The sequence below is a fragment of the Rhodococcus wratislaviensis genome, assembly GCF_900455735.1.
Classification (GTDB): Bacteria; Actinomycetota; Actinomycetes; order Mycobacteriales; family Mycobacteriaceae; genus Rhodococcus_F; species Rhodococcus_F wratislaviensis.
Genome location: NZ_UAUI01000011.1, coordinates 798,480 through 854,317, shown reverse-complemented (window position 1 = coordinate 854,317; position 55,838 = coordinate 798,480). Strand labels below are relative to the sequence as shown.

At 67.1% G+C, this 55,838-nt stretch carries 56 protein-coding genes and 2 pseudogenes (2 of these 58 cut by a window edge); 21 read left to right on the top strand and 37 right to left on the bottom strand.

Going from position 1 to position 55,838, the window contains the following annotated elements; all coding sequences use genetic code 11:
- On the top strand, positions 1–18 hold the final stretch of the coding sequence (locus tag DTA22_RS17670) for a DUF5994 family protein (protein ID WP_112300280.1). 441 nt of this gene lie to the left of the window's left edge; the window shows 18 of its 459 coding nt (coding positions 442–459); the start codon falls outside the window, past its left edge; the stop codon is at positions 16–18.
- Positions 19–25: 7 nt separating this feature from the next.
- Here the strand turns inward: DTA22_RS17670 and DTA22_RS17665 are convergent, their stop codons facing one another.
- Together DTA22_RS17665 and DTA22_RS17660 are read right to left on the bottom strand one after the other, a co-directional pair.
- Positions 26–961, bottom strand: coding sequence for a DMT family transporter (locus tag DTA22_RS17665; RefSeq protein WP_112300279.1), 936 nt, complete (start codon positions 959–961; stop codon positions 26–28).
- Positions 962–994: 33 nt separating this feature from the next.
- Entirely contained in the window at positions 995–1,624 is a 630-nt protein-coding gene (locus DTA22_RS17660) for a TetR/AcrR family transcriptional regulator (protein ID WP_005249163.1), read from the bottom strand.
- 254 nt (positions 1,625–1,878) lie between these two features.
- Here DTA22_RS17660 and DTA22_RS17655 point away from each other — a divergent pair, with 254 nt between their 5' ends.
- From DTA22_RS17655 to DTA22_RS17610, 10 genes are all read left to right on the top strand, one after another.
- Positions 1,879–2,712: an SDR family NAD(P)-dependent oxidoreductase gene (locus tag DTA22_RS17655; RefSeq protein ID WP_112300278.1), complete on the top strand. Its 834-nt coding sequence runs from the start codon at positions 1,879–1,881 to the stop codon at positions 2,710–2,712.
- Complete coding sequence (locus tag DTA22_RS17650) at positions 2,709–4,781, top strand: acetate--CoA ligase family protein (protein WP_112300277.1); 2,073 nt, start codon at positions 2,709–2,711, stop codon at positions 4,779–4,781. The genes DTA22_RS17655 and DTA22_RS17650 overlap by 4 nt, the downstream gene beginning before the upstream one ends.
- Positions 4,782–4,801: 20 nt before the next feature.
- Positions 4,802–6,001 carry an acyl-CoA dehydrogenase family protein gene (locus tag DTA22_RS17645; RefSeq protein ID WP_037234788.1) on the top strand — a complete coding sequence of 400 codons (1,200 nt, stop codon included), beginning with the start codon at positions 4,802–4,804 and terminating at the stop codon, positions 5,999–6,001.
- 4 nt (positions 6,002–6,005) lie between these two features.
- Positions 6,006–6,734, top strand: a complete 729-nt coding sequence (locus tag DTA22_RS17640) for an enoyl-CoA hydratase/isomerase family protein (protein ID WP_112300276.1) — start codon at positions 6,006–6,008, stop codon at positions 6,732–6,734.
- A 74-nt stretch (positions 6,735–6,808) separates the two neighbouring features.
- Complete coding sequence (locus tag DTA22_RS17635; protein ID WP_037234779.1) at positions 6,809–8,218, top strand: MFS transporter; 1,410 nt, start codon at positions 6,809–6,811, stop codon at positions 8,216–8,218.
- 161 nt (positions 8,219–8,379) lie between these two features.
- On the top strand, positions 8,380–8,754 hold the full coding sequence (locus tag DTA22_RS17630) for a nuclear transport factor 2 family protein (RefSeq protein ID WP_112300275.1): 375 nt from the start codon (positions 8,380–8,382) through the stop codon (positions 8,752–8,754).
- A gap of 68 nt (positions 8,755–8,822) precedes the next feature.
- Positions 8,823–9,920, top strand: a complete 1,098-nt coding sequence (locus DTA22_RS17625; protein ID WP_112300274.1) for a DUF6777 domain-containing protein — start codon at positions 8,823–8,825, stop codon at positions 9,918–9,920.
- A gap of 195 nt (positions 9,921–10,115) precedes the next feature.
- The gene (locus DTA22_RS17620) at positions 10,116–11,261 is read left to right on the top strand and encodes a TIGR03364 family FAD-dependent oxidoreductase (protein ID WP_112300273.1); all 1,146 of its coding nucleotides are present in this window, start codon (positions 10,116–10,118) and stop codon (positions 11,259–11,261) included.
- Between the two features lie 40 nt (positions 11,262–11,301).
- On the top strand, positions 11,302–12,003 hold the full coding sequence (locus DTA22_RS17615; RefSeq protein WP_112300272.1) for a phosphonatase-like hydrolase: 702 nt from the start codon (positions 11,302–11,304) through the stop codon (positions 12,001–12,003).
- A 282-nt stretch (positions 12,004–12,285) separates the two neighbouring features.
- Complete coding sequence (locus DTA22_RS17610) at positions 12,286–13,593, top strand: MFS transporter (RefSeq protein ID WP_245973408.1); 1,308 nt, start codon at positions 12,286–12,288, stop codon at positions 13,591–13,593.
- On the opposite strand, the gene DTA22_RS17605 is transcribed toward DTA22_RS17610, so the two are convergent.
- Positions 13,590–14,345, bottom strand: coding sequence for a GntR family transcriptional regulator (locus DTA22_RS17605; RefSeq protein ID WP_037234763.1), 756 nt, complete (start codon positions 14,343–14,345; stop codon positions 13,590–13,592). The two genes, DTA22_RS17610 and DTA22_RS17605, sit on opposite strands and share 4 nt — an antisense overlap.
- 122 nt (positions 14,346–14,467) lie before the next feature.
- On the opposite strand from DTA22_RS17605, the gene DTA22_RS17600 reads away from it, so the two are divergent.
- On the top strand, positions 14,468–15,463 hold the full coding sequence (locus tag DTA22_RS17600; RefSeq protein WP_112300270.1) for an alpha/beta fold hydrolase: 996 nt from the start codon (positions 14,468–14,470) through the stop codon (positions 15,461–15,463).
- Here the strand turns inward: DTA22_RS17600 and DTA22_RS17595 are convergent.
- From DTA22_RS17595 to DTA22_RS17585, 3 genes are read right to left on the bottom strand one after another with little or no spacing between them, the layout of a single operon-like run.
- Positions 15,411–15,731, bottom strand: a complete 321-nt coding sequence (locus DTA22_RS17595) for a hypothetical protein (RefSeq protein WP_245973409.1) — start codon at positions 15,729–15,731, stop codon at positions 15,411–15,413. The two genes, DTA22_RS17600 and DTA22_RS17595, sit on opposite strands and share 53 nt — an antisense overlap.
- On the bottom strand, positions 15,728–16,573 hold the full coding sequence (locus DTA22_RS17590; protein WP_174233814.1) for a DUF692 domain-containing protein: 846 nt from the start codon (positions 16,571–16,573) through the stop codon (positions 15,728–15,730). Before DTA22_RS17590 ends, DTA22_RS17595 begins: the two co-directional genes overlap by 4 nt.
- Positions 16,570–17,439: a TIGR04222 domain-containing membrane protein gene (locus DTA22_RS17585; protein WP_112300268.1), complete on the bottom strand. Its 870-nt coding sequence runs from the start codon at positions 17,437–17,439 to the stop codon at positions 16,570–16,572. The genes DTA22_RS17590 and DTA22_RS17585 overlap by 4 nt, the downstream gene beginning before the upstream one ends.
- Positions 17,440–17,599: 160 nt before the next feature.
- Here DTA22_RS17585 and DTA22_RS17580 point away from each other — a divergent pair, with 160 nt between their 5' ends.
- A complete protein-coding gene (locus tag DTA22_RS17580; protein ID WP_037234750.1) occupies positions 17,600–18,250 on the top strand; it encodes a maleylpyruvate isomerase family mycothiol-dependent enzyme in 651 nt (216 codons plus the stop codon).
- Between the two features lie 3 nt (positions 18,251–18,253).
- Here DTA22_RS17580 and DTA22_RS17575 read toward each other — a convergent pair whose 3' ends face one another.
- The 5 genes from DTA22_RS17575 to DTA22_RS17555 form a co-directional block, all read right to left on the bottom strand.
- Positions 18,254–18,595 (bottom strand): hypothetical protein, encoded by a 342-nt coding sequence (locus DTA22_RS17575; RefSeq protein ID WP_112300267.1) that lies wholly within the window; start codon positions 18,593–18,595, stop codon positions 18,254–18,256.
- Positions 18,596–18,748: 153 nt separating this feature from the next.
- Positions 18,749–19,417, bottom strand: a complete 669-nt coding sequence (locus DTA22_RS17570) for an SDR family oxidoreductase (RefSeq protein WP_112300266.1) — start codon at positions 19,415–19,417, stop codon at positions 18,749–18,751.
- Positions 19,418–19,472: 55 nt separating this feature from the next.
- Complete coding sequence (locus DTA22_RS17565) at positions 19,473–19,883, bottom strand: TIGR03668 family PPOX class F420-dependent oxidoreductase (RefSeq protein ID WP_112300265.1); 411 nt, start codon at positions 19,881–19,883, stop codon at positions 19,473–19,475.
- Complete coding sequence (locus tag DTA22_RS17560; protein WP_037234737.1) at positions 19,883–20,464, bottom strand: hypothetical protein; 582 nt, start codon at positions 20,462–20,464, stop codon at positions 19,883–19,885. The genes DTA22_RS17565 and DTA22_RS17560 overlap by 1 nt, the downstream gene beginning before the upstream one ends.
- Positions 20,465–20,522: 58 nt before the next feature.
- Positions 20,523–21,143: a LysE/ArgO family amino acid transporter gene (locus tag DTA22_RS17555; RefSeq protein WP_174233813.1), complete on the bottom strand. Its 621-nt coding sequence runs from the start codon at positions 21,141–21,143 to the stop codon at positions 20,523–20,525.
- Positions 21,144–21,215: 72 nt separating this feature from the next.
- Between DTA22_RS17555 and DTA22_RS17550 the strand changes: the two genes are divergently transcribed.
- The 5 genes from DTA22_RS17550 (at position 21,216) to DTA22_RS17530 (ending at position 27,062) form a co-directional block, all read left to right on the top strand.
- A complete protein-coding gene (locus DTA22_RS17550; protein WP_112300263.1) occupies positions 21,216–22,091 on the top strand; it encodes a LysR family transcriptional regulator ArgP in 876 nt (291 codons plus the stop codon).
- A 45-nt stretch (positions 22,092–22,136) separates the two neighbouring features.
- The gene (locus tag DTA22_RS17545; RefSeq protein ID WP_037235038.1) at positions 22,137–23,144 is read left to right on the top strand and encodes a PHP domain-containing protein; all 1,008 of its coding nucleotides are present in this window, start codon (positions 22,137–22,139) and stop codon (positions 23,142–23,144) included.
- Between the two features lie 82 nt (positions 23,145–23,226).
- Positions 23,227–23,889: a hypothetical protein gene (locus tag DTA22_RS17540; protein WP_112300262.1), complete on the top strand. Its 663-nt coding sequence runs from the start codon at positions 23,227–23,229 to the stop codon at positions 23,887–23,889.
- Between the two features lie 72 nt (positions 23,890–23,961).
- The gene (locus DTA22_RS17535; RefSeq protein WP_009476677.1) at positions 23,962–24,444 is read left to right on the top strand and encodes a hypothetical protein; all 483 of its coding nucleotides are present in this window, start codon (positions 23,962–23,964) and stop codon (positions 24,442–24,444) included.
- A gap of 263 nt (positions 24,445–24,707) precedes the next feature.
- Positions 24,708–27,062, top strand: a complete 2,355-nt coding sequence (locus DTA22_RS17530) for an arylsulfatase (protein WP_112300261.1) — start codon at positions 24,708–24,710, stop codon at positions 27,060–27,062.
- Between the two features lie 22 nt (positions 27,063–27,084).
- Here DTA22_RS17530 and DTA22_RS17525 read toward each other — a convergent pair whose 3' ends face one another.
- Both DTA22_RS17525 and thiG read right to left on the bottom strand, forming a co-directional pair.
- Positions 27,085–27,894 carry an MBL fold metallo-hydrolase gene (locus DTA22_RS17525; protein ID WP_112300260.1) on the bottom strand — a complete coding sequence of 270 codons (810 nt, stop codon included), beginning with the start codon at positions 27,892–27,894 and terminating at the stop codon, positions 27,085–27,087.
- 42 nt (positions 27,895–27,936) lie between these two features.
- The gene (gene thiG / locus DTA22_RS17520; RefSeq protein ID WP_112300259.1) at positions 27,937–28,704 is read right to left on the bottom strand and encodes a thiazole synthase; all 768 of its coding nucleotides are present in this window, start codon (positions 28,702–28,704) and stop codon (positions 27,937–27,939) included.
- 210 nt (positions 28,705–28,914) lie between these two features.
- On the opposite strand from thiG, the gene DTA22_RS17515 reads away from it, so the two are divergent.
- The gene (locus DTA22_RS17515; protein ID WP_112300258.1) at positions 28,915–29,130 is read left to right on the top strand and encodes a hypothetical protein; all 216 of its coding nucleotides are present in this window, start codon (positions 28,915–28,917) and stop codon (positions 29,128–29,130) included.
- A 14-nt stretch (positions 29,131–29,144) separates the two neighbouring features.
- Here DTA22_RS17515 and DTA22_RS17510 read toward each other — a convergent pair whose 3' ends face one another.
- The 20 genes and pseudogenes from DTA22_RS17510 to DTA22_RS17415 all read right to left on the bottom strand — a co-directional run.
- Positions 29,145–31,343, bottom strand: a complete 2,199-nt coding sequence (locus tag DTA22_RS17510) for a serine/threonine-protein kinase (protein WP_112300257.1) — start codon at positions 31,341–31,343, stop codon at positions 29,145–29,147.
- A gap of 12 nt (positions 31,344–31,355) precedes the next feature.
- Positions 31,356–32,366 carry a glutamate ABC transporter substrate-binding protein gene (locus DTA22_RS17505; protein WP_037234719.1) on the bottom strand — a complete coding sequence of 337 codons (1,011 nt, stop codon included), beginning with the start codon at positions 32,364–32,366 and terminating at the stop codon, positions 31,356–31,358.
- Complete coding sequence (locus DTA22_RS17500) at positions 32,366–33,712, bottom strand: hypothetical protein (RefSeq protein ID WP_112300397.1); 1,347 nt, start codon at positions 33,710–33,712, stop codon at positions 32,366–32,368. Before DTA22_RS17500 ends, DTA22_RS17505 begins: the two co-directional genes overlap by 1 nt.
- Positions 33,713–33,901: 189 nt before the next feature.
- Entirely contained in the window at positions 33,902–34,195 is a 294-nt protein-coding gene (locus tag DTA22_RS17495; protein ID WP_037234714.1) for a hypothetical protein, read from the bottom strand.
- A gap of 44 nt (positions 34,196–34,239) precedes the next feature.
- Positions 34,240–35,403 (bottom strand): thiolase family protein, encoded by a 1,164-nt coding sequence (locus tag DTA22_RS17490; RefSeq protein ID WP_112300256.1) that lies wholly within the window; start codon positions 35,401–35,403, stop codon positions 34,240–34,242.
- Between the two features lie 30 nt (positions 35,404–35,433).
- Complete coding sequence (locus DTA22_RS17485) at positions 35,434–36,213, bottom strand: crotonase/enoyl-CoA hydratase family protein (RefSeq protein ID WP_112300255.1); 780 nt, start codon at positions 36,211–36,213, stop codon at positions 35,434–35,436.
- Complete coding sequence (locus tag DTA22_RS17480; RefSeq protein WP_112300254.1) at positions 36,210–36,974, bottom strand: SDR family NAD(P)-dependent oxidoreductase; 765 nt, start codon at positions 36,972–36,974, stop codon at positions 36,210–36,212. The genes DTA22_RS17485 and DTA22_RS17480 overlap by 4 nt, the downstream gene beginning before the upstream one ends.
- An 81-nt stretch (positions 36,975–37,055) precedes the next feature.
- Positions 37,056–38,204 carry an acyl-CoA dehydrogenase family protein gene (locus DTA22_RS17475; RefSeq protein ID WP_037234698.1) on the bottom strand — a complete coding sequence of 383 codons (1,149 nt, stop codon included), beginning with the start codon at positions 38,202–38,204 and terminating at the stop codon, positions 37,056–37,058.
- Positions 38,205–38,253: 49 nt separating this feature from the next.
- Positions 38,254–39,444, bottom strand: coding sequence for a CaiB/BaiF CoA transferase family protein (locus tag DTA22_RS17470; protein WP_112300253.1), 1,191 nt, complete (start codon positions 39,442–39,444; stop codon positions 38,254–38,256).
- Positions 39,441–40,763 carry an MFS transporter gene (locus tag DTA22_RS17465; protein WP_081792441.1) on the bottom strand — a complete coding sequence of 441 codons (1,323 nt, stop codon included), beginning with the start codon at positions 40,761–40,763 and terminating at the stop codon, positions 39,441–39,443. Before DTA22_RS17465 ends, DTA22_RS17470 begins: the two co-directional genes overlap by 4 nt.
- A 192-nt stretch (positions 40,764–40,955) precedes the next feature.
- Positions 40,956–41,957, bottom strand: a complete 1,002-nt coding sequence (locus DTA22_RS17460) for a LysR family transcriptional regulator (RefSeq protein ID WP_174233811.1) — start codon at positions 41,955–41,957, stop codon at positions 40,956–40,958.
- A 19-nt stretch (positions 41,958–41,976) separates the two neighbouring features.
- Positions 41,977–42,924, bottom strand: coding sequence for a LysR family transcriptional regulator (locus DTA22_RS17455; RefSeq protein ID WP_255309482.1), 948 nt, complete (start codon positions 42,922–42,924; stop codon positions 41,977–41,979).
- 109 nt (positions 42,925–43,033) lie between these two features.
- Positions 43,034–44,083 (bottom strand): ABC transporter substrate-binding protein, encoded by a 1,050-nt coding sequence (locus tag DTA22_RS17450; RefSeq protein ID WP_112300251.1) that lies wholly within the window; start codon positions 44,081–44,083, stop codon positions 43,034–43,036.
- The gene (locus tag DTA22_RS17445) at positions 44,067–44,882 is read right to left on the bottom strand and encodes an ABC transporter ATP-binding protein (protein WP_245973410.1); all 816 of its coding nucleotides are present in this window, start codon (positions 44,880–44,882) and stop codon (positions 44,067–44,069) included. The genes DTA22_RS17450 and DTA22_RS17445 overlap by 17 nt, the downstream gene beginning before the upstream one ends.
- A 47-nt stretch (positions 44,883–44,929) precedes the next feature.
- The gene (locus tag DTA22_RS17440; RefSeq protein ID WP_112300249.1) at positions 44,930–45,778 is read right to left on the bottom strand and encodes an ABC transporter permease; all 849 of its coding nucleotides are present in this window, start codon (positions 45,776–45,778) and stop codon (positions 44,930–44,932) included.
- An 83-nt stretch (positions 45,779–45,861) separates the two neighbouring features.
- Entirely contained in the window at positions 45,862–46,647 is a 786-nt protein-coding gene (locus tag DTA22_RS17435; RefSeq protein WP_112300248.1) for a TauD/TfdA dioxygenase family protein, read from the bottom strand.
- Positions 46,648–46,916: 269 nt separating this feature from the next.
- A complete protein-coding gene (locus DTA22_RS17430) occupies positions 46,917–48,287 on the bottom strand; it encodes an MFS transporter (RefSeq protein ID WP_245973411.1) in 1,371 nt (456 codons plus the stop codon).
- Positions 48,288–48,491: 204 nt separating this feature from the next.
- Positions 48,492–49,286 (bottom strand): TauD/TfdA dioxygenase family protein, encoded by a 795-nt coding sequence (locus tag DTA22_RS17425; protein ID WP_037246064.1) that lies wholly within the window; start codon positions 49,284–49,286, stop codon positions 48,492–48,494.
- A gap of 194 nt (positions 49,287–49,480) precedes the next feature.
- A complete protein-coding gene (locus DTA22_RS17420) occupies positions 49,481–50,200 on the bottom strand; it encodes a GntR family transcriptional regulator (protein ID WP_245973412.1) in 720 nt (239 codons plus the stop codon).
- Positions 50,201–50,390: 190 nt separating this feature from the next.
- Positions 50,391–50,681 (bottom strand): annotated as a pseudogene (locus DTA22_RS17415) (NAD(P)(+) transhydrogenase (Re/Si-specific) subunit beta); the annotation flags it as partial.
- A gap of 2 nt (positions 50,682–50,683) precedes the next feature.
- On the opposite strand from DTA22_RS17415, the pseudogene DTA22_RS36795 reads away from it, so the two are divergent.
- Both DTA22_RS36795 and DTA22_RS17405 read left to right on the top strand, forming a co-directional pair.
- Positions 50,684–50,815, top strand: a pseudogene (locus tag DTA22_RS36795) (carbohydrate ABC transporter permease); the annotation flags it as partial.
- A gap of 51 nt (positions 50,816–50,866) precedes the next feature.
- Positions 50,867–51,952, top strand: coding sequence for an ABC transporter ATP-binding protein (locus DTA22_RS17405; protein ID WP_037231183.1), 1,086 nt, complete (start codon positions 50,867–50,869; stop codon positions 51,950–51,952).
- A 65-nt stretch (positions 51,953–52,017) separates the two neighbouring features.
- Here DTA22_RS17405 and DTA22_RS17400 read toward each other — a convergent pair whose 3' ends face one another.
- The 4 genes from DTA22_RS17400 to DTA22_RS17385 form a co-directional block, all read right to left on the bottom strand.
- Positions 52,018–53,667: an AMP-binding protein gene (locus DTA22_RS17400; protein WP_112300247.1), complete on the bottom strand. Its 1,650-nt coding sequence runs from the start codon at positions 53,665–53,667 to the stop codon at positions 52,018–52,020.
- Positions 53,668–53,861: 194 nt separating this feature from the next.
- The gene (locus DTA22_RS17395; RefSeq protein WP_037231187.1) at positions 53,862–54,662 is read right to left on the bottom strand and encodes an SDR family NAD(P)-dependent oxidoreductase; all 801 of its coding nucleotides are present in this window, start codon (positions 54,660–54,662) and stop codon (positions 53,862–53,864) included.
- Positions 54,659–55,615 (bottom strand): acyl-CoA dehydratase activase, encoded by a 957-nt coding sequence (locus tag DTA22_RS17390; protein ID WP_037231188.1) that lies wholly within the window; start codon positions 55,613–55,615, stop codon positions 54,659–54,661. The genes DTA22_RS17395 and DTA22_RS17390 overlap by 4 nt, the downstream gene beginning before the upstream one ends.
- 3 nt (positions 55,616–55,618) lie before the next feature.
- Positions 55,619–55,838 carry the 3' end of a 2-hydroxyacyl-CoA dehydratase subunit D gene (locus tag DTA22_RS17385; RefSeq protein ID WP_037231190.1) on the bottom strand. The gene runs 1,121 nt beyond the window's last position, so 220 of the gene's 1,341 nt are visible here — the last part of the coding sequence; its start codon lies off the right edge, out of view — the gene reads right to left on this strand; it ends in the stop codon at positions 55,619–55,621.

Below are 55,838 nucleotides of genomic sequence, written 5' to 3'. Positions count from 1 at the left end.
CTCGCCACCGACCAGTAGACAACCGCTATCGGCTCTCGGTCCCGTGCAGGGCCGGGGGCCTGTCGACGTGACGGGGACGCCGCTCCCGCATCCACGGCAGCGCTGCGGACGCGATGAGGACGACGGCCATTCCCGCCCACTGCACCGGCGACAATTGCTCGCCCAGCAGTATCTGTGCGGCCAGCACCCCGACCACCGGTTCGAGCAGTCCGAGGAGGCTGACCGAGGCCGATCCGAGCGCTCGGACCGCGATGAAGGAGCAGCCGATACCGATGGGCATCAGCAGGAGCCCCTGGAACAGGATGGATCCCCACCCGCTGGGTGCGAACGTCCACGACTGTCCGTCGACGACGGCGATCGTGCCGGTGGCGATTCCGGCGCCGAGTGACGCCAGCCCGCCGGCGGCGACGGGGCTGACCTGGTGTACCCATCGTTCCCCGACCACCAGATACAGGGCGTACCCGGCCGCACTGAGGAGGGCGAGGACGGCCCCGTTCAGGGCGACGGTGGAGGTGCCCGCGCCTGCGACGAGGGCGATGCCGCCGGACATCGCGAGGGCCAGCACCAACTGACCGCGGTGGATCCTGTTCCGGGTCAGCACCCATACCAGCGCCATCACGAACAGCGGGTAGATGTGGACGATCACGACCGCGATCTGGGCACCGGTAACCCGCACTGCCGCAAAGAAACACAGAAGCTGGATACCGAACAGCGGGCCGCAGACGAAGCACAGCCCGACAGCGGACTTCGAGGTCACGCCCGTCAGTCTTCCGGTGGACCAGGCCAGGAGTAGCAGGAGCGCGGCACCGACGAGGCTGCGGAGGCAGACGAGGACGGCCGGGGACACGCCACCGGCGTAGCCGATCGCGGCGAACGTCGGGGTGAGGCCGTACGCGATCGCGGAGGCCGCACCGCATCCCCAGGCGAGGGCACTGCCACCGCGGGTGGTGCTATCGCCCATGGACCCGTACGCGAGCGGTCCGCAGTGGTCGGTTCACCATGTCCGCGGCGCGACGAGTTCGTCGTGAACGAACTGCACGAGAACCTCTTTCATGGCGGCGACGGTCATGTTCGGGGCGCCGGTGAGCACCTGGATGGCGGTGCCGTCGGTGAGCGCGGTGAGCCGCTGCGCGATGGTTTCCGGGTCGACGTCGGTGCGGAAGATCTCCTGGCGTTGTCCGCGCCGGACGATCTTGACGACGGTTTCGTGCCAGCGCGCGTAATACGTGTTGTGGAACGGGCGGAGTTCGGGACGCAGCGTGGCCTCGGCCCAGAACTGCAGCCAGATGGACCACTCGTCGCGCAGCGGCCCGACGCGGGGCAACTGCATGTCGATCAGGCGGAGCAGCCGCTCGTGGGCGTTGTCGATCGCCTTGAGTTCGCGACTCTGCCGGTCGAATGCGTTGTCGATGGCGTGGCGGAGGGCCGCCGTCAGGACGTCACTCTTGCCGGGGAAGTAGTAGTGCACCGCGCCGGTGCTGGTGCCGACGACCTGAGCGATGTCGGAGATGCGGACCGAGTGGTATCCGCGCTCGGCGATCAGCTGAGCCGCGGCATCGAGTATCGCCGTGCGGCGCGCGTCCTCGGTGAGTTGAGCGGTCACGGTCCCTCCTTCGATAGTCATCTGACTGATCCATCAAATCATACGCTTCAAACTGACGCATCAGTCAGACGGCGAACGACCCACCTCGAAATGATCGACGTCCCGCAATCGCGCAAATAATCGCAGTTCACAGCGCTATTGCGCACACGTCGAACATTCGGACGCCGAGTCAGTTTCCGGGAAACCCTTGACATCTGTGGGCTGCGTCACGGTATAACTGATGCATCAGTCAGACCCTGGCGGTCGGAACGATAGCGACGAGAGGCGAACGCTCGATGGAATGTGAGAACCCAGGTGGAGGCGCCGGGCAGGTGTTGCGTCCCGACGTCCATCGCGGGCGGGTGGCACTGGTCACCGGTGGAGGCACCGGGATCGGACGCGCGATTGCCCTGGACATGGCGAGGTGTGGAGCCGACGTCGTCATCAGCGGCCGGCGGTCCGAGCCCCTCGAGAAGACCGCCGCCGAGATCGAGGCGCTGGGCGCCCGGGCGCTCGTAGTGCCCGCGGACATTCGCGAAGAACAACAGGTGACTGATCTGGTCGACCGCGCCCTCGACACGTTCGGCCGGATCGACATCCTGGTCAACAACGCCGGCGGTCAGTTCGCGGCGCCGGCCGAGGACATCACGAGCAAGGGATGGCGCGCCGTTCACCGCCTCGCCGTCGACGCCACGTGGGCGGTCACCCGGGAGGTCGCCGTTCGCGCGATGATTCCGCAGCGGTCGGGATGCATCTTCTTCATGGCGTTCTCCCCGCGTCGCGGAATCGCGTCGATGGTCCACGCCACCTCGGCCCGAGCCGCCCTCGAGAACCTCGCATCCGGACTGTCGCTGGAGTGGAGCCGGTACGGGATCCGGTCGATCTGCATCGCCCCCGGCACCATCGCGACGGAGGGCATGGAGGGCAATTACACCGAAGAGGCCCGCGCACAATGGACGTCCGCGGTGCCGCTCGGACGTCTGGGTACGGCCGAGGACGTTTCCGGGGTCGTCACGTTCCTCGCCTCGCCCGCAGGCAGTTACGTCACCGGGACCACGCTGGTGATCGACGGCGGCGCCGACGCCTGGGGCACGGGTCACCCCGCTCCGAAGGTCGAGGAGAAGCGATGAACGCGACCACCGACCGCGACCTCACGGCACTGTTCGATCCCCGGTCGGTCGCCGTCCTCGGTGCCAGCAACGACGAGACGAAATACGGCAACTGGATCAGCGTCCAGGCCCTCCGCATGAAGGGCCACCGGTCGGTCCACCTCGTCAACCGGCGCGGTGAGCGCATCCTGGGACACCCCGCGCTCCGGAGCCTGTCGGAACTCGACGAACGAGTCGACCTCGTCGTCATCACCGTTCCGGCACAGGGTTTCGAGGAGGCCGTGGACGACGCCCTCGCCGCAGGCGCCACCGCGATCGTCGGCGTCACCGCCGGTTTCGCCGAACTCGGCGCTGCCGGAAAGGCTGTGCAGGATAGGGTCGTGGAGCGGGTGCGGGCAGCCGGAGCCGTCCTCCTCGGGCCGAACTGCCTGGGTGTGCTGGATTCGAGCACCGGGCTGACGCTGGCCTCGAACCCGCTTCCCGCCGGCCGGGTCGCGCTGCTCTCCCAGAGCGGCAACATGGCACTCGAACTCAGCCAGTTCCTCGAGGCCCGCGGGCACGGGTTCTCCCGGTTCGCCTCGCTCGGGAACCAGGCCGACCTCGGCGCCGCCGACCTCATCCGCTCCTGCGTCGAGCACGACGACACCGATCTCATCGCCGTGTACTGCGAGGACTTCGGTGACGGGCGGGCGTTCGTCGAGGCCGCCGCCCAGGCGTCCCGGGCCGGGAAGCCGGTTCTGCTGCTGACGGTCGGTGGCAGCGAGGCATCCATCCGCGGGGCGCAGTCGCACACGGGATCACTGACGTCCGACAGCGCGGTCATCGACGCGGCCTGCCGTGCCGCCGGGGTGTACCGGGTGTCGAGTCCACGGCAACTCGCGGACGTCGCGGCCACACTCCTCGGGTACGGACCGGCGGAGGTGCGCCGGGTCGGCGTCATCGCGGACGGCGGTGGGCACGCAGGCGTCGCGTCCGACGTCGTCGAGGCAGCCGGACTCGCGGTGCCGGAGTTCACCGCCGACATCAGCAGCGCGCTGCGCGCCCTGTTGCCGCCGTCCGCCGGAGTGACCAACCCGGTCGACCTGGCCGGCGCCGGGGAACAGGACATCACCTCGTTCGTCTCCGTCCTCGACACGATCCTGCAGAGTCCGGCCATCGACTCCGTCCTGCTCACCGGATACTTCGGCGGCTACGGAAGTTACGGCGAGAACCTCGCGCGAGCGGAGATCGACACCGCCCGTGCGATGGCGGAGACGGCGCGCACCTACGGCAAGCCGGTCGTCGTGCACACGATGCATCCCGACAGTGCAGCAGCCCGGGTCCTGGCCGACAGCGGAGTCCCGGTCTTCCGGGCGGTGGAGGACGCCGCCGGTGCGCTCGGAGTCATCGCCGAAACCACTGCACCGCAGCGTCATGCAGGCCCGGAGACCGGACCGGCCGAGCCGGTCGGCAGCGACGCGTACTGGGAATCCCGGGAACTCTTCCGCAGTGCGGGAGTCGAATTCCCCGAAGCGCGACTGGTGCAGACCTGCGCCGAGGCGGTGGCGGCGGCCGACACCGTCGGGTACCCCGTGGTCCTGAAGGCGATGGGGCTGCTGCACAAGTCCGACTCCGGCGGCGTGGCCCTCGGCTTGGACACCGCGCAGCAACTCGCCGACGCGTTCACGCGGATGGACGGCTCGCTCGCCGCGCCCGCCTACTGCGTGGAGGGCATGGCGGACCTGAGCGAGGGGGTCGAACTCATCGTGGGAGTCCAGACCGACCCGCGATTCGGTCCCGTCGCGATGGTGGGTCTCGGCGGCATCTTCACCGAGGTCCTCGCCGATGTCGCCTTCGCGCTGGCGCCCGTCGATGCGGAGACCGCACGCGGCCTGCTCGACAATCTGCGGGCGTCCGCTCTGCTCCGAGGGGTTCGCGGCAGGCCGCCGATCAACCTCGACGCGGCCGCGGACGCGATCGCCGCCGTCACGGCCGTGGCCACCGCGCACCCCGAGATCGCGGAACTCGAGATCAACCCACTGTTCGTCACTCCGAAGCAGGCCCTCGGACTCGACGCACGCATCGTCCTCAACACATCGAACATCAACTGACACAAGGAAGTTCTTTCATCATGGAATTCGCATACAGCCCCCGCCTCGCCGACCTCAAGGAGCGCGCACGCGCCCTGACCGACACGATCATGCAGTTCGAGGACGAGTGCGAAAGAAACAACGGAATTTCCGACGAATCCCACGCCACGATCAAGGCGGCCGTCCTGGCATCGGGACTGCAGGCGATCAACACCCCCGTCGAATACGGCGGTGCCGGACTGACGGTGCTCGAGCAGGCCGTCGTGCAGGATGAACTCGGTAAGCTCACCAATGCGCTGTGGGACACGGTGTGGCGGCCGGCGAACCCGCTGACCCACGCGACCCCCGAACAGCGGGAGCGCTACCTGATTCCCGGTGCCCGCGGCGACCGCCGCGACGCCGTCGCGATCTCCGAGGCCAACGCGGGCTCGGACTTCTCTGCGGCGAGCACCACCGCGACCCCCGACGGCAACGGCGGGTACATCATCAACGGCGAGAAGTGGTTCGTCACGGTCGGTGACGTCGCCGACTACCTCATCGTGCTGGCCAACGTCGAACCCGAGCACGCCGCGACGATCTTCCTGATCGACGTCGACACCCCGGGTGTGAAGATCAAGCACATTCCCCGCTACACGCACACGTTCGTCTACGAGCACCCCGAGTTCACGTTCGAGAACGTGCGCGTCGGAGCGGACGCCGTGCTCGGTGGCATCGGGCAGGGCCACGACCTCACCCGCGACTGGTTCACGGAGGAGCGGCTGATGATCGGCGCGCGCACGATCGGTGCCGCCGAGCGGGCGCTGACCCTGGCCGTCGACTGGGCGCGGGAGCGGGTGCAGGGCGGCGAGCCGCTGATCAACCGTCAGCTGATCCAGGGCATGATCGCCGACTCCGTCGTGGACATCACCACCAACCGGGCGCTCACCCACCAGGTGGCGTGGGAATTCGACCAGGCCGACCCCAATGACGCAGAGCTGCGAAAGACGCTGCACGCCAAGGCCGCGACGGTGAAACTGGCCGCCTCCGAGGCGTCGAACAGGGTGGCCGACCGGGCCGTCCAGATCTTCGGTGGGCGCGGCTACATCCGCGACTACCCCGTCGAGCGGCTGTGGCGCGAACTGCGCGTCGACCGCATCTGGGAGGGCACGTCGGAGATTCAGCGCCTGGTCATCGCGAACGAGGCCAACAAGCGGGGTCTGGACAACCTGCTGTCCTTCCGCTACGCGGCCGGGGAGAAGTAGCACGATGCCGACCGAGAACGCCGGGACCGTCGATGTGCGCCGCGACGGCGACGTCGCAGTCGTCACCCTGAGGCGGGAACAGAAGCGGAACGCGCTGTCCACGCACATGGAAGCCGAACTGCTCGGCGCACTGGGTTCCCCCGAGGTGAAATCCAGTCGTGCGGTGGTCCTCACCGGGGGCGACTCGGTGTTCTCGGCCGGCGCGGACGTCACCGAACTGCGGGAGATGACCCCGGAGGCGATCGCCGAGTACTACCGGACCTCCGGTTCGGTGTACGAGGCGCTCGCGGCACTCCCGCAACCCACCGTCGCCGCGATCACCGGCTACTGCCTCGGCGGCGGGCTCGAACTGGCGCTCGCCACCGACATCCGCGTCGCCGACCCGGCCGCGGTGTTCGGTTTCCCGGAGATCGGAATCGGGATCCTCCCCAGCTCCGGTGGGGTCACCCGCATCACCCGGATCGTCGGGGCAGGCCGTGCCCGCGACCTCGTCCTGCGCGGACGGCGCTTCGACCACACGGACGCCGAACGCTGGGGCGTCGTCAGCGAGATCGCCCCTCCCGCGGAGCACGTGAAGCAGGCTCTGAGCATCGCGCACGAACTCGCGGCGTATTCGCCTCTGGCGCTGAGCATCACCAAGCAGGTGCTGGACGTCAGTGCCGACTCCCCGCATCATGCCTCGCTGCTGCTCGAGCAGCTCGCCTACTCGGCGCTGAACAAGACAACCCCTTAGCGGTACCGGCCGAGTGCGGCCGACTCGACCGCCACCCCCAGGGTGACGGCACCAATCGACGTAGTGGAGACGACATGAGTTCCTTCGACGTGATGGACAGACCCGCCAAACGCGGGTTCCACACCAAGCTCCTGATCGCGTGCTGTGGCGGACCATTCCTGGACGGGTACGTCATGAGCATCATCGGTGTGGCCCTGCTCGGGGTGACCGAGCAGCTTCACCCGACGACAGCCGAGGCAGGATTGATCGGCGCCGCCTCGCTGATCGGTATCTTCTTCGGAGCCACCGTGTTCGGCTTCCTGACCGACCGGATAGGCCGGGAGAAGATGTACGCCCTGGACCTGGTGGTGCTGGTCGTCGCGTGCGTTTTGTCGGTGTTCGTGCAATTGCCGTGGCAGCTCATCGTCCTGCGCTTCGTCATCGGTGCGGCCATCGGTGCGGACTACCCCATCGCCACCTCGCTGCTCACCGAGTTCACCCCCACCAAGAAGCGCGGCGCCATGGTCGGGATGTCGGCCGTCGCGTGGTCGGCGGGCGCGGTTGCCGCGTACGTGGTGGGTGCGCTCGTCGTCGGCATCTCCGGCGGCAACGACCACTGGCGCCTGCTGCTTGCGTCCAGTGCGGTCCTGGGTCTGATCGTGATCCTGGTGCGCCGCGGAATCCCGGAGTCGCCGCGCTGGCTCCTGAAGAACGGCCGGGTGGCCGACGCGGAGGCCGTGGTCGAGAAGATCTACGGGGAGAAACTCGACCTGAGCAAGGTGACGGTCGAGGACACGGCGGACAAGCCGAAGGCCGACATCCGGATCTACTTCCGGGGCCAGTACCTTGCCCGGCTGATCATGTGCAGCGCTTTGTATCTGGCGGTCGTCACCCCGCTCTACGCGTTGCTGACCTTCCTGCCCACGATCCTGTCGGGCTTCTCGATCTCCGGCGACGGTTCCGCGGGGCTCATCGTCGAAACCGTCATCATCGGGCTCATCGTCGCCGGATCCATCCCGGCGCTGTTCCTGGTCGAGAAGTGGGGCCGGCGGCCGATCGCAGTGGTACCCCTGGCACTGATGGTGATTCCGCTGGCAGGGCTGTGGTTGTGGGCGGACGGACCTCTCTGGTTCATCGTCGCCGCCTTCTGCGCGTACGCGTTCATCTCCGGCGGTCCGAGCATCCTGGTGTGGATCTACCCCAACGAACTCTTTCCCACCGAGTTCAGGGCGACTGCGGTGGGAATCGCCACCGCGGTGAGCCGGTTCGGCGCCGCGACGGGCACGTACTTGCTGCCGCTGAGTATCTCGGCGCTGGGCACGGGCACCACGATGCTCTTCGGCGCCGTGCTGACGGCGGTCGCGTTCGTGATCTGCTTCTTCATGTCTCCGGAGACGAAGGGCAAGTCGCTGGAGGAGGTGTCCTCCGTGACCGCTGCGCCGGCGATGGGGACGAGCGCTCCGCGGCTGGAGAAGTTGGAGGAGGCGTCCGCGCCGCGAACCTGAGTAATCGTTCCCGTCCGCCCCTGCCGACTTCCGCGAGGTCGGCGGGGGCGGACCCCTGTGCGGACATGTCCCGCTGCCTGGGAGAAGGGGCTCCCCACCGGGCAGCTGCTGCGTTACTCTCACCACTAGAACACGTTCTATTCGACTGAGGAGTTCGCATCATGGCACCGTCCGCAGAAGACATCCGCAAGACCGTCGAGAGGTACATCGAGGCGGTGGCCACCGGGACCGCCGACGACGTGGTCGCGCTGTACGCCGAGGGCGCCACCGTCGAGGATCCGGTGGGTACCGAGCCGCGGAGCACGGTGGAATCGCTGCGGGAGTTCTACGGGGTGATCGAACCGCTGAAGCAGACCGGCGAGCTCCTGACGCTGAAGATCGCCGGCAACTCGGCTGCGTTCCACTTCTCCCTCGTCACCGACCTGGGTGAGCAGAAGCTCGAGATCGCGCCGATCGACGTCATGACGTTCGACGACGACGGCAAGATCACGTCCATGCGGGCCTTCTGGTCGCAGGAAGACATGATCACGAGCTGACCGACTGCCGGGCCCGGCAACCACACCGCAATTCGGCCCGGCTGATCAGCGACTGTGCTTACCATGGCGTGGTGGCCACCGACGTCGCCGGGCAGGCCGCACGGCGTGCCCGACGCAGAGCAGTCGTTCGAGCCGGTACGCGCCCCGGGCGCGCACCGCGTAGCTGGCTGGCGGTCGCAGGCGCCCTGACCACCGCGGTGCTCGTGGCGTGTTCCTCGGGTTCCGGGGGCCACCCCGATCCGGTCGACCTGGACCGGGCCACCGACAACGGGCAGCTTCCGTGGACGGAAGTGCTGCTTCCGCCGCAGACGCCGACGACGGTTCCGTTCGGTCCGCCCGGCACCGACCTCCCGAGCGAGCCCCGCGCTGCCGGGATCCGGGTGATCGGCGACCGTGCCGGTCTCTACGGCGGAAGCCCCGATCGGGTGCTCTGCGACCGCCAGCGTCTCGTCGACGACCTCGAGATGGATCCGGCGAGGCTGCAGGCCTGGTCGAGTGTGTTCCAGGTCGACGACGTGCGGAATTACGTCCGCACCCTGACGCCGGTGCTGCTCCGGGCAGATACCCGCGTCACCAATCACGGCTTCGACGACGGTCAGGTGACCGCATTCCAGTCGGTCCTCGAGGCGGGGACCATCGTGCTGATCGACGACCACGGCGTTCCCCGCGTCCGATGCGTGCGCGGAAGCCCGTTGCTGTCCCCGGTGGTGAACCAGGACGCGGAAGTGCAGGGCGATCCGTGGCCGGGCTTCCAGCAGGACAAGTTGTACGTCGTGCAGCCGTCCAACCTGGCGATGACCGAAGTGACCGTGGTGGATCTGATGACCGGTGGACTGTCGCCGGTGCCGATCGGTTCCGGCCCGCAGCAGCCGGCGGAGCGCCCGAATCCGGTGGCACCCGTGGAAGCCCAGGCGCCGGTGGTGGATTCGCCGCCCGCCGTGGTGCAGCAAGCCGCTCCCCGTCCCGCGCCGGCTCCCGAACCGGCACCGGCGGCCGCCCCGCCACCACCCCCTCCGCCGCCACCCCCACCGCCGCCTCCACCACCGCCCGCACCCGAGCCGCAGGTGAACTACCCGCCTCCGCCCGCGCCGGCGCCCGCACCGCCACAGCAGATTCAGGTGCAGATACCGGGGCTGCCACCCATCGTCATCCCCATTCCCAACTGAGGGTCGGCCGCGGAGTACTCGGCTACAGGGCGACGTGCGCTGCGTTGATCACGATCGCCTGAGTGAAGAGCGACCACTCGACGCGCCTGCCGGGACGCGCAACGGACGGTTAACGGAAGGAAACTTATATATACCTGCGGTAAATTCCACCAACTTGTATTGACATGTTGGGTGGGCGGGTTCACAGTGGGATCCATGACAAATCAACGACGCTACGACGTGGTGGTTGTCGGTGCCGGAATCGTCGGCCTCGCGCACGCATACCACGCACACAATCGAGGCCTGTCCGTGGCGGTGATCGACCATGCCGACCGAGTTGCGGGCGCTTCCGTCCAGAACTTCGGCCACGCCTGCATCACCGCCCAGTCGGGCGTCGCCCGCGACTATGCTCGAGCGGGCCGGGAGCACTGGCTCGACCTGGCACGCAAGGCCGGATTCTGGTCTGCCGAGTCCGGAACATACTGCGTGGCACGACATGACGACGAGCTGGCCGTCATGACCGAGTTCGCGGACGTACGCGGACCGGCCGAAGTGGAACTGCTGTCCCGAGACCGGATCCTCGGCGCCTTACCCATCGCCGGCGATCGCGTCGTCGGGGGCATGTACATGGCCGACGACCTCCAGGTGAACCCGCGGGAAGCGGCCCCCACCATCGCGCAGTGGCTCGAGGCGTCGGGTGTCGACTTCTTCTGGCGCACCGCCGCCACCGGATTCGGGACCGGAGTCGTCCACACCTCGCGGGGCGATCTGCACGCGGGGACGGTGTTCGTCACCGTCAACTACGACATCGACCGCCTGTTCCCGGAGCCGGCCGAGCGCGGCGGACTCCTGCGGTGCCGGCTCCACATGATGCGCGCGAGGATGCCGCTGTCCGCGCCGTTGCCCGCGCCCCTGTTCACCGGCTGGTCGCTCGTGCGGTACAGCGGTTTCGAGAATCTTCCCGCGACGGCGGCGCTCGCGGCGCGGTTGCGGGAAGAGTACCCCGACTACGTCGACCTCGACCTGCACCAGATGTACACACCGCAGCCCGACGGATCGATCCTGCTGGGCGACACCCACATCCGCGAGATATCGGCGGAACCGTTCCAGTCGGAGAAGGGGTTCGAGGTGCTGATCGGCGAAGCCGCCGCCCTGTTCGGGGTCTCGGACGTCACCGTCACCGAACGCTGGCAGGGCGTGTACAGCTCGGCCCCCGATTCGGAATTCCTGATCGAGGAGCCGATCGACGGCGTGCACATCGTCACCGTGACCACCGGGATCGGCATGACGACCAGCATGGGTCTCGCGAAGGATCGCATCGACCACGCCTTCGGTCGCGAGACCGTGCCTGTAATGGCATAGCAGCACAACCACACTCACGAACATCGAGAGGAACCAGACAATGGGAACACATCACCGGGACATCAGCCTCGTCGTCTTCGACATGGCAGGCACCACCGTGGAGGACAGCGGACTGGTACAGCAGTCCTTCCTCGCCGCGGACGAGCATGCCGGACTGTCGAAGACGGAGGAGGACCGCCGACGGATGCTCGAATACGTCTCCGACACCATGGGCCAGTCCAAGATCGTCGTCTTCCGCCATCTCAGCGGCGGAAAGGAGGAGCAGGCGCAGGCCGCGAACAAGGAATTCGAACGCTGCTACTCGCAACTCGTCGACGACGGCCGATGCAGCGCCATCCCCGGCGCCGAGGAACTCTTCGGCTCGCTGCGTGAGCAGGGCATCAAGACGGCGCTCACCACCGGGTTCGCGCACGAGACGCAGATGTCGATCATCCGCGCGCTCGGCTGGCAGGACGTCGCCGACGTCGTGTTGTGCCCCGGAGACGGCGTCCGCGGCCGCCCCTTCCCGGACCTGGCGCTGACCGCGTTGATGCGCACCGGCGCCCCGTCCGTGCAGTCCATGGTGGTGCTCGGCGACACCACGTCGGACGTCACCACCGGCCTCCGCGCCGGAGCGCTCGCCTCCGTGGGCGTGCTCACCGGCGCCCATGACGCCACCCAGCTGTCCGAGGCCGGGGCCACCCACGTTCTCGACAGCGTCGCGGACCTGCCCGGTCTGCTCGCTCAACTGCGCAACACCTGATCAAACCCGTTCCACAGCCGGCTGCGCCGCCGGCAGGTCATTCGGCGGCGCAGTCCCGTTCTTCCGCTTCGCACACCCCGCCCGACGCGGCGCCCCAGCCCGGCGCACCGGCGAAAAATTCTACAGCCGAACATCTTCCGCATTCTCGGCGCACGTGGCCGCCCCGATTCCGGGGCCGCCCCTTTCTCGGCACATCAGCCCGCGTATCTGCCTGAACCGGCCTCGACATCTCTCGTAGGCCGCCGCACTCACCTCGAGGTGAATATCATGGCGCAGACAATCATGACCACACGCACAACGATCCCGCGTTACGAACGCTGGAGAATACAGATCTTCGCGATCACCTGGATCGCGTATGCCGGGTTCTACTTCACGAGGCAATCCTTCGCTGTCGCGAAACTCGGCATCCTGGAAGACCCACTCGTCAACGATGTCCTGACGAAGGGCATGCTCGCCAATCTCGATGCGGTGTACCTCGCCGCCTACGCGCTCGGCCAATTCGTCTGGGGCTCCGTCTCCGATCGCTACGGCCCGCGCATCGTCGTTCTCGGCGGCCTGGCCATCTCGGCTGTCGCGACGATGTTCATGGGAATCCTGCCTGCTGTCGCTTTCCTGTTGCCGCTCATGATCATTCAGGGTCTTGCGCAGTCGACCGGCTGGTCCGGCACGCTGAAGAACATGGCCCAGTTCTTCGCCATCTCGGAACGCGGCCGGGTCCTCGGGCTGTGGAGCACCAACTACGCGTTCGGGGGCCTCGTGGCCGCGCCCGTGCTCGGCTGGGTCGCGTACAGCGTGTTCGACAGTTGGCGGGCCGCGTTCTTCGCAGGCGCTGCGATCGTGGTCGTCGTGTTCGTCGCCGTCCTCGTCTTCCAGCGGAACACCCCGGAGGACATGGGGTTGCCACCGATCGAGGAATACCGCGCGGAGGAGAAGACTCTGCCACTGGATGATTCGGCCGTGGCGGAGGTCATTGCCGAACCCGCGCGGTCGGTGCGCGAGTCGTTCGTGGTGGTGCTGAAGGACCGCATGGTGATGACGCTGGGCATGGCATACTTCCTGCTCAAGCCCGCCCGCTACGCCATCCTCCTGTGGGGCCCGGTCATCGTCGCGGAGCGCCTGCACGGCGCCGGCCACTTCCAGGCGATCGTCATCCCGATCGCGTTCGGGGTCGCCGGCGTCGTCGCACCGATGGTCATCGGCCGGATCTCCGACAAGGTGTTCACGGCGCGGCGCATCCCGGCCTGTGTCCTGAGCCTGGCGGTGCTCGTGGCCGTGCTGGCACTGTTCACGCCGCTGACCGCGGCGGGCAACGCGTGGATCATGGTGGGAGTCCTCGCCGTGATCGGGTTGTCCATCTACGGCGCCGACGCGATGATCTCCTGCGTCTCGGCCGTCGACTTCGGCACGTCCAAGCATGCGGGCGCGGCCAGCTCCATCATCAACGGGTGCGGATCGGTCGGCGCCATCCTCGGCGGGCTGCTCCCCGGGTACCTCGGGACGTCCACCCTGTTCTACGGCTTCGCGGTCGCGGCGTTCGTGGCGATGCTGCTACTGATCCCGCACTGGAACCGCATGCCGGCAGCCGACTAGCCTCCGTTGCCGTCGTCCGACGGAAGCCGGGGGTCGATGGTGCGGGCGTTCACGATGCTGAAGGCGACCAGGTCGGGACGGTACCGATCGTCCGCGTACTCGAACGTGTCGCCGTTCTGATCCCGCGACGTCCGACGTTCCCGAAGCAACGGGCTGCCGGGGTCGATGCCGAGATTCTCGGCGTCGACCTCGGTTGCGGCGACGGCGTCGAGCACGTGCTCCATCGATTCGAAGCGGACGCCGCGGGAGGTGAGGTAGTCGGTGATCGATCCGGTGTCGATGTCGAAGTCGAACAGCAGGGAGCCGACGCGCTCGGTGAACGTGCTCCGCTCGATCATCGTCGGTTCGCCGTCGAGCAGCCGGACGCGGAGCACCTCGACGACGAAGTCGTCCGCACTCGATCCCAGTGCGGCGGCGGCGGGTTCGGACACCCGGCGACGCGCGATCTCGAGCGTGCGGCTGCCCGCGGCGCGGCCGGTCCGGCGCGCCCACTGGGAGAACGGTGTGAACGTGTCCAGGGTCTGCGTGATGTCGTGGCTGCGCACCACGGCCGGTTTGCCCTGGGACAGCTGGATGAGCCCCTCGTTCTTCAACGTGGCCAGAGCCTGGCGCACGGGACCGCGTGACACCTCGAACTCCGCGCACAGCATGCTCTCGCTCGGCAGCGACTCACCCACCGCGTACTGCCGTTGCATGATGCGCTGCCGGAGCTGGAGTGCGACGAACTCATGGCGGGAGCGTGCCTCCACCATTGCGCATCACCCCACTTCCCCGGTCGGTCGACGGTCGCCACTGCGAGTCAGCTGCATTCTAGTGGCGTCGCAGATACGCTACGTTGCGAGAACGCGTTCTATCCGGTGAGGGGGTGCGGAGCATGCCGTCGTCGACGGATCGGGTGGTGACGGTCGACGGATTCCGTTGGCAGATTTCCGAACTGGGTGACGGGCCGCCCGTCGTCCTGTGTCACGGATTCCCGGGCCTCGGCTACAGCTATCGCCATCAGATGCGGGCCCTCGCGGCCTCCGGGTACCGCGCGATCGCCCCCGACATGCCCGGCTACGGCGGCACCGACGTGCCCCGCGACATCGACGACTACACGAACGAGCGGGTGTCGGACGCGCTGATCGATCTGCTCGACGCGCTCGGTCACGAGCAGGCCGTGTTCGTCGGCCACGACTTCGGAGCACCGGTCGCCTGGACCGTCGCACTGCGTCACCGCGCACGCGTGTCCGGGCTGGTGCTCCTGGCCGTCCCCTACGCGCCCGACCGGTTCCCGCTGCGACCGTCGGAGCTCTATGCGTCGATGGCGCGCAAGCACTTCCTGCACATCCACTACTTCCAGGAACCGGGTGTCGCCGACCGCGAACTCGACGCCGACCCCCGAGGATTCCTGCAGCGACTGTTCTACGCGTTGTCGGGCGCCTACCGCTATCTGGACATCTGGCAGCATCCCTCGGAGGGCAACGGTTACCTGGACGTGCTGCCCGACGCCCCACCCCTGCCGTGGTCGTGGCTGACGGAGGCCGAGTTCGACCATTACGTGGAGGTCTTCACCCGGACGGGATTCACGGGCGGACTGAACTGGTACCGGGCGTATGACGCCAACTGGGAGCGCTCCGGGAGTCTCGCCGGCGCGCACATCGAGGTGCCGACGCTGTTCGTGGCCGGCGCGCACGATCCCGTCATCGTGATGAGTGGTGCGCAGGCCCTCGACCGGATGCGTGACACCGTCCCCGACCTGCGCGGACTCCATCTCGTCGAGGGAGCCGGGCATTTCGTGCAGCAGGAACGGCCCGACGAGGTGAACGAGCTGCTGCTCAGATTCGTCGCGGGCGGAACAGACGCCGACTCCGCTCGGGCAGTTCACTGATCGACTCGAGGTACGCGGTGAACGCTGCGGCGTCCGCGTGGGTGCTCACCTTCGGCCTGCCCTCGGCCCAGGCGGCGAACAGCGCGAAGAATCGGTCGCCGAGGGCGGCGCGGACGTGGGGAAGGTGTCCGCCCACTTCCCCGGACCGCTTGCGGAGCAAGGCCTTCGATGCGGTGTCGATCGCGTGGCGGTCGAATCCCTCCGGCAGCTCCCCCGCTGCGACGAGAGCCCGGACCAAGGCCGCCTGCCGCGCCACGAGCCCGGTCACGGCAGGCTCCACACGGCGCCCCCGGTGATCCGCTCGAAGCCGGCCGCATCGGCGATCGCATCCAACTCGTCGAACAACTCCCGGGCGGGCGGGTAGTTGCCGTCGCGCTCGAGCATCACCGCGGGGATGGCATCGGCTGCCCACTGCCGGACCAGGTCCAGCACCTCGCCGGGCACCGGGTCGGTGTGGGTGTCGTGATACGCGCCGTCCCGTACGGATCCCCCGGCGACGTGGCAGTACGCCACACGTCCGAGGGGAAGCCGCCGGAGTTCCTCACCGGCGTCGCATCCGCGGTTGCGGGCGTTCGCGTAGACGTTGGCGACATCCAGCAACAGGTACACGCCGGTGCGTTCGACCAGTTCGGCAAGGAACTCACCCTCCGAGTACTCGTCGTCCGGCCAGTCGAACAGGGCCGCGATGTTCTCCACGGCCAGGGGCACAGGCAGGGACTCCTGCGTGCGCCGGATGTTGCGCACCAGCACGTCGAGGGCCTCCGCCGAGCGCGGCACCGGCAGCAGGTGCCCGGCCTCGAGGCCGCCCGCCCGGACGAACGCGACGTGCTCGCTGACGAGCGGCGCACCGAGCGCGTCGGCGCACCGCGCCAGATGGTCGATCCGGCGCTGCTCGACGCCGTCCGCGCCACCCAGCGACAGTGAGATGCCGTGCGGGACGACGGGAACCCCCAGCGACCGCAGTTCGTCCGGAACGCCGACTCCGCGCCGGCGTGCGGGCAGCGATTCGGCGATCACCTCGCAGAACCCCAGCCCGTCGAGCCGGTCGATGATTCCGCAGATCTCCGGGCGCCAGCCGATGCCGAGGCCCGGCTCGATCAGGGTGGTCATCCCCCGCACCCCCCACCGCCGCCGCACCCACCGCCGCCGCCGCAGGAGCTGTCGCCCCCACCGCTGCTGCTGCCGCCGTCGCCGCTGCCGCTGTCGGTGACACCGGCCGCGCTGGCGAACCCCGGGGAGAACAAGCCGACGGCCCCCATCCCGAAGAGTGCCGTCGACAGCGCGATCGGCGTCGGACCGTACGCGGTGAGCGACGGGCGCATCCGCGGCGACAGGTACGAGTGCTCGCGGCGCAGGCGCTGCAGTTCCGCCGTGCCCTGGTGTGTCCGGCGGCCGGTCCGGCGAACAAGCTCCCGCGCGGCCGAGAGCAGGACCACCGCGAGCAGCAGGAAGCCGATCGGTTTGCCGCCGGCGAACCCGGAAACGAGGCGTGCCACGCCGATGGCCAGAACGACGAGGATCGGGATGCTCGCGCGGCGATTCCAGGCCTTCTGTTCGGGTCCCGTGAGCAGCCCCTGCGCGACCAGCGTGGCGCGCAGGTGGTCGAGCGGGGCCTGCAACCGGCCCGGGAGCCGAAGGTTGCCGAGGGCGCCGCGCCCGGAGGCGAGTTCGTCGTAGACGGCCCGCGTGAACCATCCGAGGGCGTTGTCAGTGACCCCCCACGCCCGCAGGACCGTCCCGTCGGCGGAGATGAGGTCGGCTCCCCGCAGCAGCGTCAGGGACGCGGTGATGGCGCGATCGTCGCTGGTCAGCATGCCGGCCTGCACCGGATCGAGGCGGACACCGTCGGTCGGGGCGGATGCGGTGCCCCGGGACCGGAGGAACACCGCCAGCCCCGCCGCGAGCACGGCGGCGGCGACGTAGATCACCAGGAAGGTCTCGCTCGGTATCCCCCACGTAGCGGATTCGTTGTACATCGCACACCACCTTTCAACCACGTTGTCCGACAGTCGATCTCAGTATCAGTACGATTGTCCGATTTGCACCCGTCGGGTGCCGATCGTCACCGTTCCGTTATCGAGATCCTGGGGATTCGTCGTGAGGTGGCTGTGGGTGGCATCGCCTAGCATCGTCAGCATGACGTCGCCGATCGCCGCACTGTCGTATGCCGAATTGCTGGATGCGGTTGCGGAATCGCACCGCACGGTGGAGGCGACGCTGGAGGGGTTGACCGACGATCAGGCGCGCGAGCCGTCGTTGCTGCCGGGGTGGAGCCGGGGGCACGTCGTCACGCACCTCGCCAGGAATGCGGACGCGCTCAACCGGTTCGCCGTCGGGGTGATCACCGGCGAGGCCGCGCCCGAGATGTACCCGGGCGGTCCGGCCGCGCGGGCCGCGGCGATCGAGGAGGGGGCCGGACGTCCGGCCGAACTGCTGGTGGCCGATTTCCGCTTCGCGGGACGGCGGGTGATCGAGTCGCTGCGCCGGATCACCGAAGATCTGTACGAGACGCCGGTGAACTGGCGTAAGCGGGTGCCTGCGCGGCAGGTGCCGGTGCTGCGGTGGCGGGAGCTCGAGATCCACCACGTCGACCTGGGGCTGGACTATTCGGCGGCCGACTGGCCGTCGGCCTTCGTGGAGCACACGCTGGAATCGGAACTGCCCGAGCTCGCCGCTCGGCATCCGGATCTCGGGGTGCCGGAACTTCCGCGCACCGAACTGCTGGCGTGGGTTATCGGGCGCCCCACGCGGGAGGGTCTGCCGCCCGTGCCCGCGTGGCCGTTCTGATCGTCAGGCGTACTCGACGTTCTCGAACGTGTCGGCGTCGTCGAGCGCGTCCCAGATGATCGCGTAGCGCTTGTGGGTCATCTCGTCGGCATCGACGAGCAGGGCGTCGAAGAGGGACTTCGGGTTGTCCTGCCACGTCTGAACCAGGCCCGCGACCGCCTGCGGCGTGAACAGGCCGGACCGCGCTGCTGCCTCGATCCACTCGTCGAAGTCGCCGCCGTGAATCCGCTCGACTGCTTCGCGATCGACCTCGCCGTCACCGAGGTCGAGAGTGAACATCGTCGCGAAGACGTCGCCGTCGACGGCGACGACGGTGTCGCTGTACATACGCTGGTCGGTGTTCATCGTGGGGATACCTCCTGGGAGTCAGCTCGTTGAACCTGACTCACGTTTGCGACCTCTGCTGATGAGAAGAACTGTAGGGCGACTAATTGTGAGCAGCTTAAAGCCTTTCTGTGAGATCAATCTGTGATCTATCTCACGCAGGTTTCTCCGCGGTCAGCGGACCCTCAGCACGACTTCTGTGGGGTGCGCATCACCCGGTGTCTCCACCGCGTTACGCACGGCTTTTGCGACGGTCGACGGCTGCAGATACTTCTCCGGTAGGTACTCGTCGCCCTCGCCGGCCACGATGGTGCGCTGCATATCGGTGTCGATCCGACCGGGGTGAATTGACGTGACGCGCAGTAACGGCTCCTCGAGCCGCAGTGCGTCACCGAACGCCCGGAGGGCGAATTTGCTCGCCGCGTACGACGCCCAGCCGGCGTTCGCGCGGAGCCCGGCGCCCGAGTTGATCAGGACGACGTGCCCACCCGCGGCGCGGAGGGCGGGCAGCAGCAGCCGTGTCAGTTCGGCCACCGCGATGACGTTCGCCTCGAGCGTGTGCCGCCACTGTGCGACGGTCGACTCCCCCACGGTCGCGAGATCGGCGACGCCGGCGTTGTGGACGAGCACGTCGAGCCGGTCGATCGGGGCGCACGCGGCCGCCAGCGCGTCGTAGTCGGTCAGCTCGACCGGCCAGGGCGTGGCGCCCGGCAGTTCGTCGAGGATGTCGGTCAGCGATCCGGCCGACCGGGCGCCGAGCAGGAGGTCGTGGGTCGGGGCGAGTTCGCGGGCGATGGCGGCTCCGAGGCCACGGCTCGCGCCGGTGATCAGGGCTGTGGGCATGCTGTCGAGGCTAACGCCCGTGAGTACTTGTCAACCGCGGGAGGTTAATAAGTACTCACGGGCCGAAGGCACTCCAGTGGTGCCACCGCAGGTCGTGGATCGCGATCACCGGTCCGTCCGGGCGGCGGTCGACGTACTGCGGATACTTCGCGGCGAGAACGTCGATCGCGGCCCCGCTCTCCGGGGAGCCGGGGGCGAGCACCTCTGCCCGCCCGTCGACCCGCACCCACCACAGGTGGTCCCAGTTCTCGTCGTAGTGGTCCACGAGCAGGGTGACGGCGGGATTGGCCGCGATGTTCGTCAGGCGCCGTAATGCGGTGCTGCGCTTCGGTTTGTGGTCGACGCAGGAATAGATCGTGTCGGAGTCGAGCGCGAAGACGAGTGGGACGAGGTGCGGCACCCCGTCGGCCCCGACCGTGGCGAGGCGCGCGATGCGGGCGGCCGCGAACCGCGCGACGGCGTCCATCACGGTTCCATCAGGTAGTCGCCGCTCACCGGTTCCGGGAGGGCGGGAATGCCCAACGGACGCTTGAAGTATGCCCACGGGAACCACAATGTCCCGACCTTCTGCCAGCCGTCGGCCTCGAGCTTCTGGCGGCTCGCCAGCGCCGACACCCGGGTGTGCTCCCACTGTTCCTCGGACTTGCGGACCGTGTGGAACAGGGTGCCGAACCCGACGGAGTGCCAGCCGTACGAGCCCGCGTGGTTGAGGATGCGCATCTCGTTGAACGCGGTGAGCGGGGTGAGCCGGCGGGTCCGGCCGTCCGGGTCCGTGTCGGGGGCGTCGCCGATCCGTTTGCCGAAGCGTTGTTGCGCCGCCTGCCGCGACATGCCGAGTGCGGCGCCGACGGTGTCCCAGCTGTGTCCGGCGGAGCGCGCGGCGGCGATCGCGGAGACGAGCAGTTCGTCGACCGACTCCCGTGCCTGCGACGTGAGCCGGACGAGGGCCAGGTAGGCGGCGGGGTCGTGGTCCAGTCCCGGGTCGATCTCGGGGTCGGCCTTGGCGATCGCGTCCGACAGCAGTTGGGTGAGCGCGGCATCCGGCATGTGTCAATTATTGGTTGACAAGACTTCCGTTGTCAACAAAATGTTGACAAGCTGGTGACTAACTGGCGACGAGGGTGATGCCGAGGGTGAGCATCAGCGCGGCGATCCCGGCGTCGAGCACGCGCCACGCGCCGGGTCGGGCGAACACGCGGTGCAGGAACTGGGCGCCGTAGCCGAGCGCCAGGAACCAGAAGACGCTGGCGGTGGCGGCGCCGAGGCCGAACAGCCACCGGCCCGAATCGCCCTGGTTGTTGGCCACCGAGCCGAGCATCAGCACCGTGTCGAGGTAGACGTGCGGGTTGAGCCAGGTGAGCGCGAGGCAGGTGAGGATCGATGTCGCGAGAGTTGCCGATCCGATTTCCTGTGTGGCATCGAGAGTTCCGGGGCGAAGGGCGCGGCGAGCGGCGAGCACCGCGTAGGAGACGAGGAATACCGCTCCCGCCCAGCGGATCACGGTGATGGCGGCCGGAGCGTGCGCGAGTACGGCGCCGATCCCGCTGATCCCGACGGCGATCAGCACGGCGTCCGACACCGCGCACAGCACCACCACCGGCAGGACGTGCCTGCGCGCGATCCCCTGTCGCAGGACGAACGCGTTCTGCGCGCCGATCGCGACGATCAGCGACAGGCCGGTACCGAAGCCGGCCGCCACCGTGAGCAAGGCAGGGGTGAGGTGCATGAAAACCACGCTACGAACCCCGCGTCCATCAATCCAGCTAATTATCCTTCATTGCCATTAGCATCGCTTCATATGGATCTGGACCTGGCTTCGCTTCGCACGTTCGCGGCCGTGATCGACGAAGGCACCTTCGACGCCGCCGCCCGCGTCCTGCACATCACGCCGTCCGCGGTGAGCCAGCGGATCAAGGCACTCGAGCAGCAGGTGGGACGCGTCCTCGTGCAGCGGGCCAAGCCGGTCCGGGCCACCGAGTCCGGGCACGTCGTGCTCACGCTCGCCCGCCAGATGGCCCACCTCGAGCGCGAGGCCATGTCGTCCCTCAATCCCGAGGAGGCGACGGCGAGCACGCTGTCGCTGGTCGTCAACGCGGATTCGCTGTCCACGTGGATGATTCCGGCCCTCGCCCGTCTGGCGCCGGAACATCGGGCGCTGTTCGACCTGCATCGGGAAGACGAATTCCACTCGACCACCCTGCTGCGGGAGGGCACGGTGATGGCCGCGGTGACGTCCGTCCCCGAGGCGGTGCAGGGCTGCACCGTGGAGAAGCTGGGGTCGATGCGGTACCGCGCGCTGTGCAGCCGCGACTACGCCGAACGCTGGCTCCCCGACGGCCCGACGGCGGACGCCCTCGCGGTGGCACCGATGCTCGACTTCGACCGCAAGGACGAACTGCAGGCCCGGTTCCTGCGCGGCTTCACGCGGCGCCGGCTGCAGCCGCCGCGGCATTTCGTCCCCGGGTCTTCCGCGTTCTCCGACGCCGTCCGCCACGGACTGGGCTGGGGACTGTTGCCGGAATTGCACACCGGCGACGACCAGGGGCTCGTCGAACTCGACCCGTCCCGCCCGATCGATGTCCCGCTGTACTGGCAGCGGTGGAAGCTGGATTCGCCGATCCTCGCGGCGCTCACCACCGCGGTCCGGGACGGGGCGCGCGAAGCGTTGCGGTGATGTCGGGGTGGGCGCAACACTGGAGTCATGGACGCCGACAGCCCGATGGACCCGGTGCAGGCCCTGCGAGAGACAGCGTTCTGGCTCGAACGGTCGCGTGCCGAAACGCATCGCGTGAAGGCGTACCGGCGCGCGGCCGACGTGGTGGCCGAACTGTCCGAGGAACAGCGGGACGTCCGGCAGCGCACCGACAGCTGGAAGGATCTGCCCGGCATCGGACCCAAGACGGCGACCGTCATCCGTGAGGCGCTCGACGGCGTGCCCGTCTACCTCGCGGAACTACGGGAGAACGCGGAATCGATCGGCGGTGGTGCGCTGCGCGACGCGCTGAAGGGCGACCTGCACACCCACTCGGACTGGTCGGACGGCGGCAGCCCCATCGACGAGATGATGCGCAGCGCGGCCGCCCTGGGGCACGAATACTGCGCTCTGACAGACCATTCCCCGCGTCTGACGGTCGCGAACGGGCTGTCGGCGGAGCGGTTGCGTTCTCAGCTGGAGGTGATCGCCGAGCTGAACGAGGAACTGGCACCGTTCCGCATCCTCACCGGCATCGAGGTCGACATCCTCGACGACGGTTCGCTCGACCAGGATCCCGATCTTCTCGACGAACTCGACATCGTCGTCGCCAGCGTGCACTCCAAGTTGCGGGCGGAGCGCGGGGCGATGACCCGCCGGATGGTCCGGGCGGTGGAGAATCCGCTGGTGGACGTGCTGGGGCACTGCACGGGCCGCCTCGTCGAAGGCGGTCGCGGAACCCGGCCGGAGTCGACGTTCGACGCGGAGCAGGTGTTCACCGCCTGCCGCGACAACGGCACCGCCGTCGAGATCAACAGCCGTCCCGAGCGCCGCGACCCGCCGAGTCGTCTCATCGATCTGGCCATCGACCTGGGGTGCCTGTTCTCGATCGACACCGACGCGCACGCCCCCGGGCAACTCGCCTGGCAGGGGTACGGATGCGAGCGGGCGATGCGGTGCGGTGTGGAGGCCGACCGCGTCGTGAACACGTGGTCCGCCGACGATCTGCTGGAATGGGCAAAGCAGCGCTCGTGAGTGGTTGACGAGTGCAGGGACTCGTCAACCGCGCACGGGCCGAAGGCCTGTCGGGAAACACGACTTCGGTCTAGATTGGTGTATGGCCGAAGTGCAGGGCGATGCGCGGTTGCGGCAGCTGAAGACTCCGCGCGCCGCGGCGATCGCCGGTATCGTGTTCGCCGTGCTCTTCGCCATCAGCTTCGTGCTGGTGCGCACCGCGCTGCCCGGCGGCGTCGTCACGGACACGGCGTGGGTGGGGCGCACCGGATCGAGAATGTCTGTCGCATTGACGCTTTTACCGTTCGCGGGTATCGCATTCCTGTGGTTCGTCGCCGTCATCCGCGACCGGCTCGGGGATCTCGAGGACCGATTCTTCTCGACGGTGTTCCTGGGCAGCGGGCTGCTGTTTCTGGCCATGATCTTCACCTCGACGGCGGTCGCCGGTGGTGTGCTCGCCATCTCGCGGCAGTCCGACCTCCCGCAATCGTCGATCGTCTACTTCGGGCGGGAGGTGATGCTGCAGATCAACAACGTCTACGCGCTGCGCATGGCCGGGGTGTTCATGATTTCGCTCGGCACGATCTGGCTACGCACCGGCCTGATGCCGCGCTGGCTGGCGGTGATCACCTATCTGGTGGCGCTGAGCCTGCTACTGGTCGTCAGCCTGAGTTTCTGGGTGACTCTGCTGTTTCCGGCGTGGGTGCTGTTGATCAGTGTGTTCATCCTCTCGGGTGGTCGGCACGAATCGACCCGCCCGAACTGAGCGTGCACGGCGACGCCGAGCACCGGGTTACGGCTCTGGCGGAAGATGTTTGTTTCATGAGACAGTGCCGGTGTGGCCAATCCCGCGCCCCGGCGCCCCACCGATCCAGAGGCCTTGTACCGGGTGGTGGCGGCCCGCCGCCTGCAATACGAGAACCTGCTCTGGCAGGTCCCGGCCCTGAGCCTGACCGCCCAAGCCTTCCTGTTCAGCATCGCGCTGGGTCAGGGCGTCGACACGTGGGCTCGGATCTTCTCCGCAGTGCTCGCGCTGAACTTGTCGGTGATCTCGATCATGCTCATGGCGAGCCACCGACAGGCTGAAATTCGGGACGTACAGTGGCTCGACCGCTTCGAACAGGACGAACTCGGGGCGGGAGACTGGGGGCCGCACGGCGCGGCCTTCCGGAAACCCTATGAAACGAAGTTGGATGCAGGCTGGTTCGGGAACCTCATACACCTGCGGCTCATGTTCTACGTGTGGATCGTTGGACTCGGAATATTCGGCGTCGTCGCGATCTCGATGATCGTCAGGACCATTCTCACCACGGTGCTGTAAGCCCCTGACGTCCATCCGGTGTCGCCGCACACGCACACCGCCATAGATGCCGGCCCTTTCGGGGCCGGAATTCAACCCGTCAAGACTCGCCCGGAGTGGGGGAAGAAGATCGTGTCGGCTCGTACCGTGCGGGCGTAGACACCCGGTCGTCGGCGGCCGGACGATGAATCCGGCGGGGATCACCGGCGATCCCCGCCGGCGACCGGTGCACGGGTGCAGCGACCGCATGGCAGGTCAACCCTACCCAGTCGAGGAGTGACACCATGGCCAGGAATCAGCGGGGGAAGATCGCGGTCGATATTCGTGACTCGGTCCCGGACTGGGAACCGTACCTGCCGACACCAGCCCCTGACGGTGCCCCGAACATCCTGCTCCTCGCCTGGGACGACGTGGGATACGGCACCATGGACGTCTTCGGCGGCCCGGTCGACACCCCGACCATGAGACGCATCGCGAACATGGGGACGAAATACGCGAACTTCCACACCACGGCATTGTGTTCCCCGACCCGGGCGTCGCTGCTGACCGGCCGCAACGCCACCACCAACGGCATGGCGACCATCGCGGAGTTCAGCTCCGGATTCCCGGGCATCTCGACCCACATCCCGTTCGAGAATGCGTTCATCTCCGAAGTTCTGGCCGAGCAGGGCTGGAACACCTACTGCGTCGGAAAATGGCACCTCACCCCGGGCGAAGAGACGAACATGTCTGCGGTCAAGAGCCGCTGGCCACTGGGCCGCGGATTCGAACGCTTCTACGGATTCCTCGGCGGCGAGACGAACAGCTGGTACCCGGATCTCGTCTACGACAATCACCCGGTCGATGCTCCCGGCACCCCCGAGAACGGCTACCACCTGTCGAAGGACCTGTCGGACAAGGCCATCGAGTTCATCCGCGACGCGAAATCCGTCGACCCCGACAAACCGTTCTTCATGTATCTCGCGCCGCAGGCCGGGCACGCACCGCACCACGTCCCCGCGGAGTGGGCCGACCGGTACAAGGGCAGGTTCGACGAAGGGTACGAGGCCATTCGCGCCGGAATCCTGCAGCAGCAGAAGCACATGGGACTTCTGCCCGAGAACACCGAGCTCTCACCCATCAATCCGCACGGAGAGCCGACACGCACCGGGCCCGACGGGCAACCCTGGCCGAAACTCGATACGGTCCGGCCCTGGGCGTCGCTCACCGCCGACGAGCAGCGCCTCTTCGCGCGCATGGCCGAGGTGTTCGCCGGCTTCGTCTCGTACGCGGACGATCAGCTCGGTCGGGTGATCGACTTTCTGGAGGACTCGGGGCAACTCGACAACACGCTCATCGTCGTCATCTCCGACAACGGCGCCAGTGGTGAGGGCGGCCCGAACGGATCGTTCAACGAGTGGCGCTTCTTCAACGGGGTCGCCGACACGACCGAGGAGACACTCCCACACCTGGACGAACTGGGTGGGCCGGCGTCGTACAACCACTACAACACCGGATGGGCCTGGGCGTTCGATACACCGTTCCCGTACTGGAAGCGGTGGGCCGGCTACGAGGGCGGCATCGCCGACATGTGCATGGTCGCCTGGCCGGCAAAGCTCGAGCCCAGGAGTGAGCCCCTGCACCAGTACATCCATGCCGTCGATATCGTTCCGACGATCTACGAACTGGTGGGAATCGAACCGCCGCGCACCCTCGGGGGATACCTTCAGAACCCCATCGAAGGGGAGAGTTTCGCGGCATCCCTGACCGATGCGACGGTACCGGGCAAGGAGCTGCAGTTCTACACGATGCTCGGTCAGCGATCCCTGTATCAGCGGGGATGGCTCGCCACTGCCGTGCATCCGCCACTGTCCGGGTGGGGTCATTACGAACACGACGTCTGGGAGCTCTACCACCTCGACGAGGACCGGGCCCAGACCAAGGACCTCGCCGCGCAGGAACCGGAACGTCTGGCGACCCTGAAAAGCCTGTGGTTCTACTACGCCGGTCTCTACAACGGTTTGCCACTCGACGACCGCAGCGCCCTCGAGCAGGTCGTGGCCGAGCGGCCGCACTCCGGGAAGAAAAGAGATCAGTATGTGTATTACCCGGATTGCGCGGATGTTCCCGAGTCGGCCGGTGTCCCGATCAACGGCCGGTCGTTCACGATCGCGGCGGGGGTTCGCCTGGACACCGCCGACGCCGAGGGCGTCCTCTACGCCCACGGTGGCGTGGCCGGCGGACACAGCCTGTACCTGAAGGATCGTCGACTGCACTACGTGTACAACTGGCTCGGAACACACCTCCAGGAGATCACCGCCGAAAGCGAGATCACTCCGGGATCACATGTCTGTACTGCCGAGTTCACGGTGGAGGGCAAGAACACCGACCCGGCAGTGCCGGGGTTCGCGGGAGCTGTCACCTTGTACGTCGACGACCAGCGGGTGGCGGGCGGGAACATCGTGACCCAGCCGGGCGCGTTCTGCCTCGTCGGCGACGGCATCTGCGTCGGGCGTGACAGCGCATCCCCGGTGACCCCGGACTACACCGCACCGTTCACCTTCACCGGCGGCGCAATCGACAAGGTCGTCGTCGACGTGTCCGGCGAACGGTACATCGACCACGAGGCTCAGGTGCGGGCCTGGTTCGCGATCGACTGAGCCCCTTCGTGAAGCGGTAGCGCTAGCCCCGCTCACCGGCCAGTTCCTCGAACAGGGTCGGGTCGTGGGCGGAGAAGACGCGCACCCGCGGCGCCTCCTGATTGTTCAGTTCCCGGAGTCGACGATGATTGCCGCGGATCTTCGAACGGTCCACCGCGATCAGCTCTTCCATCACGCGCAGGGCGCGACCCTCGGTTCCCGGCGACACCTGTCCGGGGGCGGCGACCGTGCTGCGGTGGTAGAACGCGTCGCCCGCGTGCAGCAGCCAGCCCGTCTCGCCGGTGTCGACGGCCACCGCCGCGTGGCCCCGGGTGTGGCCGGGCAACGGGACGAGCACGATGCGGTCGCCGACCCCGGCGATCGGGTAGGTGTCGGAGAAACCGAGCACGGATTCGCCCGGCCCCGAGTAGGTGTGCACCGTGGGTGCGGGGGTGAGCTGGGCGGGACGGTACCGGACCTTCTCCCGGAACGACGAACGTCCTTCCCATGCTGTCCGTTCCGCGGCGGTGGTGTGCAAAGTGGCGTTCGGGAAGTCGGCCACACCGCCGATGTGGTCGAAGTCGAGGTGGGTCGCCACGATGTGGGTCACGTCCGCAGGATTCAGGCCCAGCTTCTCGAGCCGGCGGACCGCCGTCTCCGACTCCCTGAACCGGGCACCCATCAGGTTCGAGTACCGGCCGACGCATCCGGTGGGGTCGGCGACATCCGCCTTCCCGAAGCCGGAGTCGACCAGCACGATGCCCGCGTCGGTTTCACACGCCAGTACGTGGCACACCAACCGCCCGATGAGCGCCGAGGAGAACGAGCCGCAATTGAGGTGGTGTACCCGCATGGGGGTTCACGCTAGCCGAGTCGGCGTTCGCGGGACGCCCGATTACACCGCGACCGGTGACGACGCCTGCGCCCAGAACCGTTTCGGTATTCGTCCGGCGTTCCGGGCGTGGCGCCCGGCCGTGACCGCTCCGGCCATCGCCGCGGCCATCAGCGGAGGGTCCGAAGCCCTCGTCACCGCCGTGGCGAGCAGTACGGCGTCGCAGCCGAGTTCCATCGCCAGTGCTGCGTCGCTCGCGGTGCCGATCCCGGCGTCGAGAATGACCGGGATGTCGGTGCGCGCGACGATCATCTCGATGTTGCGGGGGTTCGAGATGCCGAGCCCGGTGCCGATCGGCGAACCGAGTGGCATCACGGCGGCGCATCCGGCATCGACCAGGCGCTGGGCGAGCACGGGGTCGTCGTTGGTGTACGGCAGCACGACGAATCCGTCGTCCACGAGTTGTTCTGCTGCCGAGACGAGTTCGATCCCATCGGGCAGGAGCGTGCGCTCGTCGGCGATCACTTCGAGCTTGACCCAGTTGGTGCCCAGGGCCTCGCGGGCCAGGCGCGCAGTCAGCACCGCCTCCGCGGCGCCCCGGCAGCCGGCTGTGTTCGGCAACAACGCGATGCCCAGCCGATCCAGCAGTTCGAGCAGCCCGGTTCTCCCTGCGGCGTCCACTCGGCGCATCGCCACCGTCGTCAGTTCGGTGCCCGAGGCGACGAGTGCCTCTTCCAGCACCGAGAGGTTGGCCGCACCGCCCGTGCCCATGAGAAGCCGGGACGAGAAGTCCCTGCCCGCGATCGTGAGTGCGTCGGTGTGGATGCGCATGGGTACCTCCGGTCGAGATGTCAGCGAGCACTCGAACCCTACGATCGAATCGTCTCTAGCGTCAGAGCCACTTGTGCGCTACGTCATAGGTCCAGATTGGTCCCCTGTCTCGCCGTCTTTCTGGATCTTCTGGACCCGTACCAGATGGCCCAGAGTTGTCGGTGCGATGAGCCCCGTGGAGAACGCCACGTCGTCACGATCGGAGTAGAGATGAGCACCATGATCGCGAGCAGGAACCGCACCGCGAGGTCGAGGGAGGAGGAGCGCCTGGCAACGGAACTGGAGGACGCTCGGCGACGGATCATCGAACTCATGGGCCAGCTGGCCGAAACGGTCCGCAGCCGTGATGCTTTGAGCGACCGTATGCAGGTGATGGCGTGGAATGCCCGGTGGGGCCGCGAGCACATCGGATTCGGGGTGCTGTGACCCGAGTTCGGGTGTTACAGCCACGTGGTCGGGCGGATCAGGTTGGCGAGATCCACCAGGGTGTACCGATGCCTGCGCTCGGGTGCCTTGCGGGCGAGGGCCCGGAGCGCCGACTCCGCCCCGGTGCGCAGACCGCGTTCGGTGAACGGCACGCTGAGGATCCTCGTCGTCTCGGGGATACCGCCGGCGTGCAGCCAGTCCACGGCCACGCCGAGGACGAGCACCCGGGTCTGGAGTGCGCGACGCTCGTCGTGGGCGAGAAGTTCGACGCGCCGGGCGGCCTCCTGGAGATCCAGTTCGCTCACCTCGGCGAGGGGCCGATCGTGGACGAGCATCAGCACACTCGTCAACCGGGCCTCGGCATAGTGTCGTGATGTCGGTGGCACCTCGTCGAGCGCCTCCACCGCGGCCGCCCGGTCGTCGCGGTGCTCGAGTTGCCGCGACAGCCCGAACGCAGCACTGACTGCGCCGTGATCCGTGCGCCACACTGTGCAGTAGTACTTTTCGGCGGTTCGGCGCCACCGCTCGATGTCCTCGCCGGAGCGGTATTCGCACCACATCTCGGCCGTCGCCGCGAGGGCGAGCTTCGGGGCCTCCTCGCCCGGCAGCGCGGTCAGGACGGAATCGAATCGGGTGAACGCCGCCTCGAAGTCGCCGCCCACCAGCGCACACAGTCCCGTGTGCCAGTCGACGCGCCACGTGTCCTCATGTTGGTGGTCGAGGGATTCGAGAATGGTGGCGGCATCACGGGGCTGCCCGAGATCGAGGTGTGCGCGTACCTCGGCGAGCGGGATCTCGATGCTCGTGGACGCCACGCCGTCGTCCGCCGCCTCCTTCGCCCTGTGCAGTGAATCGAGGAGTTCCCTCGGTCTGCTGTGGACGACGGACAGTAACGGCGCGGCCGGATCGTCCGGATCCACCAACGGAATCGGTAGTGCTCGAACGATACTCATCGCGCTGATCCGCTCGTCCCGACGATGCCCGTCGACGTAGACGTCGGTGCGGCTGATCGTGAGGTCGGTCCCGAACGTCGTGCGCTGCGGGCTGAATCGGTGGGACAGTCCCGGATGCGGCTGGCCGGTCTGCTGGGCCCGCACCTCGCGCAGGACACCCTCGAGTTGCGTCGACATCTCCTCGGCCGACGCGAAGCGGCGGGCCGGATCGGGCTGGATGGCCCGCAGCAGCAGCCGGTGATAGAACTCGTACTCCGCCAGCAGCGGCGCTTCCTCGGGTGTCGGCAGGCCGTCGACGTAACAGCCCCCGGCAGTGGGCATGTCGAGGGTCAGCACGGCGAGTGTGCGCCCGACGGTGTAGATGTCGGAGGCGACGGTGGGACCGGTGGTGGCGATCTCGGGGGCTTGGTAACCCTGTGTGCCGTAGATGTATCCGTGGTCCCCGATCCTGGCGACCGCGCCCATGTCGATGAGCTTGAGCTGGTCGTAGTCGTCGCCGATCATGATGTTCTCGGGTTTGAGGTCGTTGTACACCAACCCCATCGAGTGCAGGTATCCGAGCGCGGGCGTGACCTCGAGGAGGTAGCGGATGGCGTGCTCCACCGGCAGCATCGGCTTCGGTTCGTCGGGCCCGGCCTCCTCCTTCAGTTCGGTGAGCAGGTCGCGCAGCGTTCTGCCCCGGACGTACTCCATGACGATGTAGCCGATGGGATTGCCGTCCATCCCGGGGTGTTCGACGAAGTTGTAGATCTTGACGATGCTCGGATGCGTGACCTCGGCGAGGAACCGGCGCTCGGCGAGAGCAATCTCCTGGGCCACGGGGTCGCCCGAATGCAGCAGGCCCTTGAGGACCACCCAGCGGTCGCTGACATTGTGGTCGAGCGCGAGGTAGATCCAGCCGACGCCGCCGTGGGCGAGGCACCCAAGGACCTCGTACTGGCCCGCAACGAGTTCGCCCGCCTCGAGTTGCGGGGCGAACGAGAAGACGGTGCCGCAGTGGGTGCACACCCCCTCCGTGTCTCCCGGCCGCGCGGCGGTGGAACGTCCGACGGGGCGTTTGCATCGGTCGCAGTAGCGTTTGTGCTCCGCCAGAACGGGATTGGTCAGGAGCATCGACAGGTCGGAGGTGTGGACGGCGTCCGGCACCGTGCGCGACGAGGGGACGTCCTCGTCGTCGTCATCCGCGAACGGATCGAACCGCACACCCCTGGTGGATTGCGGGTCGTCGTCCATCGGCGTTCGCCTGGTTTCGTCGCTCACGTCGGTGTCACCTCAGTCCCGGTAGGTGGGGGCGGGTGGTCCGGCGGTAGGGCCGAGAACCGTCAGCCAGTTGTCGTAGAGCCTCGTCCAGGTTCCGTCCGCACGCATCCGATCCAGCGTGCCGTTCACGAAGCGCACCAGATCCTCGTTGGTCTTGTTGACCCCGATGCCGTACGGCTCCGACTCGAGCGGCGGGCCGACGATCTCCAGGTTCGGATCCTGGGCGGCGAGCCCGGCGAGGATGGAGTCGTCGGTGCTCGCGGCGTCGGCCTGCCGCTGCTGGAGAACCACGAGGCAGTCATCCCAGTCGGGTACCGCCACTATCGTGGCCTCGGGCTGCACTCGGCGAACGGTGTCCAGTGAGGTGGTGTCGCCGGCGGTGCAGACGCGCTTGCCCGCCAGATCCTCCGGGCCGGAGATGCCGGATCCCTTCGGCACCAGCAGACGTTGATAGGCCTGGAAGTACACGGTGGAGAAGGCGACACGCTCGGACCGTTCGCAAGTGATCGACGTGCTCTTGACCACCAGATCCACGTCCTCGTTCGCGAGGGCATCGAAACGGTCGCCGGACGTGAGCAGTCGGAACTCGACCCGGGAGGGGTCACCGAACAGGTCCCGCGCCACCTCTCCCGCGACATCGACGTCGAATCCCATCAGCATGCCGGTGGTCGGATCCCGGAAACTGAAGAGGTTGGTGTTCTGGTCGATTCCGACGATCAGCCGGCCGCGGGCGGTGATCTCGGCAAGCGAGCTTCCCGGCGCCCGGATGTCCGGCGCGGCGGGGCGGAGACTCGCGAGCGCGCCGCAGGAGTCGGGTGCGGGTGGCTCCTCGGGTACGTCGCCCCCGGTGGGCAGAAGGAGCTCGGCCCCGCTCGTCAACGGGGTTTCCGAGTAGTCGCCCGAAACGGTGGGAGTGAGGGGCTGCGGGGTGGCGCATCCGGCCGCGAGGACGGCGACCACGGCAGCGGAGAGGAGGAGGGCGCGCGGGCGCGTCCGCCGTCTCGGTCGACTCACCCGCGTCATCAGTGGTACTCGTTCAGTCTGGGCCAGATCCCCCCACCGACGGCGAACCCGCAGAGCACGCCGATCACCATGCTACCCACCGCGAGCAGCGACAACGAGCGATATGCGTCGGCCATCCCGTCGAGTTCCTCGCTGCGGAATCGGTCGATGCCGTCCTGCAACGACTCGTCGAGGGCCGCGAACGTGGCGGGGGACGCCGAGTCCGCGGGGCCGATCGCGATGGCCTTCGCCCCCGGGTAGTCCCCCACGTCGAGCTTCTCCTGCAGCATGGTGTGCGCGCGCCGCCAGTCGCCGAGCGCGGTGACGGCGGCGTCGATCGGCGGTGTCGTCGCCGGCCCGTGATCGCCGTCCTGCAGCCCCCCGAGGATGTCGGCGAGTTCGGCCGACCGCCGGGCGTAGTCGACCTCGGACTGTTCGTCGGAGCCGCGCTGCAGCAGCGCGAGCGTCTCGTCCGCCCGGGCCTGCTGGGCGAGGATCCGTGCCTGGGTGATCGTGCCGAGCGGTTGCGCCCCTTCGGTTCTCGCCCGGTCCGTGGCTGCGGTGGAGACCAGGGTGGCGGCGCCCAGCCAGATCAGGAGGGTGGCAGCGAGGAGGGAGGCGAGGACGAGGCCGGGATTGACGCGACGTTTGCTCTTGCGCGCCAGGTACACCTGCGCGAGGACGAGCGCGACGAGCAGGGCGACGGCGACGGCGAACGCGGCCCTCGGAAGCCGCCCGGTGAGGAACTGGGTGTCGGCGACGGATCTCGACTGCTCCGAGTAGAGACGCTCGGCTGCGGGCAGGATCGTGTCCTGCATCATCGCGGAGGCATCGCTGAGATAGGCGACGCCGACCGGGTTGCCCGACCGATTGTTGGCGCGGGCCGTGGCGATCAGGCTGGTGTAGTCGGCGAGATCCCTCGACACCTCGGACAGCAGCGCGAGGGCCGCGGCGTCTGTCGAGGCGACGCCGTTCGACGCGGTGACCAGCGCGTTCGACGCGTCCCCGATCGCCTGGTTGTACCGATTTCGGACGGCGATCGGCTCGACACCGCCCGAGATGAAGGACGTGGCGGCCGCGGCGTCGGCGATGGACAGCGAACTGTAGAGCCGTTCGGCCGCGTAGGTGAGGGGTTCGGTGTGCGTCCGCAGGGTCTCGATGCGCTGTTGCCGGGCACTGATCGCCGCCGAGGTGATCGCCCCGGTCGCGAGCGCGGCGGTGACGAGGGCGATCCCCAGCACGGACAGTCGTCCCGGGGTCGAGACGAGGAATTCCCGCCACGGCCGGCGCGGGGATTCGGGCTCGACGAGCAGGGACTCGTCCAGCGAGTGTTCTTCGGTGACGGCATCGTCTCCGCGGTGGAACACGGTGTCCTCCTCCGCCGAGGTCTTCTGCAAGTGTGCCCCGATTCCCGGCGGGTCGTGCCGGAAAAGCCGATGTCGTGTCGGAAGCACACAGAAGGACGGGGAGGGGTGGGACGGATCGTCCGCCCCTCCCCGACCTGGGCACCATCAACGGCCACTGCCCCGAGCCCGGGAGGCTGAGGCTGCGGGTGGTCAGGACCGGTTCGTTTGCCGATCCAGCGGGTACGCGCTGGCGAGACTGCGAATCTCTTCCTGGCCGCACGTCGATTCAGGAATGACCTGCCATAAACGCTCGACGAATCGGAGCGATGTCATCCCGAAGTTGACGAGGATCTCCTCCCCGGTCGCACCCCCGTAGGGTGCCCACCGGCCGGCGAACTCGATGAGGCGCTGCGCCTCGTTGTCAGGGTGCTTGCCGTTGCGGTCGACATCGATCCACTCGACGCGACGCCTCTGTTGCCATCGGCGAGGTTCTCGGTAGTTCATGGCATTCGATATCTCTCGGTCCTGAGGTCCAACGATGACCAGCGTCAGCCCGCGACGGCGAGGTTCTCGTAGATGGTGGCGTTGGCCATGCCGCCGCCTTCGCACATCGTCTGCAGTCCGTAGCGGACTCCGTCGGCCCGCATGTGATGCACGAGGGTGGTGGCCAGGCGGGCGCCGGATCCGCCGAGCGGGTGTCCGAGCGCGATCGCGCCGCCGAGAGAGTTCACCCTGTCTTCAGGCGCCCCGGTCGCCCGTAGCCACGCGCCCACCACGCTGGCGAACGCCTCGTTGACCTCGAATGCCCCGATGTCGTCCATTGCCAGTCCGGCCCGTTCGAGCACCCGTGCGGTGGCGGGGATCGGCCCTGCCAGCATCGCGACCGGATCGTCGCCCACCACCGTGGCGGTGTGCACCCGCGCAAGGGGGGTGAGTCCCAGTTGCCGTGCGCGCTCGCCTGACATCACCAGCAATGCGGCTGCGCCGTCCGAGATCTGCGAAGCATTGCCTGCGGTAATGCGGCCGTCCTCACCGAAAGCCGGTTCCAACTGCGCGAGCTTCTCGAGGGTGGTGGTCCGACGGATTCCCTCGTCGACCTCGAGTTTTGTTCCGTCGGGCAGGGTCACCGGCACGATCTCGCCGGTGAATCGGCCGTCGTCGGCCGCCTGTGCGGCTCGCTGGTGTGAGCGCAGGCTGTACTCGTCGAGCCAGCCACGGCTCTGCTCGTAGCGGTCGGCGAGGATCTCGGCACCGCGGCCCTGGTTGAACTCGATGCCCTCGTAGCGTCGCCGGATCGCTTCGCTGTTCGGATCGCCGAGTCCGACGCGTCGCGCCGATCCCATCGGGATCCGGGTCATCGATTCGACTCCACCCGCGACGACGACGTCGTACTGGCCCGAGATGACACCGGCGGCCGCGAAATGCAGTGCTTGCTGGCTCGATCCGCACTGCCGCTCGATCGTGGTGCCGGGAACCGACTCGGGCCATCCGGCGGCGAGAACCGCGTTGCGGGCAATATTGCCTGCCTGCTCGCCGACCTGACCGACGCATCCCCACAGGACGTCGTCGACTGTTGCGGCGTCGACCCCGGACCGGTCGAGCAGCGCAGTCAGGACGGTCGCGGAAAGGTCGACGGGGTGAACCTCCGCGAGGCCACCTTTGCGGCGACCGATGGGGCTCCGGACGGCCTCGACGATGACTGCATCACGCATGGTGTGTTCCTGTTCTCTCGTTCTCGGTGATCACGTCGCGGTCCAGACCGCGGCACGGCGTTCGGTGAATGCGGCGGCGCCCTCGCGGGCGTCGTTGGAGTCGAACACCGGCATCACGATCTGCCGGGTCCGTTCGAAGGCATCGGCCGGCGGCCAGCCGGGAGACTCGTCGACGACCTTCTTACTGGCCCGCACTGCGAGCGGCCCGTTGCCGGCAATCTCCTCGGCGAGTTCGAGCGCCGCCGCCAGCACCCCGCCCTCCGGGGCCAGCCGGTTGACCAGGCCGAGCGGGTGCAGCTGCGCGGCGGTCATGCTCTTACCGGTGAGCACCATTTCCAGTGCCACCGCGCGGGGCAGCCGGGCGGGCAGCCGGGTCAGTCCGCCCGCGGCGGCGACCAGACCACGCCGGACCTCGGGCAGGCCGAACGTCGCGGTCGGCGCGGCGACGACGAGGTCCGCGGCCAGAACGATCTCGAATCCGCCGGCGAGGGCAGGACCGTCGACTGCCGCGATGAGGGGTTTGGCGGGGGTGGCCTCGACGAGACCGGCAAACCCCCGGCCCTCGACGCGGGGACTCTCGCCCCGCAGGAAGGACTTGAGATCCATACCGGCGCAGAAATATCCGCCGGCTCCGGTGATCACGCCGACCCGCAGGTCCGGATCGGAGTCGAGCAGCTCGACCGCCGCGGCGACCGCCTGTGCGACCGCGCCGTTCACCGCGTTGCGCGCGTCGGGGCGGTTGAGCGTGACCACCAGCACCGGTCCCACCCGCTCGGTCAGCACGACCGGTGCGGGTGTCTCGTCGGTCACCGGGGTGCCATCCGGATCGCGCCGTCGAGGCGGATCGTCTCGCCGTTGAGCATGCCGTTCTCGATGATGTGCGCGGCCAGCGCGGCGAACTCGGAGGGCTCGCCGAGCCGCTGCGGGTGCGGAACCGAAGCGGCCAGGGCGTCGCGGATGTCGTCACGAGCATTGAGCAACAACGGGGTTGCGAACACCCCGGGCGCGATGGTGCATACCCGGATCCCCACACCGGCGAGGTCGCGGGCGGCGGGCAGAGTCATCCCTACGACTCCGGCCTTGGACGTCGCATAGTTGATCTGCCCGATCTGCCCCTCGTAGGCAGCGACGGAGGCGGTCAGCACACACACGCCGCGGTCGCCGTCGAGTGGTTCGTTCGCGGCCATCGCCTCGGCCGCGAACCGCAGCACGTTGAAGGTGCCGATCACGTTGAGCCTGATCACCGACTCGAAAGGCTCGAGGTCGGCGGCCTTGCGATCCTTGGTGAGGACGCGCATGGGCCTACCGCGGCCGGCGCAGTGCACGACGGCCCGCACCGGGCCGCTCTCGGCGGCTGCGGTGAAGGCTGCGGCGACGGCGTCCCCGTCGGTCACGTCGGTCGGCACGAACCGCGCTGCCGCGCCAAGCGCGTCGGCCTGCTCGGCCCCGGACGAGCCGGGGAGGTCGAGCAGGGTGACGGTGGCGCCGGCCTCGACCAGGCGGGTCGCGGTGGCCAGTCCGAGTCCGGATGCGCCGCCGGTGACGACGGCGTTGATGTCCTTGATCTGCATGGAGAAGGTCTTTCGGGTTGTCCGGCCGCGTGGCGTCCGGGGTGGGAACGGTGTGTGGCCCGCCGGGGCGGAATGGGATGCCTACAGACCCATCGACTTCGAGATGACGCTCTTCATGACCTCGCTGGTGCCGCCGAAGATCCGGGTGACGCGGGCGTCGGCGTACAGCCGCGCGATCGGGTACTCGCTCATGTAGCCGTAGCCGCCGTGCACCTGCAGGCACTTGTCGATGACCCGGGCCTGCATCTCCGTGCAGAACAACTTCACCTTGGCCGCGTCGGCGGGAGTGAGGGTGCCGCCGTCCAGCGCGATCAGCGCCTGGTCGACGAGCGCCTGGCCGGCCTGCAGTTCGGTCGCGCACTCGGCGAGCACGAACTTGGTGTTCTGGAAGTCGGCCAGCGGTTTGCCGAAGACCAGGCGTTCCTTGGCGTAGTCGATGGCGAGGTTCACCGCGGCGGTCGCGGTGGCGAGACCGGTGATCGCGATCGACAGCCGCTCCTGCGGCAGGTTGTGGGCGAGCATCTTGAATGCCGCGCCCTCCTCGCCGAGCAGGTTCCGGGCCGGCACGCGGACGTTGTCGAACGTCAGCTCGGCGGTGTCGGACGACTTCATGCCGATCTTGTGCAGGTTGCGGCCGCGGATGAAGCCGGGCATGTCACCCTCGACGACCAGCAACGACAGGCCTTTGCGGCGGTTCTCGGGATCCTTCGAGGTGCGCGCCACCACGATCACCAGGTCGGCGTTGATGCCGCCGGTGATGAAGGTCTTGTTGCCATTGAGGATGTAGTCGTCGCCGTCGCGGACGGCGGTGGTGGTGACGCCGGCCAGGTCGGAACCGATGCCCGGCTCGGTCATCGCGATCGCGCTCACCAGGCTGCCGTCGGCGAAACCGGGGAACCAGCGGTCGCGCTGCTCCTCGCCGGCGTACTCGAGGAAGTACGGCAGCACTGTGTTCAGGTGGACCTGGAACCCGCCGAGCGATGCTGCGGCATAACCGATCTCCTCGTAGACGACGGTGTTGAACAGGAAGCTGTCGATGCCGCCGCCGCCGTACTGATCGGGGATCTGGAGGCCGTTGATTCCGATCTCTGCCGTCTTCTTGTAGAAGTCGCGGGGGATGAAACCGGCGGCCTCCCACTCGGGCAGGTTCGGGGTGATCTCCTTGGCGATGAACTGGCGGACGGAGTCCCGGAAGGCTTCGTGGTCTTCGGTGAAGATGGTGCGTTGCATGGTGAATCCTCTTTTGTGAAAGTGGGGGGCGGCAGGTGGGTGCCGATGTCTAGCCGACGCCGACGATCTTGTCGGCGACCAGCGCGTCGACCGTGGCGGCGGGATAGCCGAGTTCGGCGAGCAGTTCGGCGGTGTGCTGGCCGAGGTCCGGGTCGCCTTCGCTGGACAGCTTGGCCACGCTGCCCAGGTGCCAGGGCGATCCGAGAGCGGTGTTCGGGACCCCGTCCGCGCCGCTGACCTCGAGGAACAGTCCGGACGCGTTCACGTCCGCGCTCCGCATGGCCTCGGGATAGGTGTTGATCTTGCCCGCGACAACGCCGTTGGTGGTCAGAAGTTCCATGGCCTCGTCGCTCGTCATCGTCGAGAATGCGCTCCGCAGTTCGACGAGCATCGCCTTGCGGTTTGCCACCCGCAGGGTGTTGTTCGCGAAGCGCGGGTCGTCGGCGACGTCGGGGCGCCCGATGAGGCGACACAGTCGGGTGAAGTGCACATCCGAGTAGGCGGACAGGACCAGGCTGCCGTCCCTGGTCGTCATCACGTCCGCGGCGGGGGCGATACTGGGCTGACCGTTGCCCTTGCGGACAGGCTCCTCACCGGTGATCAGGTACTGGCCCCAGTTCGTGCCCTGCAGGTGGATCGCGACCTCGAGCAGCGACACCTCGACGGTGTCGCCCTCGCCCGTGCGGAGCCGGCGCACGTAGGCCGCCAGGATCGCCTGGGCGCAGACGTAACCGGAAGCGGCGTCGACGATTTGGGCCCCGACCTTCTGCGGCTCGCTGTCGGCCTCGCCGGTGACCCACATCATCCCACTCTCGGCCTGCGCCGCGATGTCGAGTCCGGGCCGGTACTTCGACGGTCCGTGCAGGCCGAATCCGCTGACCGTGGCGTAGACCATCCAGGGGTGCTCCGCGAGGACATCCTCGGCGCCGAGGCCGAACGACTCCATGACGCCCGGGCGCAGGTTCTGCACCACGATGTCGGCGCTCGCGATCAGCTTTCGCGCGATCTCCTGTGCCTGTGGGTCTTTCAGGTCCAGTGCCATTGCACGCTTGCCGCGGTTGTAGTTCTGCAGCATGGCCTCGCCGGCCGGGCCGATGCCGCGGGCGGACTCGCCGTGCAGCGGCTCGACCTTGATCACGTCGGCGCCGAGGTCGACCAGGATCTGGGTGGCGGCCGGGGCGGCGATGAACTGTCCGAAGTCGACGACGCGAACGCCGTCCAGGGGCTTGTCGATGTTCATGCTGCCTCCTCGACACTGCGGCGGATGCGGGCGATGTCGCGGTCCGGGTTGACCAGGAACACCGCGATGATGCTGCCGACGACCATCAGCGCGCCGCTCATCAGGAAGCCGCTGGCGTAGCCGGAGATCTTGTCGGCTGTACCGCCGACGGTGAAGCCGAGCACGAGCGGCGCGATCATGCCGGAGATGCTCGACACCGCGCTGAGTCCACCGAGGACCATGCCGCGCTTCTTCGACTGCACGACGTCGGCGATGGCCGACAGCGCGACACCGAATGCTGCCGTGTTCAGCGAGAAGGCCAGGGAGACGAGCAGGATCTGCACCGGGCCCTGCGGCAGCACGGTGAAGCCCATCATTGCGGCGCCTGCGCCGCCGATCAGCACGGCCGAGAGGTATCCGCGGGCAACCTTTCGGGAGACACCGCGCGCGATGAGGCGGCTGGAGAACCAACCCGCGGCGATCGCGCCTGCCGCTGCGAACCCGTAGGGGAGCATTACCAGGCGGCCGGTGGTGAGTGTGTCGTAGCCGAGTCCGTCCTGGAGGTAGACCGGGAGCCAGGCCACCTTCAGCGTGGTGGACCAGTACGAGCAGAACATCAGCAGCGCGATGCCGAGCACGGTGCCGGTGCGAAGAATCGTCTTGTACGGGGCGTCGACGGTGTCGACGACGATCGTGGTTGCGGTCTTCGCGGCCGGGGTGTTCTCCTCGGGGGCGCCGCGGCCGAAGATCATCCAGGCCACCGCCCACACCAGACCCATCACGATGAGGATGTAGAACGCGGCGTGCCAGTCCCAGCGGACGATGATCCAGGTCAGCAGGGGTGCGGCGATGAGGGTGCCGATCGAGGCACCGGCGGTGACGAATCCACTCGGCATCGCTCGCTTCTCGGGCGTGAACCAGGAGTGCACGGCGTGGTTGGCCAGCGCGTACGCGGGACCCTCGGCGAAGCCGAGCACGATCCGGCAGGCGACCAGCACACTGAAGCTGACCGTGCCGAGCAGCGGGGCCATGGTGGCCACCCACGTCAGCATCAGGCCGGCCATCAGCCAGCGCAGGCTCACCTTGGAGGACAACCAGCCGAAGAACAGGGCACCGACGGCGAACAGCCAGAAGAAACTGCTCTGGATGATGCCGAACTCCTGCGGGCTCAGGCCGAGGTCCTTCTGGATCTGCACACCGGCGAACGCGATGACGGACTTGTCCGCGTGATTGATGAGCATGAACACGACCAGGAGGCCGACGACGATCCAGGCGCGTCGCATCGGCGCCGATCTGGTGTGCCTGGCCGACGTGGTCGTCGGCGATGATGTCTGGGTCATAGGTCCTCTTCGTGGAACGAACCGTCGCGATGATGTGCGTGGCGTGTGAACCGGTCCGGATGGATTCCGCAGGCGACCGCCTAGGTGATCGAGCCGGGTTCCGCCGCAACGGTGTGATCAGGTACACACCATTCAAGGCGCGAGAATCGATCAGGTCAAAGACCAGAAAAGTAGGAAAAGTACTGCGATTACCTATGAGTCGATGCTGCCCGCGATGTCCTCGCGTATCTGGCGGTCGGACTCGGCCCGCGTCAGCTTCGCCGCGTCCACGAGGGACGTACCGGAGGCCATGTGCGCGGCGATGGATGCGGCGAACTCCTCGAAGGACGCGCGAGCACATGCCAAGAATTGCGTGGACGCCTCGGTGATCCGGCCGGGACGGCGGACCACACCCATACGGCGGGTGAGCCGCGGCGACAGTTCGCGCACCACCCCGCCACGCAACATCGCGTCGAGTCCACTGCGCAGGGCGACGATCGATACGCCGCCGCCCGCGAGGACGATCGGAAGCACGGCGCCACGCTGACGCACCTCCACCGCGACGTCGGGTTCGACTCCGTGCAACCGCAGCGAGCGATCGATGAAGTCCCGGGTCGCCGTTCCCCTTTCGCCCATGACGAACGGAACACGAGTCAGCTCCTCGATGGGCACCGGATCCGGCCACCGTGCGTCGGTGCCGGGCGGACACACCAGCACGAGCTGCTGGTCGATCAGCTCCTCCCCGACGAGGCCCTCGGTCGGCAGCGGTAGAGCAAGAACACCCAGCTCACACGCCCCCGACCGGACCAAGGACACAACATCGGCAATCTCGTCGCGCTCTTCGATGTGGAACCGGACGTCGGGGTACTGCAGGCGGAATTTCGCAACCCATACCGACAGCGGATCGGAGGACAGGTCCGACAGTGAGGCGATGTCGATCCGGCCGCCGCGCATCGCCCCGACGTCGCGTACCGCGTTCTCGGCCGATTCCACCTCCCGAAGGATCGTCCGCGCCGGGCCGACGAGTGCCTCGCCGGCAGGGGAAAGTACCAGGCCTCGGCCGACGCGATGGAACAGCTCGACCCCGAGGTCCTTCTCGAGCTTGCGGACCACCTGCGACAACGAGGGCTGCGCGACGTGCAACTGTGTCGCGGCCCGTGTGACCCCGCCACAATCGACGACGGCGAGGAAGTACTCCATCTGACGCAGGTCCATACCCCGAATCTAGAGGGAGCTACACCTCGTCGTGGGCTACTCCGGGACCGACGGCCGGTTCCGGGCCTGGGGACGGTGCGGCGAGGGCGAGGAAGTCACCGGCGGAGCCCCGAATGCGGGTGCCACTTCGCCAAATGGCGTGCAGCGATCGGGTCAGGTCCAGATCGGCGAGCGGGACCTCGATCAACCGTCCGTCGCGCAGTTCCTGCCGCACGGTCAACTCACTGAGTACGGCGGCGTACTCGCCCCCACTGACCGCCACCTTCACCGCAGTATTCGAGTGCAGTTCGATCGCTGGAGGCGACATCGTTGCGCCCATCGCACGCTGCAGCGTTTCCCGGGTTCCCGAGCCACCTTCACGGGTGGCGAGCGGCAGCTCGTCCAACTCGCGAGCAGACAGCGGCCGACGACAGCACGCCAGCCGATGCAGAGGTGAGACGACCAGCACGAGGCGGTCTCGGCCGACCGGGACGCTGCGCAGATCGCTGGGAACGTCTGGAGATTCGATGAACCCCAGGTCTATCTCGCGCGCACGCAGTGCCGCGATCACTCCTTGCGAATTGGTAACGCGCAGCTGCACTTGGGGCCACTCGCCGTGCCGGCGAAACTCGGCCAGCCATGTCGGCACGAGAGACTCCGCGACGGTCTGGCTCGCCCCGATATTCACCGTCTCGGTGGCCTGCGCTGTCAGCGCCCGGGCGCCGCCCACGAGGGTATCCGCGGCGTCCACGACGCCGCGAGACCAGTCGGTCACCATTCGGCCGTGCACGGTCAACTCCGCACCCCGGGTCCGGCGATCGATCAGTTCCAGCCGCAGCTGTTCTTCCAATGCCTTGATTCGCCTACTCGCCGACGGCTGGCTGATCTGTTCCGCACGGGCAGCTGCCGAGATGCTGCCGAGATCAGCGACCAGCACGAGCATGCGCAATGATTCGAGATCGATTACCGGCCGCAATCTTTCAGACACAGTCGACCCTTTCGCATAGCGATTACTCTCACGCGTTGCTACAGATCTGCCCCTGCGGCCGCCGCCGGGAGAGACCTACTCCCTCGAACATGCGGGAGCATTCACTGCCTCAGGCACATTCGGGCATGACGGCTTGCTCGAAGGAAAGACCCGAACTCCCGTCGCCGAGGATCCAGTCGACGTTCGCGGTCCACGTGGCTTCATTTATCGTCGGACTCCAGGACAGATGTGTTTTGTCCCAGATCCGTCCGGCGCTCTCCGCCGGAATCCGCAGCAAGGTCGCCAGGGACTGCACACCGGACCCACGGTTCGCGTCGTCTGCGATCCAGTCGGCGGCCTTGTTCATCGCGGTGCAGAATCCGTTGAGGATTTCCGGGTTCTGCTGCGCAAACTCTTCGGTCGTCGTCCAGAACGTCTGCAGTCCCACATCGCCCAGCTCGCCTGCCGTGCCGTCGAACGGGCTCGCCAAGGTACGGAATTCGATGCCGTGGTCCTCCATCGTGACCACGGTGGAGGTCGAACCCACAGTTGCGTCGACCTTTTTGTTGCGCACCGCTGGCTCCATCGTCGCGCCGGCCCCCACCGCGACGTAGGTCACGCTATCCGGATCCACACCGTTACCGGAGAGAACCGTGCGGGCGAACCTCTCCGAGGCGCTCCCCCGTTGAACGACGCCGATCTGCTTTCCGCGTAGAGACGTGACATCGGTTATCCCGCTGTCGGCGGGAGTGACGAGTGACATGTCTATGTGCCCGAAAGGTGGTATCGCGGTGATCTGCTGCCCCTGATTCATCGCACCCATGACGTTCTCGGGTGTCCCGATCGCGATCTGGGTCGTGTTCCCGATCAACGCCGCCGTGAGCTGGGGCCCCGAGGGTGCGGTGACAGTTTCGACCTGGAGACCTGCCCCTTGGAAGAAACCCTGTTCCTGGGCGATCGTGTACGGGAAACTGAGCGAGTTGCTCTCCATACTGCCGATCGTGATGGAAGTGAGCCCGTTCTCCGACGTGGGTGCGGTGCCGGCGGAGCCGCACGCGACCATCGAGCTGAGCAGGGCTAGTGCCCCTGCGATTGTGATTGCGGAACGCTTGTCGAGCATCTGGGTCTCCTGCTTGTCGGGACGCTTGGTTGCCGAGAATGATTCAGTGCAGTCGTTCACGCAGGCGTTCGTATATCGCCTGGTACCGAGGGTCAGCGGAAACCGTGGCGAGTTCTCGTGGCCGTGGGATGTCCACCTGTACGTCGTCGAGGACCTTCCCCTCCCCCATCAGCACGATCCGGTCGGCGAGGGCCACCGCCTCACCCAGGTCGTGGGTGACGAAGATGACGGTGCGGTGCGCTTCGCGCTGCCACAACTCGAGGAATTCCTTCTGCACCGACATCCGGGTGTTGACGTCCAGTGCGGCGAAGGGTTCGTCCATCAGCAGCACCTCCGGGTCCAGCGCCCAGGTTCGTGCCAGTGCCACGCGTTGCCGCATTCCCTGGGACAGCTGCCACGGCCACAGATGCCCAGCTTCCTCGAGGTGAACCGCCTGCAGCCACCGCCGCCCCAGCGCCCTGCGCTCCGCCCGGCGCACGCCCCGCAACTCGAGCCCGTACTCGACATTGCGCAACGCGCTGCGCCACGGCAGCAGGGCGTCGCGCGCCAGCATGAATCCGAGATGCGACCGCGCATCCCGCGGTGTCTTTCCCATAACGGATACCCTGCCCGCAGCGGGGTCGACGAGACCGGCCGCCATGTTCAGTAATGTCGTCTTGCCGCAACCGCTTCGGCCGACGATGGCGATGAATTCGCCGGCCGGGATCTGTAGGTCGATTCCGGACAACACGGTCCGGGTGCCGCCCTGTGGAGCCGGATAGGTTGCTTCCACGCCTTCGAACTCGATCGCGTTCCTGCCCGGATCCGCAGGCGAGCCGACCCCGGCGGAACGTGCTGCATGCCGTGCGGTAGAAATCATGGACATCTCATGTGCTCCAGACTTGTCTTTTCCGATGACAGGATTGGTCATCGATCAACTGGGGGCTGCCACCGCAGGAACCAGCGCTCGGCGTGACTCATCGCCTGGTTGAGTACCACTGCGATCAGCGCCAGGAACAGCAGGATCGCGTACACCGCCTCCATCCGGAACGTCGCAGAGTATGTGGCGACCAACTGGCCCAATCCGTTTCGGGCCGAGATCAGTTCGGAACCGACCACGCCGAGCAGGGAATAGATCAGCCCCAACCGCAGCGCTGCGAAGATCGCGGGCGTCGCGACCGGAATGAGTACCTTCAGAAACATCTGAGACTTCGTGGCCCCCAAGACAGTGGAGAGGCGCAACCATTCCGCGTCGGTGGATCGCACCCCGGCGCGTGCTCCGGACATCACGATGAAGAAGACCAACGTCGAGGCCAACGCAACCTTCGCCGAAGTGTTGATGCCGAGTGCCACGATGAACAACGGCGCGAGGGCGATCCGCGGCATTGCATTGGCCGCATCGAGATACGGAGTCAGCACTCGCTCGACGCGGGGTAGCAGTCCCAGCGCGACACCGAAGACGACGCCGATAGCGCCTGCCACGATCCACGCGATGAGAACTGCGACCATGGTGTACCGAGTGTTGGTCCACAGCTCGCCGGACTTCGCCGCCGTTACCAGGTACTCCCACGACTGTCCCGGTGTCTTCGCGAGTACCGGGTCCAGCCACTCGTGTTCTGCCGTGAGTTGCCACAGTCCCAGCCACGCGAGGCCGAGGAGGATCTGCGCTCCCCGCACCACCAGCGACTCCCGCGACACCTTCCAGGTCCGGCGTGTGGGTTCCGCCGCGCTCGAGGATGCCGTCGCGTTCACCGAGGTCTGGTCGAGAACTTGCATGGGTTTGCTCCAGTCAGTATGTACCGCAATCGAATTCGAATCGGAAACATCGGGTGTCGGCGGCGAGCGGGTGGTAGGGGCTCCTACGCGGGGACCTCGCCGCGGAGGGTGATGCGGTTGAGGACTCGTTCCTGGGTGCCGTAGCCGTGGATCGCGTAGTGCATGGTGCACCGGTTGTCCCACATGACGAGGTCTCCGTCGCGCCAGGCGTGGCGGTAGACGTTGTCGGGGGTGACCGAGCTCTGGTAGAGGTATTCGAGCAGGGGTTCGCTTTCCTGCCGGGTCCAGCCGTCGATGCAGGCGTTGTCCCGGTGTCCCACGAATAGGGCCTTTCGCCCGGTCTCGGGGTGGGTCCGCACCAGCGGATGCACCGCGGTCGGGGTGTCCTGCTCGGCGACGTTGAGCATGCGGCCGAGCCGGATGCCGCTGAATCGCACCATGAGTCCGTCGAGGGTGTCTTTCAGTGCCGGGGACAGTCGTTCGTATGCGAGGTACTGGTTCGACCACATCGTGTCCCCGCCCACCGGGGTGGTGATCGCCGAGAGCATCGTGATCTTCGGTGGTGCCGCGGTGAACGATCCGTCGTAGTGCCAGGCTTCGGTGGCGGTGGTCTCCTTCTTGACGTTGGCGACCTGAAAGATCTCCGGGTGCCCGTCCAGCGGGTTCAGCATTTCGGTGACTACCGGCTCGCCCCACAGCCGGGCAAATTCGATCTGCGCCAACGGCTTTACGTACTGGTCCCGGAATACGAGCGTGCAGTGCTCGCGGAAGGCTGCGCGCAGCGTCTCCACGGTCTGGTCGTCGATGGGCTCGTCCAGGCGAACGCCGTCCACTGCGGCGCCGATGGATCCGGTCAGGGGGGGTGACACAAAGCTTCACGAGGGCTCCTCGATTTCGGCTGATTCTTCACGATTCGAATGTCCGGCACAGGCCGGATGAGTGGTGCCTGTCACAACGTAACAGGAATCACAATTTATGTCGACAACAATTTTGGTCAGTGTCGACTGTGGTGAATAGCGCAGGACTACACACCAATTGACGTAACGTCAGCCAATCGCCCGTGCTGGATTCGTGTGCGATGACCGAAGCCGGGTGACCGCGCGGCCCCGCATACTTGTTCGGCTGTGTTGCGCCTTCGTCAGGACCTGTCGTCGGCGCTGGTCAGCGTATCGATCGCTGCGATCCGGGCACGATCACGCTCGGGATCGACCGTCAGCGCCATCACCACGGCGCCGATGATCGCCACGACACCGAAGATCTGGAAAGCCGTCGTGTACCCCTCTGCCGGCGTCGTCGCCGCATCGACGAGGTGACCGGTGAGCCACGGCGCGAGGATGCCCGAGGTCGAAAACAGTGCGGTGAACACGCCCAGAGTGGATGCGACCTGACGTTCAGGACTGATGTGTGCCACCGCGACATTCATCAGCGGGTAGCTGGCCACCCCGGCTCCGTATCCCGCGACCACGAGGAACACGGCCAGCCACGCACTGTGTACCAACGGGATGGAGGCCAACATGACGCCACAGGCGAACAATGCCACCACCGACACCATTCCGCGCGAGACCCGCACTGTCATCCCCCTGCCGGCGAGTCGATCGGTGATGAAGGACACCAACAACATCGACGCCATCCCGGTCACACTCGGCAGTGCGAAGAGCAGTCCCGAGTCGACCCGGCTGAAACCCAGCCCCTGCTCGAAGTAGGAAGGCAGCCAGGTGAGAATCACCGCAACCATCCCGTAGATGGCGAACATGCCGAGCACCCCACCCCAGAAGGTGGGTAATGCGGCGATTCGCAGGAAACTCACCCTTGTCACGTTGCCGTCAGGCGCACCGGACCGGGCCACCTGCCGTGCACTGCTCACCGAATACGGCCCGTCCTTGCCGACAACCAGCCACACCGCCGCCCACACCAGGCCGACGATCATCAGGGTCCAGAATGCGGCCTTCCATCCATATGCCGCGACGATCACCGTGAGCGCGGGTGCCATCAATATCTTCGACAGAGACGTTCCGGAACTGACCACCGCGGACGGAAGGCCGCGTTTGCTCTTGGGGAACCATCCGAACACCGCCACGTTGTTCAACGCGCCCGCGGGGCCTTCCGCGGCGCCGAGCAGTACGCGGCTGACGATCAGCGCGGTGAACGTGCCCACGAGCAGTACCGGGATCTGAACCAGTGACCACAGCAGGGCCAGAGCCAGCAGCACCCAGACGATGCGTACTCGGTCGGCGATGAATCCGCCCACCAGTCCGGTGATGACGAACAGGACGTAGAAGGCACTGCCCAAGAGTCCGATGTCCGCGTTCGACAGTCCCAGATCCTCGGACAGCGGTCGGGCGACGATCCCGAGTACTGCCTTGTCTGCGAAGTTGATCGTTTGCAGAATCATCACGAGGAACGTGATACTCCATGCGGTGCGGGCGGTCGGAGCGCTCACCGCCGGGGCGACCCTTCTGCCGCCGTCGGCGGGGTCGTCTGCCCGTTCGGTGTCGTCCGGGAGTGCCATGAACACATCCTCTCCCTTCGTCGTCGAGATGCAAGCAGTCTCGCTCGGCACCTTCCACGACCGATCCGAGAGTGCCGATCCGCCCGGCGCTGCGGTCGCGCTCACCGAGGGGCGATCGATTTCTTGCATTGCTGCTCCAATCAGTGAGCACCGCGTCTGGATGTGCGCTACGCGGCCGCGGCGGCGAGCGGGTGGTAGGGGCTCCTACGCGGGGACCTCGCCGCGGAGGGTGATGCGGTTGAGGACTCGTTCCTGGGTGCCGTAGCCGTGGATCGCGTAGTGCATGGTGCACCGGTTGTCCCACATGACGAGGTCTCCGTCGCGCCAGGCGTGGCGGTAGACGTTGTCGGGGGTGACCGAGCTCTGGTAGAGGTATTCGAGCAGGGGTTCGCTTTCCTGCCGGGTCCAGCCGTCGATGCAGGCGTTGTCCCGGTGTCCCACGAACAGGGCCTTTCGCCCGGTCTCGGGGTGGGTCCGCACCAGCGGATGCACCGCGGTCGGGGTGTCCTGCTCGGCGACGTTGAGCATGCGGCCGAGCCGGATGCCGCTGAATCGCACCATGAGTCCGTCGAGGGTGTCTTTCAGTGCCGGGGACAGTCGTTCGTATGCGAGGTACTGGTTCGACCACATCGTGTCCCCGCCCACCGGGGTGGTGATCGCCGAGAGCATCGTGATCTTCGGTGGTGCCGCGGTGAACGATCCGTCGTAGTGCCAGGCTTCGGTGGCGGTGGTCTCCTTCTTGACGTTGGCGACCTGAAAGATCTCCGGGTGCCCGTCCAGCGGGTTCAGCATTTCGGTGACTACCGGCTCGCCCCACAGCCGGGCAAATTCGATCTGCGCCAACGGCTTTACGTACTGGTCCCGGAATACGAGCGTGCAGTGCTCGCGGAAGGCTGCGCGCAGCGCCTCCACGGTCTGGTCGTCGATGGGCTCGTCCAGGCGAACGCCGTCCACTGCGGCGCCGATGGATCCGGTCAGGGGAGTGACACAAAGCTTCACGAGGGCTCCTCGATTTCGGCTGATTCTTCACGATTCGAATGTCCGGCACAGGCCGGATGAGTGGTGCCTGTCACAACGTAACAGGAATCACAATTTATGTCGACAACAATTTTGGTCAGTTCTGCACACACCGACCGGTCGAGCGACAACGTCCCGACCTGCGGTCGAGGAAAAGCAGGCGCGAGGGCCAGGAATCAGATGGCGCGCCGGTCTCCGGCGTTCTCCTCGGACGCTGCGAGCTCGCGAAGTGCGGAATCACGGACGCTGATAATCCGTTGCTCGGCAAGTTCGACCGCGAGGTCGGCGTCGTGCTCGACGATCGCGTTGTGGAGAGCGCGCCAGCGCTTGGCGAACTTCGGCAAGTCGCGGGGCGTGGCGGACAGACCGACGCGCACATACCGAAGGGTCTGCAAGGAGACCGACTGCAACAGCTCCGCCACGATGCGATTGCGCGAGACCTGCGCAACGGTGCTGTTCAGCAGAAATGTGGCGACCGCGTAGGCATCGACCGACTCACGCGCCCCTTGCAGCACCCGTGGCATGTTGGCGTCGAATACCGCCTTCAGATCCTCCGGCTGCTCCAGCAGTTCTTGGCGCAGCAACATCACGTAGAGGGCGGCGCGGACGTCGAACAGATCGCGAACGTCCCCCGCACACAGGTCCGTCACCACCGCACCCCGCCGAGACTGGAAGTGCACGAGTCGGTCACGCTCGAGAATTCGCAGCGCCTCGCGCACAGGTGCCCGACTGACCTCCAGCACTGCACTGATGTCCTGCTCGAGGAGGCGTTGGCCCGAGTCCACATGGCCGAGTGTGATGACCCCTGCGAGCTTCGCCGCTATCTGCTCGGCGAGAGACGCCGCCACACCGGCCGCGCCCCGGTTCCTGAGCACGGCCTGCTCCACCGCGAGCATCAGCTCGTTCTGCGGAACCAGCAGCGTGGAAAGGTCCGGAAGATCCTGCGTCTTGATCCGACCCATCGCGAACCTTTCTGCCGTGTGCGGTCAGTTCCTTCACAGGCTAGTCTGCCGCGAAGGCGCTTCGCGCCCGTGCGTGGTTAGCGAGTCTCTGGACTCGTCAACCACGCACGGGCGGCGGAGCCGCCTACAGGGCCTTGAGTTCCTCGGTGACCTCGGCGACCGACTTCTTCGCGTCCCCGAACAGCATGGAGGTGGTGTCGGCGAAGAACAGCGGGTTGTCGATGCCGGCGAACCCGGAGTTCATCGACCGCTTCAGCACGATCACCGACTTCGACTGATCCACGTTCAGGATCGGCATCCCGTGAATCGGCGACGACGGGTCGTTGCGGGCGGCGGGGTTGGTGACATCGTTCGCACCGATCACCAGGGTGACGTCGGTGCGGGCGAACTCGTCGTTGATGTCGTCCATTTCCTTCCATCACCGGCGAGGGCCTGTACTGGGCCCGGCTGTCGGCGGCGGCGACGCTGGCGGCGCTCCCGGTCATCCTGGCCGGCTGGATCGCACAGAACAAGCTGGTCCGCGGCCTGTCCTTCGGTGCGATCAAATGATCACCCCGGCAACCACTTCCCCCGACTTCGATACCCACAAGAGGAGCAATCATGGCTGACATCGCGTACAAGGGCGCATCCTGCATCTACGAGAACGCCGACACGCTGGCGGTCGATACGCTCGACCTCGACATCGAAGACGGCGAGTTCATCGTCCTCGTCGGCCCGTCCGGCTCCGGCAAGAGCACGGCGCTGCGGATGCTCGCCGGCCTCGAGGACATCGACGAAGGCACCATCGAGATCGGTGGCAAGGACATGGTTGGGGTGCCGTCGAAGGACCGCGACATCGCGATGGTGTTCCAGAACTACGCCCTCTATCCCAACAAGACGGTGGGCGAGAACATGGGCTTCGCGCTGAAGATGCGCGGAGTCGGTGTGGAGGAACGTAAGAAGAAGGTGGCCGATGCCGCCAAGCTGCTCGACCTGACCGACTACCTCGACCGTAAGCCCGGCAAGCTGTCCGGCGGTCAGCGCCAGCGCGTCGCGATGGGCCGGGCGATCGTGCGTGAGCCGCAAGTGTTCTGCATGGACGAGCCGCTGTCGAACCTCGACGCCAAGCTGCGCGTCCAGACCCGCACGCAGATCGCGGCGCTGCAGCGCCGACTCGGCACCACGACCGTGTACGTCACCCACGACCAGGTCGAGGCCATGACCATGGGCGACCGGGTAGCCGTCCTCAAGAACGGCAAGCTGCAACAGTTCTCGGCTCCCACCGAACTCTACGATCGCCCGAAGAACGCGTTCGTCGCCGGATTCATCGGCTCACCCGCCATGAATCTGATGACCATGCCGCTCGTCAGCGACGGGGTGCGCCTCGGAAATTCGACGCTCGCGCTCGAACGCGACCAGCTGTCGGCGCTGCACGCGGCCGGACTGGAGACCGTCACGGTCGGTGTGCGTCCCGAGCAACTGGAGTTGTCGACCGGGGAGGGCGGCATCGAGGTGATCGTGGACCTGGTCGAGGAACTTGGGAGTGAATCCTACGTGCACACCCACATCGCCGGCGACGGTACGCAGCTGACCGCCCGGTCGCTGACCCGCACCCCCGCGCGGCTGGCCGACACCGTGTCGCTGCGCAAGCGGGACGGAGCGGTGCACCTGTTCCACCCGGAGACAGGGGAGCGGATCGGCGACTAGAGCGTGCGTGGGCGCGGGCTGATCCGAGATCGGGTCCGCGCCCACCCTGTTGTCCGGACATCGAATCAGCTGTTGGACAGCCGTTCCGGCGCCATCTTCTCGTCGAGGTGCGTGGCGGTCAGTGCCCCGGACGCTATCTCCTGCTGCACGCGGAATTTCTGGATCTTGCCGGTGGGCGTCATGGGGAGTCCGTCGGTGAAATACCACAGCGAGGGCGTCTTGTGTGCGGCGATTCGGTCGCGGCACCAGGCCTTCAATTCGGTCGCGTCCGGCGGATTGGCCGGGTCCGTGGGCCGCACGACGGCGCCGATCTGCTCGCCCCACTTTTCATCCGGAACCCCGACGATCGCCACGTCGGCCACGTCCTGGTGCTGGAACAGCAGTTCTTCGATCTCGCGCGGGTAGATGTTGAGTCCGCCCCGGATGATCATGTCCTTGAGGCGCCCGGTGATCCGCAGAAATCCTCGTTCGTCCATCGTGGCGAGATCGCCCATGTACAACCATCCGTCGGCGTCGATCGTCGCTGCCGTTTCGTCCGGCATGTCGGAATATCCGAGCATCGTCTGGTAGCCGCGACAGCATATTTCACCCTGCTCGCCGATCGGCACGACCTCACCGGACACGGGATCGATGATCTTCACTTCCAGCTCCGGCAGTGGCTGGCCCACGGTGGTCGCTTGATCGGCAGGGTCGTCGGTGACCCGGGTCTGGCTGATGACTCCGTGCATCTCGCTCTGCCCGAACAGAATCGTGAACTGGCAGTCGAGTTCGTCGATGACCCGTTCGACCAGCGACTGGGGAACAGCGGCGGCTCCCGACAGTACGGTGTGGAGGCTCGACAGGTCACGACTTCGGCGATCCGGATGCTCGAGAAGCGAGATCAGCATCGTCGGGACCATCAGTGAGTGTGTTCCGCGACAGGTTTCGAGCATTTCGAGCATCAGTGCGGGTTCGAAGCCGGGCAGCACGACATAGGTTCCGTGCGCGGCGAACGTCCCGAGTTCGGTGACGGCGCCGCCTCCGATGTGGTACATCGGCATCGCGTTGACGCAGACGACATGGTCCACCATCCCGGCCCTCTCGAACACGAAGGTGGCTTCGTTGACGATGCCTTTGTGATGCAGCAGTGCCCCTTTGGGGAATCCGGTGGTCCCGGACGTGTATTGGATCTGCACCGGTGCGGTGGCCGTGACGACGGGGAACTCCGTTGCCGGATCGCCTGTTGCGACGAACGCTCGCCACTCGCTCGTCGGGACGACCGTGCGGAGGTAGGGCAGCGACGGCCGGACCTTCGTCAGAACTTTCGTGAGGTCTGTGCCGCGATAGCTCTCCCGGTAGAAGAGCCCGACACTGCGGGACTGCCGCAGGATGTACTCCAGTTCGTGGGCGCGGTAGGCGGGATTCACGCCGACCACCACCATCCCGGCCATTGCGATCGCTTGTTGCAGGATCACCCAGTCGGCGCTGTTGGGTGCCCAGATCGCGATCCGGTCGCCGGGTGCGAAGTGGGCGAGCAGTGCCCTGGCCGCATCCTCGACGTCGGCGAGGAGTTCACGGTACGTCCATTCTCGCCGATCGGCCGCATCGGGAGAGCCGTCGACGAGGGCGAGGCGGTCGGGTTCTGCTGTCGCGGCCTCGCGCAACAGGTCGCCGACGGTGATGTCGCGGACGCCTGAGCTCGGTGTCGCCGGCCAGAGAGACTTTTCGAGGGGCATGATGCAGTCCTGCCTTCGGGCTGTGCGGTGTGCTGGGGAGTTGGAGGTGGGGCGAGTGAGCGCCCGCTGCCGGGAAGTCGGAATCGGCTGCCAAGTGCTGACCCGGTCAGAAGAAATGTAATACAAACACGGAGCTGGTAGCTGCGGATTTGTCAAATTTCCAAGGGTGGGATGCCGATTGTTCACCGACCACCTCATCCCGCCGAGATGCCGCCGTTCGGACTCACCGCTTGACCGGTGATCCGACGGGCCTGCGGGCTGCACAGGAACAACACGAGGTCGGCCACGTCGGTCGGCTCGGCGACCCCCAGCGACGCCAGTCGTGCAGCCTTCTCGAAGAGCTTCGCGCTGAACGGCTCGGCCATGACGCGGTCGTAGGCGCCTGTGTCCCGGATGAGCGACGGTGTCACCACGTTGACGCGGATGCCGTCTCGTTTGGCCTCCATCGCAAGCGTTTTGGAGAACATCACGATAGCGGCCATCGCGGCCCCGATGACGGACTCACCGGGGGTGGGGTGCTTGGCGGCGTCGGAGGCGATGTTCACGATCGCGCCGCCGTGCTTCGCTCGCATGTGCGGAAGTACGGCGCGGCACATGTTGAGGGGACCGAGGGCCTGCTGCAGCAGGATGTCGGGAACGTCTTCGGGTGGAGTCTCGTGAAAGAGGTTCGGCGTGAACGCGCTCACCGTGCTGTTGATCAGGATGTCGGCAGGTCCGAGCGACGCACTCAGTTCCTCGGTCACCCGAGTCGCTTCCGTCGGGTCGTTCACGTCGCCTGCGGCGAAGAAGGCCCAGACACCCGACGCGAGTGATCGGACCTCCGTCGCCGCCTTCTCTCCACGCTCGACATTGCGGCCGACCAGACCGATGCGCTGGGTGCCCGCCCGGACCAACTGACGGGCGACCTGCAGGCCGACTCCTCTGGTCCCGCCCACAATGTAGACGGTGGCCTCGGACAGGTCCGGCACCCAGACTTCGGGTGTATCTGTACTCATCGGATGTTCCTTTGCAGTTCGAGGGGCACCGGTTCGCCGGTGCCGGGATGAGGATGGCCGGGGCTGCCGTCGCAGTCCTGGCAGTGGGGCGTTCCGGCCGACAGACTCTCCTGGAATTGTTCCTCGGTCGCGCCGTCGGATGGTGCGGGTGAGACGGTTCCGCCGGCGTAGTCGTCACGCGCCAGCAGTCCGGCACCGTACGCGCCCGCGATCTGGGGCTGATCGAGTACTTCCACCGGGTGTCCCAGCGCACGCGAGACGTGCAGACGCGCGGCCGGGTTCTTCGCCACTCCGCCCGTCATCACCGTCGGCGTTGCCTTACCCACCTGCGCCACCAGTCCGAGTGTGCGCGCCGCGACCGCTTTGTGCACCGACGCCGCGATGTCGGCCTTCTCGCGGCCCTGCGCCAGCAGTGAGATCACCTCGGTTTCCGCGAACGTGGCACACATGCTGCTGACTTCGAGGGTTTCGGAACCGGTGAGGGCGAGTTCGCCGACCGCGCTGACGTCGACTTCGAGTGCCCGAGCGAGCACGTCGAAGAAACGGCCGGTCCCGCTCGCGCATCGGTCGTTCATGGCGAAGCGTTCCACGAGGCCGTCGTCGTCGACGATGATGGCCTTGCTGTCCTGTCCGCCGATGTCGATCACCAGTCGCACACCCGGGTGCAGGGCCGCGGCACCGCGGGCGTGGCAGGTGATTTCGGTGAACGTGCGGTCGGTGCCGGGCACCAGTTTGCGCCCGTAGCCGGTACTGATGGTGCGGCGGATGTCGGCCCGCGCGACGCCCGCGCCGGCCATCGCACCGTCCATCGCGCGCGCGACCGCCTCCCGGCTTACCGCGCCCATCTGGACGACGCTCGACCCGACCAGGTCACCGCCCTCGTCGACCACAGCGGCCTTCGCCGTGGTCGACCCGAGGTCGACGCCCATGACGAACCAACTTCCGGTTGCCATTCGCTAGACCACTGACTTCATCCGTTGTACGTCGATGGCCTCGAGCATGGCCTCCAGACGACTGTCGAACAGTTCGTCGTTGTAGAACGAGGCGTCGGCGACGTCGCCCTCGAAGAAGAACGACTTGACGCCACGCTCCGACTCGGCCGCGCGGGCCAGCATCGTCTGCGGATTAGTCATCGCCCGGCACGTCCGGGTCGAGTGGAACGCGATCCCGTCGATG

Excerpts from the sequence above, each read along its gene's own strand:
- DTA22_RS17665 (WP_112300279.1), bottom strand. The coding sequence starts at position 961 with ATGGGCGATAGCACCACCCGCGGTGGCAGTGCCCTCGCCTGGGGATGC.
- DTA22_RS17660 (WP_005249163.1), bottom strand. The coding sequence starts at position 1,624 with ATGACTATCGAAGGAGGGACCGTGACCGCTCAACTCACCGAGGACGCG.
- DTA22_RS17655 (WP_112300278.1), top strand. The coding sequence starts at position 1,879 with ATGGAATGTGAGAACCCAGGTGGAGGCGCCGGGCAGGTGTTGCGTCCC.
- DTA22_RS17650 (WP_112300277.1), top strand. The coding sequence starts at position 2,709 with ATGAACGCGACCACCGACCGCGACCTCACGGCACTGTTCGATCCCCGG.
- DTA22_RS17645 (WP_037234788.1), top strand. The coding sequence starts at position 4,802 with ATGGAATTCGCATACAGCCCCCGCCTCGCCGACCTCAAGGAGCGCGCA.
- DTA22_RS17640 (WP_112300276.1), top strand. The coding sequence starts at position 6,006 with ATGCCGACCGAGAACGCCGGGACCGTCGATGTGCGCCGCGACGGCGAC.
- DTA22_RS17635 (WP_037234779.1), top strand. The coding sequence starts at position 6,809 with ATGAGTTCCTTCGACGTGATGGACAGACCCGCCAAACGCGGGTTCCAC.
- DTA22_RS17630 (WP_112300275.1), top strand. The coding sequence starts at position 8,380 with ATGGCACCGTCCGCAGAAGACATCCGCAAGACCGTCGAGAGGTACATC.
- DTA22_RS17620 (WP_112300273.1), top strand. The coding sequence starts at position 10,116 with ATGACAAATCAACGACGCTACGACGTGGTGGTTGTCGGTGCCGGAATC.
- DTA22_RS17615 (WP_112300272.1), top strand. The coding sequence starts at position 11,302 with ATGGGAACACATCACCGGGACATCAGCCTCGTCGTCTTCGACATGGCA.
- DTA22_RS17610 (WP_245973408.1), top strand. The coding sequence starts at position 12,286 with ATGACCACACGCACAACGATCCCGCGTTACGAACGCTGGAGAATACAG.
- DTA22_RS17605 (WP_037234763.1), bottom strand. The coding sequence starts at position 14,345 with ATGGTGGAGGCACGCTCCCGCCATGAGTTCGTCGCACTCCAGCTCCGG.
- DTA22_RS17600 (WP_112300270.1), top strand. The coding sequence starts at position 14,468 with ATGCCGTCGTCGACGGATCGGGTGGTGACGGTCGACGGATTCCGTTGG.
- DTA22_RS17590 (WP_174233814.1), bottom strand. The coding sequence starts at position 16,573 with ATGACCACCCTGATCGAGCCGGGCCTCGGCATCGGCTGGCGCCCGGAG.
- DTA22_RS17585 (WP_112300268.1), bottom strand. The coding sequence starts at position 17,439 with ATGTACAACGAATCCGCTACGTGGGGGATACCGAGCGAGACCTTCCTG.
- DTA22_RS17580 (WP_037234750.1), top strand. The coding sequence starts at position 17,600 with ATGACGTCGCCGATCGCCGCACTGTCGTATGCCGAATTGCTGGATGCG.
- DTA22_RS17575 (WP_112300267.1), bottom strand. The coding sequence starts at position 18,595 with ATGAACACCGACCAGCGTATGTACAGCGACACCGTCGTCGCCGTCGAC.
- DTA22_RS17570 (WP_112300266.1), bottom strand. The coding sequence starts at position 19,417 with ATGCCCACAGCCCTGATCACCGGCGCGAGCCGTGGCCTCGGAGCCGCC.
- DTA22_RS17565 (WP_112300265.1), bottom strand. The coding sequence starts at position 19,883 with ATGGACGCCGTCGCGCGGTTCGCGGCCGCCCGCATCGCGCGCCTCGCC.
- DTA22_RS17560 (WP_037234737.1), bottom strand. The coding sequence starts at position 20,464 with ATGCCGGATGCCGCGCTCACCCAACTGCTGTCGGACGCGATCGCCAAG.
- DTA22_RS17555 (WP_174233813.1), bottom strand. The coding sequence starts at position 21,143 with ATGCACCTCACCCCTGCCTTGCTCACGGTGGCGGCCGGCTTCGGTACC.
- DTA22_RS17550 (WP_112300263.1), top strand. The coding sequence starts at position 21,216 with ATGGATCTGGACCTGGCTTCGCTTCGCACGTTCGCGGCCGTGATCGAC.
- DTA22_RS17545 (WP_037235038.1), top strand. The coding sequence starts at position 22,137 with ATGGACCCGGTGCAGGCCCTGCGAGAGACAGCGTTCTGGCTCGAACGG.
- DTA22_RS17540 (WP_112300262.1), top strand. The coding sequence starts at position 23,227 with ATGGCCGAAGTGCAGGGCGATGCGCGGTTGCGGCAGCTGAAGACTCCG.
- DTA22_RS17530 (WP_112300261.1), top strand. The coding sequence starts at position 24,708 with ATGGCCAGGAATCAGCGGGGGAAGATCGCGGTCGATATTCGTGACTCG.
- DTA22_RS17525 (WP_112300260.1), bottom strand. The coding sequence starts at position 27,894 with ATGCGGGTACACCACCTCAATTGCGGCTCGTTCTCCTCGGCGCTCATC.
- thiG (WP_112300259.1), bottom strand. The coding sequence starts at position 28,704 with ATGCGCATCCACACCGACGCACTCACGATCGCGGGCAGGGACTTCTCG.
- DTA22_RS17515 (WP_112300258.1), top strand. The coding sequence starts at position 28,915 with ATGAGCACCATGATCGCGAGCAGGAACCGCACCGCGAGGTCGAGGGAG.
- DTA22_RS17505 (WP_037234719.1), bottom strand. The coding sequence starts at position 32,366 with ATGACGCGGGTGAGTCGACCGAGACGGCGGACGCGCCCGCGCGCCCTC.
- DTA22_RS17495 (WP_037234714.1), bottom strand. The coding sequence starts at position 34,195 with ATGAACTACCGAGAACCTCGCCGATGGCAACAGAGGCGTCGCGTCGAG.
- DTA22_RS17490 (WP_112300256.1), bottom strand. The coding sequence starts at position 35,403 with ATGCGTGATGCAGTCATCGTCGAGGCCGTCCGGAGCCCCATCGGTCGC.
- DTA22_RS17480 (WP_112300254.1), bottom strand. The coding sequence starts at position 36,974 with ATGCAGATCAAGGACATCAACGCCGTCGTCACCGGCGGCGCATCCGGA.
- DTA22_RS17475 (WP_037234698.1), bottom strand. The coding sequence starts at position 38,204 with ATGCAACGCACCATCTTCACCGAAGACCACGAAGCCTTCCGGGACTCC.
- DTA22_RS17470 (WP_112300253.1), bottom strand. The coding sequence starts at position 39,444 with ATGAACATCGACAAGCCCCTGGACGGCGTTCGCGTCGTCGACTTCGGA.
- DTA22_RS17465 (WP_081792441.1), bottom strand. The coding sequence starts at position 40,763 with ATGACCCAGACATCATCGCCGACGACCACGTCGGCCAGGCACACCAGA.
- DTA22_RS17460 (WP_174233811.1), bottom strand. The coding sequence starts at position 41,957 with ATGGACCTGCGTCAGATGGAGTACTTCCTCGCCGTCGTCGATTGTGGC.
- DTA22_RS17445 (WP_245973410.1), bottom strand. The coding sequence starts at position 44,882 with ATGATTTCTACCGCACGGCATGCAGCACGTTCCGCCGGGGTCGGCTCG.
- DTA22_RS17440 (WP_112300249.1), bottom strand. The coding sequence starts at position 45,778 with ATGCAAGTTCTCGACCAGACCTCGGTGAACGCGACGGCATCCTCGAGC.
- DTA22_RS17430 (WP_245973411.1), bottom strand. The coding sequence starts at position 48,287 with ATGGCACTCCCGGACGACACCGAACGGGCAGACGACCCCGCCGACGGC.
- DTA22_RS17420 (WP_245973412.1), bottom strand. The coding sequence starts at position 50,200 with ATGCTCGCGGTGGAGCAGGCCGTGCTCAGGAACCGGGGCGCGGCCGGT.
- DTA22_RS17405 (WP_037231183.1), top strand. The coding sequence starts at position 50,867 with ATGGCTGACATCGCGTACAAGGGCGCATCCTGCATCTACGAGAACGCC.
- DTA22_RS17400 (WP_112300247.1), bottom strand. The coding sequence starts at position 53,667 with ATGCCCCTCGAAAAGTCTCTCTGGCCGGCGACACCGAGCTCAGGCGTC.
- DTA22_RS17395 (WP_037231187.1), bottom strand. The coding sequence starts at position 54,662 with ATGAGTACAGATACACCCGAAGTCTGGGTGCCGGACCTGTCCGAGGCC.
- DTA22_RS17390 (WP_037231188.1), bottom strand. The coding sequence starts at position 55,615 with ATGGCAACCGGAAGTTGGTTCGTCATGGGCGTCGACCTCGGGTCGACC.